At 71.6% G+C, this 55,955-nt stretch carries 52 protein-coding genes (1 of these 52 cut by a window edge); 27 read left to right on the top strand and 25 right to left on the bottom strand.

Translation table 11 applies throughout. The features are described from left to right. Together ACFYV1_RS07050 and ACFYV1_RS07045 are read right to left on the bottom strand one after the other, a co-directional pair. Positions 1-1,066 carry the 5' portion of an extracellular solute-binding protein gene (locus tag ACFYV1_RS07050; protein WP_389394322.1) on the bottom strand. Its footprint begins 182 nt before the window's first position, so only the first 1,066 of its 1,248 coding nucleotides appear in the window; the start codon lies at positions 1,064-1,066; the stop codon falls past the left edge of the window. A gap of 352 nt (positions 1,067-1,418) precedes the next feature. After that, positions 1,419-2,981, bottom strand: coding sequence for a polysaccharide lyase family 1 protein (locus ACFYV1_RS07045; protein ID WP_389394321.1), 1,563 nt, complete (start codon positions 2,979-2,981; stop codon positions 1,419-1,421). 667 nt (positions 2,982-3,648) lie between these two features. Here ACFYV1_RS07045 and ACFYV1_RS07040 point away from each other — a divergent pair. Beyond that, entirely contained in the window at positions 3,649-3,864 is a 216-nt protein-coding gene (locus ACFYV1_RS07040) for a dodecin (protein ID WP_389394320.1), read from the top strand. 82 nt (positions 3,865-3,946) lie between these two features. Here the strand turns inward: ACFYV1_RS07040 and ACFYV1_RS07035 are convergent, their stop codons facing one another. Then, the gene (locus tag ACFYV1_RS07035; protein WP_389394319.1) at positions 3,947-4,441 is read right to left on the bottom strand and encodes a hypothetical protein; all 495 of its coding nucleotides are present in this window, start codon (positions 4,439-4,441) and stop codon (positions 3,947-3,949) included. Between the two features lie 137 nt (positions 4,442-4,578). Here ACFYV1_RS07035 and ACFYV1_RS07030 point away from each other — a divergent pair, with 137 nt between their 5' ends. Next, the gene (locus tag ACFYV1_RS07030; protein ID WP_389394318.1) at positions 4,579-5,595 is read left to right on the top strand and encodes an LLM class flavin-dependent oxidoreductase; all 1,017 of its coding nucleotides are present in this window, start codon (positions 4,579-4,581) and stop codon (positions 5,593-5,595) included. A 97-nt stretch (positions 5,596-5,692) separates the two neighbouring features. On the opposite strand, the gene ACFYV1_RS07025 is transcribed toward ACFYV1_RS07030, so the two are convergent. After that, on the bottom strand, positions 5,693-6,640 hold the full coding sequence (locus ACFYV1_RS07025; protein ID WP_389394317.1) for a LysR family transcriptional regulator: 948 nt from the start codon (positions 6,638-6,640) through the stop codon (positions 5,693-5,695). A gap of 22 nt (positions 6,641-6,662) precedes the next feature. Here ACFYV1_RS07025 and ACFYV1_RS07020 point away from each other — a divergent pair, with 22 nt between their 5' ends. Then, positions 6,663-7,589, top strand: a complete 927-nt coding sequence (locus ACFYV1_RS07020; protein WP_389394316.1) for a serine hydrolase — start codon at positions 6,663-6,665, stop codon at positions 7,587-7,589. Positions 7,590-7,645: 56 nt separating this feature from the next. After that, positions 7,646-8,677, top strand: coding sequence for an MBL fold metallo-hydrolase (locus ACFYV1_RS07015; protein ID WP_389394315.1), 1,032 nt, complete (start codon positions 7,646-7,648; stop codon positions 8,675-8,677). Here ACFYV1_RS07015 and ACFYV1_RS07010 read toward each other — a convergent pair. The 3 genes from ACFYV1_RS07010 to ACFYV1_RS07000 are packed head-to-tail and all read right to left on the bottom strand — an operon-like array spanning position 8,667 to position 12,137. Continuing rightward, complete coding sequence (locus tag ACFYV1_RS07010) at positions 8,667-9,413, bottom strand: succinate dehydrogenase/fumarate reductase iron-sulfur subunit (protein ID WP_389394314.1); 747 nt, start codon at positions 9,411-9,413, stop codon at positions 8,667-8,669. The two genes, ACFYV1_RS07015 and ACFYV1_RS07010, sit on opposite strands and share 11 nt — an antisense overlap. Then, positions 9,410-11,428: a fumarate reductase/succinate dehydrogenase flavoprotein subunit gene (locus ACFYV1_RS07005; protein ID WP_389394313.1), complete on the bottom strand. Its 2,019-nt coding sequence runs from the start codon at positions 11,426-11,428 to the stop codon at positions 9,410-9,412. The genes ACFYV1_RS07010 and ACFYV1_RS07005 overlap by 4 nt, the downstream gene beginning before the upstream one ends. A 1-nt stretch (position 11,429) precedes the next feature. Next, the gene (locus ACFYV1_RS07000) at positions 11,430-12,137 is read right to left on the bottom strand and encodes a succinate dehydrogenase (protein ID WP_389394312.1); all 708 of its coding nucleotides are present in this window, start codon (positions 12,135-12,137) and stop codon (positions 11,430-11,432) included. Positions 12,138-12,230: 93 nt separating this feature from the next. Between ACFYV1_RS07000 and ACFYV1_RS06995 the strand changes: the two genes are divergently transcribed. Continuing rightward, a complete protein-coding gene (locus ACFYV1_RS06995) occupies positions 12,231-13,169 on the top strand; it encodes a LysR family transcriptional regulator (protein ID WP_389394311.1) in 939 nt (312 codons plus the stop codon). Between the two features lie 61 nt (positions 13,170-13,230). Here ACFYV1_RS06995 and ACFYV1_RS06990 read toward each other — a convergent pair whose 3' ends face one another. The 4 genes from ACFYV1_RS06990 to pip form a co-directional block, all read right to left on the bottom strand. After that, positions 13,231-15,387, bottom strand: coding sequence for a putative bifunctional diguanylate cyclase/phosphodiesterase (locus ACFYV1_RS06990; protein WP_389394592.1), 2,157 nt, complete (start codon positions 15,385-15,387; stop codon positions 13,231-13,233). Positions 15,388-15,389: 2 nt separating this feature from the next. Continuing rightward, the gene (locus tag ACFYV1_RS06985) at positions 15,390-16,199 is read right to left on the bottom strand and encodes an SAM-dependent methyltransferase (RefSeq protein WP_389394310.1); all 810 of its coding nucleotides are present in this window, start codon (positions 16,197-16,199) and stop codon (positions 15,390-15,392) included. 248 nt (positions 16,200-16,447) lie between these two features. Next, positions 16,448-17,416 carry an SCO0930 family lipoprotein gene (locus ACFYV1_RS06980; RefSeq protein ID WP_389394309.1) on the bottom strand — a complete coding sequence of 323 codons (969 nt, stop codon included), beginning with the start codon at positions 17,414-17,416 and terminating at the stop codon, positions 16,448-16,450. Positions 17,417-17,634: 218 nt separating this feature from the next. Continuing rightward, complete coding sequence (pip, locus tag ACFYV1_RS06975) at positions 17,635-18,597, bottom strand: prolyl aminopeptidase (RefSeq protein ID WP_389394308.1); 963 nt, start codon at positions 18,595-18,597, stop codon at positions 17,635-17,637. 57 nt (positions 18,598-18,654) lie between these two features. On the opposite strand from pip, the gene ACFYV1_RS06970 reads away from it, so the two are divergent. After that, positions 18,655-19,176 carry a MarR family winged helix-turn-helix transcriptional regulator gene (locus ACFYV1_RS06970; protein ID WP_389394307.1) on the top strand — a complete coding sequence of 174 codons (522 nt, stop codon included), beginning with the start codon at positions 18,655-18,657 and terminating at the stop codon, positions 19,174-19,176. A 169-nt stretch (positions 19,177-19,345) separates the two neighbouring features. Beyond that, entirely contained in the window at positions 19,346-19,867 is a 522-nt protein-coding gene (locus ACFYV1_RS06965; RefSeq protein ID WP_389394306.1) for a hypothetical protein, read from the top strand. A 106-nt stretch (positions 19,868-19,973) separates the two neighbouring features. Here the strand turns inward: ACFYV1_RS06965 and ACFYV1_RS06960 are convergent, their stop codons facing one another. Continuing rightward, entirely contained in the window at positions 19,974-20,588 is a 615-nt protein-coding gene (locus tag ACFYV1_RS06960; RefSeq protein WP_389394305.1) for a hypothetical protein, read from the bottom strand. 311 nt (positions 20,589-20,899) lie between these two features. Here ACFYV1_RS06960 and ACFYV1_RS06955 point away from each other — a divergent pair, with 311 nt between their 5' ends. Further along, complete coding sequence (locus ACFYV1_RS06955) at positions 20,900-21,547, top strand: class F sortase (RefSeq protein WP_389394304.1); 648 nt, start codon at positions 20,900-20,902, stop codon at positions 21,545-21,547. Between the two features lie 22 nt (positions 21,548-21,569). Here the strand turns inward: ACFYV1_RS06955 and ACFYV1_RS06950 are convergent, their stop codons facing one another. After that, positions 21,570-22,406 carry a polysaccharide deacetylase family protein gene (locus tag ACFYV1_RS06950; protein ID WP_389394303.1) on the bottom strand — a complete coding sequence of 279 codons (837 nt, stop codon included), beginning with the start codon at positions 22,404-22,406 and terminating at the stop codon, positions 21,570-21,572. A 155-nt stretch (positions 22,407-22,561) separates the two neighbouring features. Between ACFYV1_RS06950 and ACFYV1_RS06945 the strand changes: the two genes are divergently transcribed. Next, positions 22,562-23,023, top strand: coding sequence for a universal stress protein (locus ACFYV1_RS06945; protein ID WP_389394302.1), 462 nt, complete (start codon positions 22,562-22,564; stop codon positions 23,021-23,023). A gap of 7 nt (positions 23,024-23,030) precedes the next feature. On the opposite strand, the gene ACFYV1_RS06940 is transcribed toward ACFYV1_RS06945, so the two are convergent. Beyond that, positions 23,031-24,236, bottom strand: a complete 1,206-nt coding sequence (locus tag ACFYV1_RS06940) for a CapA family protein (protein WP_389394301.1) — start codon at positions 24,234-24,236, stop codon at positions 23,031-23,033. Positions 24,237-24,512: 276 nt separating this feature from the next. Between ACFYV1_RS06940 and ACFYV1_RS06935 the strand changes: the two genes are divergently transcribed. Then, complete coding sequence (locus ACFYV1_RS06935) at positions 24,513-25,127, top strand: sigma-70 family RNA polymerase sigma factor (RefSeq protein ID WP_389394300.1); 615 nt, start codon at positions 24,513-24,515, stop codon at positions 25,125-25,127. 86 nt (positions 25,128-25,213) lie between these two features. Then, positions 25,214-25,729 (top strand): hypothetical protein, encoded by a 516-nt coding sequence (locus ACFYV1_RS06930; protein ID WP_389394299.1) that lies wholly within the window; start codon positions 25,214-25,216, stop codon positions 25,727-25,729. A gap of 82 nt (positions 25,730-25,811) precedes the next feature. On the opposite strand, the gene ACFYV1_RS06925 is transcribed toward ACFYV1_RS06930, so the two are convergent. From ACFYV1_RS06925 to ACFYV1_RS06905, 5 genes are all read right to left on the bottom strand, one after another. Then, entirely contained in the window at positions 25,812-27,035 is a 1,224-nt protein-coding gene (locus ACFYV1_RS06925; RefSeq protein WP_389394298.1) for a histidine kinase, read from the bottom strand. Beyond that, positions 27,032-28,768: a cation acetate symporter gene (locus ACFYV1_RS06920; protein WP_389394297.1), complete on the bottom strand. Its 1,737-nt coding sequence runs from the start codon at positions 28,766-28,768 to the stop codon at positions 27,032-27,034. The genes ACFYV1_RS06925 and ACFYV1_RS06920 overlap by 4 nt, the downstream gene beginning before the upstream one ends. 22 nt (positions 28,769-28,790) lie before the next feature. Beyond that, positions 28,791-29,171, bottom strand: coding sequence for a hypothetical protein (locus ACFYV1_RS06915; RefSeq protein ID WP_389394296.1), 381 nt, complete (start codon positions 29,169-29,171; stop codon positions 28,791-28,793). 123 nt (positions 29,172-29,294) lie between these two features. Continuing rightward, entirely contained in the window at positions 29,295-29,564 is a 270-nt protein-coding gene (locus ACFYV1_RS06910; protein ID WP_389394295.1) for a hypothetical protein, read from the bottom strand. Positions 29,565-29,696: 132 nt separating this feature from the next. Then, complete coding sequence (locus ACFYV1_RS06905) at positions 29,697-30,494, bottom strand: LytR/AlgR family response regulator transcription factor (protein WP_389394294.1); 798 nt, start codon at positions 30,492-30,494, stop codon at positions 29,697-29,699. Positions 30,495-30,708: 214 nt separating this feature from the next. Here ACFYV1_RS06905 and ACFYV1_RS06900 point away from each other — a divergent pair, with 214 nt between their 5' ends. Beyond that, positions 30,709-31,374 carry a zf-HC2 domain-containing protein gene (locus ACFYV1_RS06900; RefSeq protein ID WP_389394293.1) on the top strand — a complete coding sequence of 222 codons (666 nt, stop codon included), beginning with the start codon at positions 30,709-30,711 and terminating at the stop codon, positions 31,372-31,374. Between the two features lie 22 nt (positions 31,375-31,396). Here ACFYV1_RS06900 and ACFYV1_RS06895 read toward each other — a convergent pair whose 3' ends face one another. Next, entirely contained in the window at positions 31,397-32,257 is an 861-nt protein-coding gene (locus ACFYV1_RS06895; protein ID WP_389394292.1) for an Fpg/Nei family DNA glycosylase, read from the bottom strand. 162 nt (positions 32,258-32,419) lie between these two features. On the opposite strand from ACFYV1_RS06895, the gene ACFYV1_RS06890 reads away from it, so the two are divergent. Both ACFYV1_RS06890 and ACFYV1_RS06885 read left to right on the top strand, forming a co-directional pair. Continuing rightward, positions 32,420-33,055, top strand: a complete 636-nt coding sequence (locus ACFYV1_RS06890; protein ID WP_389394291.1) for a DNA polymerase ligase N-terminal domain-containing protein — start codon at positions 32,420-32,422, stop codon at positions 33,053-33,055. 52 nt (positions 33,056-33,107) lie between these two features. After that, positions 33,108-34,373 (top strand): cation:proton antiporter, encoded by a 1,266-nt coding sequence (locus tag ACFYV1_RS06885; RefSeq protein ID WP_389394290.1) that lies wholly within the window; start codon positions 33,108-33,110, stop codon positions 34,371-34,373. Between the two features lie 27 nt (positions 34,374-34,400). On the opposite strand, the gene ACFYV1_RS06880 is transcribed toward ACFYV1_RS06885, so the two are convergent. Further along, on the bottom strand, positions 34,401-36,473 hold the full coding sequence (locus ACFYV1_RS06880) for a SpoIIE family protein phosphatase (protein ID WP_389394289.1): 2,073 nt from the start codon (positions 36,471-36,473) through the stop codon (positions 34,401-34,403). Between the two features lie 53 nt (positions 36,474-36,526). After that, on the bottom strand, positions 36,527-37,732 hold the full coding sequence (locus ACFYV1_RS06875) for a DUF6777 domain-containing protein (RefSeq protein ID WP_389394288.1): 1,206 nt from the start codon (positions 37,730-37,732) through the stop codon (positions 36,527-36,529). 143 nt (positions 37,733-37,875) lie between these two features. Between ACFYV1_RS06875 and ACFYV1_RS06870 the strand changes: the two genes are divergently transcribed. Genes ACFYV1_RS06870 through ACFYV1_RS06860 form a run of 3 tightly spaced genes read left to right on the top strand, consistent with a single transcriptional unit; the run spans position 37,876 to position 40,666 of the window. Then, positions 37,876-38,703 carry a YndJ family protein gene (locus ACFYV1_RS06870; protein ID WP_389394287.1) on the top strand — a complete coding sequence of 276 codons (828 nt, stop codon included), beginning with the start codon at positions 37,876-37,878 and terminating at the stop codon, positions 38,701-38,703. Beyond that, on the top strand, positions 38,700-39,230 hold the full coding sequence (locus ACFYV1_RS06865) for a DUF1990 family protein (RefSeq protein WP_389394286.1): 531 nt from the start codon (positions 38,700-38,702) through the stop codon (positions 39,228-39,230). Before ACFYV1_RS06870 ends, ACFYV1_RS06865 begins: the two co-directional genes overlap by 4 nt. Before the next feature lie 29 nt (positions 39,231-39,259). Further along, positions 39,260-40,666 (top strand): lipase maturation factor family protein, encoded by a 1,407-nt coding sequence (locus ACFYV1_RS06860; protein ID WP_389394285.1) that lies wholly within the window; start codon positions 39,260-39,262, stop codon positions 40,664-40,666. A gap of 95 nt (positions 40,667-40,761) precedes the next feature. Here ACFYV1_RS06860 and ACFYV1_RS06855 read toward each other — a convergent pair whose 3' ends face one another. Together ACFYV1_RS06855 and ACFYV1_RS06850 are read right to left on the bottom strand one after the other, a co-directional pair. Further along, positions 40,762-40,932 carry a hypothetical protein gene (locus ACFYV1_RS06855; protein ID WP_389394284.1) on the bottom strand — a complete coding sequence of 57 codons (171 nt, stop codon included), beginning with the start codon at positions 40,930-40,932 and terminating at the stop codon, positions 40,762-40,764. Positions 40,933-41,229: 297 nt separating this feature from the next. Then, positions 41,230-42,696 carry an SDR family NAD(P)-dependent oxidoreductase gene (locus tag ACFYV1_RS06850; protein WP_389394283.1) on the bottom strand — a complete coding sequence of 489 codons (1,467 nt, stop codon included), beginning with the start codon at positions 42,694-42,696 and terminating at the stop codon, positions 41,230-41,232. 454 nt (positions 42,697-43,150) lie between these two features. Between ACFYV1_RS06850 and ACFYV1_RS06845 the strand changes: the two genes are divergently transcribed. From ACFYV1_RS06845 to ACFYV1_RS06805, 9 genes are all read left to right on the top strand, one after another. After that, positions 43,151-45,358 carry a hypothetical protein gene (locus tag ACFYV1_RS06845; protein ID WP_389394282.1) on the top strand — a complete coding sequence of 736 codons (2,208 nt, stop codon included), beginning with the start codon at positions 43,151-43,153 and terminating at the stop codon, positions 45,356-45,358. 49 nt (positions 45,359-45,407) lie between these two features. Further along, positions 45,408-46,895: a GT4 family glycosyltransferase PelF gene (gene pelF / locus ACFYV1_RS06840; protein ID WP_389394281.1), complete on the top strand. Its 1,488-nt coding sequence runs from the start codon at positions 45,408-45,410 to the stop codon at positions 46,893-46,895. Next, a complete protein-coding gene (locus tag ACFYV1_RS06835) occupies positions 46,892-48,406 on the top strand; it encodes a hypothetical protein (protein WP_389394280.1) in 1,515 nt (504 codons plus the stop codon). The genes pelF and ACFYV1_RS06835 overlap by 4 nt, the downstream gene beginning before the upstream one ends. A gap of 165 nt (positions 48,407-48,571) precedes the next feature. Beyond that, positions 48,572-49,573: an SDR family NAD(P)-dependent oxidoreductase gene (locus tag ACFYV1_RS06830; RefSeq protein ID WP_389394279.1), complete on the top strand. Its 1,002-nt coding sequence runs from the start codon at positions 48,572-48,574 to the stop codon at positions 49,571-49,573. A 51-nt stretch (positions 49,574-49,624) separates the two neighbouring features. Then, the gene (locus tag ACFYV1_RS06825) at positions 49,625-50,338 is read left to right on the top strand and encodes an NDP-sugar synthase (protein ID WP_389394278.1); all 714 of its coding nucleotides are present in this window, start codon (positions 49,625-49,627) and stop codon (positions 50,336-50,338) included. Between the two features lie 5 nt (positions 50,339-50,343). Beyond that, positions 50,344-51,258 (top strand): NAD-dependent epimerase/dehydratase family protein, encoded by a 915-nt coding sequence (locus ACFYV1_RS06820; RefSeq protein ID WP_389394277.1) that lies wholly within the window; start codon positions 50,344-50,346, stop codon positions 51,256-51,258. After that, positions 51,255-51,914 (top strand): spherulation-specific family 4 protein, encoded by a 660-nt coding sequence (locus tag ACFYV1_RS06815; RefSeq protein ID WP_389394276.1) that lies wholly within the window; start codon positions 51,255-51,257, stop codon positions 51,912-51,914. Before ACFYV1_RS06820 ends, ACFYV1_RS06815 begins: the two co-directional genes overlap by 4 nt. Beyond that, the gene (locus tag ACFYV1_RS06810) at positions 51,911-52,711 is read left to right on the top strand and encodes an endo alpha-1,4 polygalactosaminidase (RefSeq protein ID WP_389394275.1); all 801 of its coding nucleotides are present in this window, start codon (positions 51,911-51,913) and stop codon (positions 52,709-52,711) included. Before ACFYV1_RS06815 ends, ACFYV1_RS06810 begins: the two co-directional genes overlap by 4 nt. A gap of 314 nt (positions 52,712-53,025) precedes the next feature. Next, the gene (locus ACFYV1_RS06805; protein ID WP_389394274.1) at positions 53,026-53,991 is read left to right on the top strand and encodes a DMT family transporter; all 966 of its coding nucleotides are present in this window, start codon (positions 53,026-53,028) and stop codon (positions 53,989-53,991) included. On the opposite strand, the gene ACFYV1_RS06800 is transcribed toward ACFYV1_RS06805, so the two are convergent. Next, the gene (locus ACFYV1_RS06800; RefSeq protein ID WP_389394273.1) at positions 53,872-55,197 is read right to left on the bottom strand and encodes a peptidoglycan DD-metalloendopeptidase family protein; all 1,326 of its coding nucleotides are present in this window, start codon (positions 55,195-55,197) and stop codon (positions 53,872-53,874) included. The two genes, ACFYV1_RS06805 and ACFYV1_RS06800, sit on opposite strands and share 120 nt — an antisense overlap. 396 nt (positions 55,198-55,593) lie before the next feature. Between ACFYV1_RS06800 and ACFYV1_RS06795 the strand changes: the two genes are divergently transcribed. Then, positions 55,594-55,955 (top strand): tectonin domain-containing protein (locus tag ACFYV1_RS06795; protein ID WP_389394272.1); only part of this gene is annotated, 362 nt, incomplete at its 3' end.

Here is a 55,955-nt window from a genome sequence, read left to right as displayed (position 1 = left end):
CCTCGTTGCCCTCGATGACGCCGGCGAGCGTCGTCTTGTTGGGTACGTAGTTCATGGTCAGGGCGAGCTCCGTCTGCCATTCCTCGCTCGCGAGCGCCTTGACCACCTCGACTCCGGCGGATCTCTCCCGCGCGTTCTCCGGGACGATCAGGTCGGACCCGCCGATGAACACGGCACCCGGCGCCTCCCACGTCTTCCCCGGCACCGGGAAGAAACCCAGCCTGCCCTTGAGGGCGGGGTTGGCCTTCTCGATGGCGGGCACGGCACTGGGCACCGCGATGATCTGGGCCACGTCGCCCTGGGCGAAGACGCCCGCCTGGGGCGGTGTGACCTCGTCGGCGTTCTTGGGTCCGTCGCCGTGCGACTGGAGCTCCTTGTAGAAGTCCATGCCGCGCAGCGCCTCCTTCGTGTGCAGGGCCCCCTGCCAGTCCCCGCCGTTCTCGACGGCCAGTTGTCCGCCCTCGTCCCAGACGAAGCCGGCGAGGGTGTACCAGTCCTGGCCCGACAGGTAGATGCCCTGCTTGCCGCCGCCGTCCAGCTTCTTCGAGATCTCCAGCCACTCGGCGCGGTCCTTCGGCGGCTCCGTGATGCCGGCCTGCTCGAACAGGTCCTTGTTGTAGATGACGACCCGGTTGGCCGCGTACCAGGGGATGCCGTACTGGGACCCGTTGATGCTGCCCGGTTCCGCGAGACCGGGAAGCCATTCGTCGCTGCCGAGGTCGCGCACCGACTCGAGGGTCAGGTCGCGCAGGGCGTCGCTCTCCGCGTACTGGGCGACCTGTGTGTTGCCGACCTCTATGACCTCGGGGGCGTCGTCGCTCTCCAGCGCCGCCATGACCTTCTTGCCGATGCCCGTCCATTCCTGGAACGTGACCTTCAGCTCGACGGACGGGTGCTGCTTCTCGTACTCGGTGGTGAAGCGCTTGAGGAAGTCGTCGGAGACGCTGTCCTTCATCAGCCAGATGTCGACGGTGCTCCTGCCCGGAGCGCCGGGCACGAGGCCGCAGCCGCCGAGCGTGACAGCACACACAAGCGCGGTGGACAGGGCGAACGAGCGGGTCTTCACGTAGGTCACCTTCTGCGTGGCACGGAGAATGGACCCGACGTGGGGGGAAGCGCGCGGCGCTCGCACGGGCGTTGGCTGGATTTTGGTCTGCACCAAAGATCCGGTCAAGTCCGGCAACATGCGCAGATGCTGGGAGCGGCCGGTCGTTCGTCCGTCCCGAGGCCGAGAGGGCCCTCGGGCGGTAGCAGACGGCCACTGCCGCGGGAGCGGAACCGGCGGAACCAGCGGAACTGGCGGAACTGGCGGAACCGGCGGAACCGACCGGCGCCCCTTCCGCCTCGCGCCGGCACGGCGGTCCGGCGGGGCCGGGATGGCCGGTACCCGCCGGACCGCCGACCGGGAGGACCGCCCGCTAACCGGCGTAGGTCTCGAACTCGGCGACCCGGGGTGTGCCCGTCGAGCCGGTGATCTCGAAGGTGATCTTCTCGAGCGTCGTCCTGGGGAAGGTGATGAGGCCCGCACCGCTTCCCGAGGTCAGCACGGCGCCGGTGTCGTGGTTGACGACCCGCCAGGATCCGATGGTGCCCGCGGAACCCGACGCCTCCTTGATGTCGATCCGCGACACCGTGGTGGCGGAGCCCCACTTGACCGAGACGGCACCGGTCGAACCGGCCGGTGACCAGTAGGTGTTCATGTCACCGTCCCGTACGTTGCCGTAACTCGTCCCGTCGGCCTTGCTGCTGCCGTCCGAACCGGCGCCGAGGCTGAGGTTGGTCCCGCTGGGCGGAGTGGGAGTGGGCGCGGGTGTGGTCGGGTCCGGCGCGGGAGTCGTCGGTGTCGGGGCGGGAGTCGTCGGTGCCGGCGTCTGCGGTGTGCAGTTGCCGTCCGACACCCGCAGTCCCTTGTTGGCGCCCGCCGTCCGGCTCACGACGTCCGGCACGCAACCGGCGTCGTCGAGGCTGAAGGAGTAGGGGATGGCGACCGTGGTGTTGGACTTCGGGTCGGGGCCGGCGGGGTTGTTGTCGCTGCCGGGGTCGGACCAGGTCACGTTGTCGAAGATGTTGCCGCCGACCTGCCAGTAGCCGGCCGCGTCGGTGTAGAACGTGCCGAGGACGTCCTTGGAGTCCTCGAAGTAGTTGTTGTCCACCTTGGCGCGGGCACCGGCACGGGAGTTGATGCCGGACTCGTTGAGGTTCCTGTAGTGGTTGTTGTACATGTGGCCGATGCCGCCGCGCAGCAGGGGCGCACGGGAGTCGATGTTCTCGTACAGGTTGTGGTGGTGGGTGACGTAGCCGTTCGACAGGTCGCTCTCGCTGGAACCGACGAGGCCGCCGCGGCCGGAGTTGCGCAGGACGCTGTAGGACAGGGTCACGTACCGGGTGTCGTTCTTCATGTCGAAGAGGCCGTCGTAGCCCTCCGACTCGCCGCCCGACGCCTCGAGCGTGGTGTGGTCGACCCAGACGTTGCGGACGCCGCTCTCCATGCCGATGGCGTCCCCGCCGTTGGACGTGGGCGAGCCCGACTTCTTGACGTTCTTGACCGTCACGTTCTGGATGATGATGTTGCGGGCCTCACGGATATGGATGCCCACCTGGTCGAAGACGGCTCCGTTGCCGACGCCGACGATCGTGACGTTGCTGATCTGCTTGAGCTCGATCACGCCGTCCGCGGTGTTGCAACTGGCGCCCGACACCTTGCTGGTGTTGCCGTGGTTGATCGTGCCCTCGACCTGAATGGTGATGGGGGTGCTGTCGGCGGCCCGGTTGCACAGAGCCGCGTGGATCGCGGTTCCCGTGGTGGCCCGCACCGTCTGGCCGCCCGCACCGCCGGTGGTCCCGCCGTTCTGGGTGGCGTAACCGGTGGCGCCACCGGTCGCTGCCGACGCCTCGGGCATCGCCAGAGCCACACCGGCCGCGGCCGCGACGGCGCCCGTGGCCAGCGCTGCGGACAGTCGTAGTGCGACTGGATGCTTCATTTCTCGCCTCACGTTTCGCTGTGGACTGCTGGGGGGTTCCGGTCGGTCGACGCTCGCGGAGCCGACGAGTGATCAAGTTCCCAGGTTCCGCATACTGAACGACGTTTTCGTATGAGAACTGGAAGGAAAGTACGCCTCGCCTGACGGGTGGTCAATGCATCATCCGGTTTCGCCGAGTCGGCCGAGGTATTCGCAGATGGCAGAGTCAGCGTGGCGATGAGATGTGAGCATGTCAATGGGTTGCGCAAACGCTTTCCATACATGGGGACGCGGACCTGCCGTCCATGCCTATGAACGATGACAGCTCGACGGGCGGTCGGCGGCCGGTCGCGCAGAGGTGCCGATGCGCTCCCGTCCGGGGCGCGCCCGGGCTGAGGCATCGTCGGCATCACGGATCGCGTGGGAGGGGACGACGCGCGGCAGGGGGCTGTTCCGTGCGACGAACCAGGCTCGTGGGACGGCGCCGGCCCGGCGGGGCCTGCCAAGTGGCGTTCCCGCCACGCACTTACGATTCACCGCCTCGCCGCCCGCCCGGTCGGCGGGGCCGGTCCCGCGTCCGACCGACGGCCGCAAGCCTCGAGCCCGACGGCTCCCCCGCCCGACGCCTCGCGGGAACCCGCCCGGTGGGGCACGGTGGAGTCAACGCATCGAGAGGAGTGCGACACACATGCCGAACCACACCTACCGTGTCACCGAGATCGTGGGCACCTCGCCCGACGGTGTCGACCAGGCCGTCAAGAACGGGATCTCGCGGGCGTCGCAGACGCTGCGGGGCCTCGACTGGTTCGAGGTGACGCAGGTCCGCGGGCACATCGTCGACGGGCAGATCGAGCACTACCAGGTCGGGCTGAAGGTCGGCTTCCGTCTCGAGGACGGCGACTGACCGAGCCGTCAGGCCCGTCGTGCTCCCCGCCGTCCCTGGGGCCGGACCGACGACGTCACACGGTGGCCGGGCCGCGGGAGCCTCAGGTGCGGCCCTCGCGTTCCTGGGCCTCCCGCATCGCGGGCGTGGTGCTGGCCGCGCCCCAGCGTGCCCGTACGACGCGGAACCCGGCGCGCTCCGCGTCCTGGCAGACCAACTCGTCGTCGTCGACCAGCATGCTGATCTCCCGGTTACGGGCGAGCCGCCGCAGGACCTCCAGTTTCGTCCTGCGAGCCGGCCGCCGGTCGTCGTTGCGACGCATGAAGATCCGCCCCTGCGGCAGCCCCTGCGCGGCGATCCACTCCACGGTGTCCGCCCTGCACCGCTCGGGCCGACCCGTCAGATACACGACCTCGCCCTCCTTCGCGGCCTCGAGGCACAGCGCGACGCCTTCGGCGAGCGGCGGATCGTTCGGAGCGGCGGCGAAGAACGCGTCCCAGGCCCGCGGCCTGCGCTCCAGCAGATGCTGGCGGTGGCCGGAGTCGGAGAGCGTTCCGTCGAGGTCGAACACGGCCAGCGGCCCGGGGTTGCCTGTCACGCCGACCACCCTAGAACGTGTCTTGCGGAGCACCACCGCCCGCCCGCGGGGCGGCCTCTCGGCGGGCCCTCGACGGAGGCCGGGAATCCCGTGTGACAGGCCGGGAATCCCCGCGGGACGTACGTGTTGAACGAGATGTGAGTTCAGTGATCGCATCGACCCGCCTGTCCGTGCTCGACCGTTCCCGCACCCGGCAGGGGTACGACGAATCCGCCGCGCTGCGCGACACCGTGAGCCTCGCCCGGCAGGCGGAGGCCCTCGGCTACCACCGCTTCTGGGTGTCCGAACACCACGGCGTGCCGGGTGTCGCGGGCTCGGCGCCGACGGTCCTGGCCGCGGCCGTGGCCTCGGCCACCACATCGATCCGGGTCGGCACCGGCGGGGTCATGCTGCCCAACCACCAGCCGCTGGTGGTGGCGGAGCAGTTCGGCGTGCTGGAGTCGCTCTTCCCCGGCCGTGTCGACATGGGGCTCGGCCGTTCCGTCGGCTTCACGGACGGGATACGCAGGGCGCTCGGCCGGGACAAGAAGGACGCCGAGGACTTCGAGGCCCGGCTCGACGAACTGCTCGGCTGGTTCACCGGCGACCAGGCCGCCCATCCCCGGGTGCACGCCCGCCCTTCGGAGGGTCTGCGGGTCCCCCCGTTCCTGCTCGCCACCGGCGAGGGCGCGGGGATCGCGGCGCGTGCCGGTCTGCCGCTGGTCGTCGGCGATCTGCGCGGCCGGGAACGGATGCTCGAGGCGGTCGAGGGCTACCGTCGCGACTTCCGCCCGTCCCTGTGGTCCCAGCGACCGTACGTGGTCGTCTCCGGCACGGTCGCGGTGGCCGCGACCGAGGAGGAGGCACAGCGGCTGCTGGTGTCCGAGGCATGGGCCATGGCCCACTCCCGCACCCACGGGACGTTTCCTCCGCTCATGCCGCCGGAGCGGATCGAGCGGCTGGAGATGACCGACAGGGAGCGCGGCTTCTACGAGTCGGGGCTCGAGGGCCACATCGCGGGTACGGAGGAGCAGGTCGCCGGTGCGCTGGAGGCGGCGGTCAAGGAGAGCGGCGCCGACGAGGTGCTGGTCACGACGAGCACGTACGACCGCACGGCACTGGTGGACTCGCTGGGGCGTCTCGCCCGGGTGGCAGGGCTTTCCCCGGGCCGCTGACGGCGGTGGCCGGAGCCCGGCGGAGTGACGCGGACGGAGGCCGGCCGCACCGCCGGGGGCGTGATCGAGCACCTGCGGTGCGCGGTGACCGGGCCTGTCAGCCGAAGACCACCGACCAGGGACGCGGGCCCTGTTCCTCCGCGCTGCTCCGCAGCGCAGCAGTGTGGTCACGCGCCAGCACGTCCGCGGCGACGGCGGCGAACTCCCGGGCGGCCCCGTGCGACTGCTGCCGCGGCCAGGCCGCGCGGATCCTCATGGCCAGCGGTCGTCCTGCCAGCGGCCGCCAGGCGACCCTGGGTTCCTTGCGGGCGACCGGGCCCTGGTCGAAGGCGACCCCCTCGCCGGCGGTGACCAGGCCGATGAGGAACTCGGGGTTGCGGGCGTGCCGCACCCGCCCGGGAAGGAAGCCCTCGCTCCGGCAGATCTCCAGCGTCCTGTCGTACCAGCCTGGAGCAGAGGTCCGCGGGAAGAGTACGAGGTCGTGGCCCGCGAGGTCGGCCAGGGCCACCTGCGGCAGCCGGGCGAGGGGCGAGGTCCGTGGCAGCACCACACCCAGATCCACCCGGACTTCCGGCCCGAGCTCGAGCTCGGTGGCGTCGACCGGCTGGTGGACGAGACCGACGTCCAGACCTCCGGAGGCGAGCAGCCGGAGCTGCTCGTCCGTCGTCACCTCGTGAAGGTCGGCGCGCAGGCCGGCCGAGCGGCACTCGGCGAGCAGTGCGGCCAGGACCGCGGCGGACGTGTCCGGCTGCACTCCCGCCCGCAGTGTGCCGAGGTCGCCGTCACGGGCGCGCCGCACGAGGGCCCTGGTCCGGTCCTCGCGGGCCAGCAGGTCCCTCGCCTCGTCCAGGAGGACCGTCCCGGCGGGTGTCAGCTGCACCTGCCGTCGTGAGCGGTCGAAGAGTTCGGCGCCGAGGTCGTCCTCCAGCCGGCGGACGGCACGGCTGAGCGGCGGCTGGGCCATGCCCAGCCGTGCCGCGGCCCGCCCGAAGTTCAACTCGTCGGCCACGGCGACGAAGATACGCAGGTGACGCAAGAGATCCACGAAGAGACCCTAGGGGAAGCGGATGCCGATGACGGAGGCGCTGCGGACGGTGTTCACGGAAGCGGGAGCCGAGGGTGTGCTGCACGCGGTGGACATCGACGGCCCCCTGGAGAGCGGTTGCGGCATCGACGAGCCCGTGGTCCTGGCATCGGTGTTCAAGGTGCTGCTGGTGCTGGAGTTCGCCCGCCAGTCGGCCGCCGGGCAGCTCGACCCGCGTGAGCGGGTGCGCGTGACCGCGGAACGCCGGCTGGGCGGCTGGGGCACGGGCGGATGCCTCGACGACGTGGAGCTGTCGCTGCGCGACCTCGCCCACTTCACGATGGCGGTGAGCGACAACACCGCCGCCGACCTCCTGATGGAACGGGTGGGTCCGGACACGGTGGCGCTCCTGGCAGAGGAGCTGGGTCTGGCGAGCACCCGGATCGTGGGCGGCCCGCGGCAGTTGCTGGAGTCGATGCTCGCCGAGGTGGGGGCGCGCGACGAGCGGGAGTTCGCGACGGTGTTCCCGGCGCTGTCCCCGGCGCAGGTGAGGTCTCTGGGCGTCTACGACCCGGCACGTACGAACTCGAGCACACCGCGCGACATGACCCGCCTGCTCCGGTCGGTGTGGCGGGACGAGGCGGGTCCTTCGGAGGCGTGCGCGATGGTCCGGGACCTGATGGGGCGCCAGGTCTTCAGGCACCGGCTGGCCGCCGGGTTCGGCGAAGGGGTTCGCGTCGCCGCGAAGACGGGCACTCTGCCGGGGCTGCACAACGAGGTCGGAGCGGTCGAGTTCCCCGACGGCGGGCGGTACGCGGTCGCCGTCTTCGCCCGTACTCCCGACCTCGTCGCGAGCCATACGCAAACGGACGTGGCGATCGGTGCGGCGGCTCGGGCCGCGGTGGATCTTCTGCGCGGTCCGCTGCCCGGGCATGCCGTCCGAACAGGCGTGATGCCTTCGCCGGTATGAGTCGGCCCCCGCGCCGGTCTTGGACACGCGCGGGCCGCGCCTGATCTTCTCCGCCCATGAGCGAACACACGAACGGCCGGGGGAACGACGGCCGACGAGCTTTCGTACGGCGGACCCTGCTGCGGGGCGCGGCGGTGGGTGCGACGGTGCCGCTGCTGCCCGCTGCCGCGCAGGCGGCACACGCTGGGCAGGCGGGGCAGGCGGGGCAGGCGGGGCCACACGACGCGCTGCGTCCCGACACGGCCACCCTGCGGTGGCTCGGCACGTCCGGCTGGCGCATCGACTTCGGCGGGCGGACGGTCCTGTTCGACCCGTACATCACCCGCTTCCCGACAGGCCTGTTCGGGCCGAAGGGCAGCTTCGACCCGAACACCCGGCTCACCTGCGACCAGGATCTGGTGTCCCGTCACGCGGGCAGCCCCGAGGTGGTGCTGGTAAGCCACACCCACTGGGACCACATCAACGACGTGCCGCACATCGCTCGTTCCACGGGCGCCCGCGTCGTCGGCACGGAGACGACGTACCACGTGCTGCGTGCGCTGGGCGTGGACGCCGGACAGATCAGCGTGGTCAAGGGCGGTGAGGTCCTCGACTTCGACGGGTGCACGGTCGAGGTCGTCGCCGGCCGGCACAGCCGCAACGCGAAGTGGTCGTACTTCGCGCCGGGGACGCTGAACGCCCCGCCGCGCCGCGCTCCGCGGACGGTCTCCGACCTGCCGGAAGGCGACACGCTGGCCTTCCAGGTGCGGGTCCCGGACGGGCCTTCGATGTTCCTGATGGGCGCCAGCGACTTCGAGGAGCGCGCCGCGGACGGCCTGCGGCCCGACATCCTCATGGCCGCGACGCCCTCGAGCCGGGCGACGCACCGCTATCTGCCGCGGCTGCTGGAGGCGCTCGGTCGCCCCTCCACCGTCGTCCCCGTGCACTGGGACAACTTCGAGGAGCCGCTGAGCCGACCGCCGCGGCGTGATCCCGTGATGGACCTCGACGCGTTCGTCGCCGAGATCCGCCGCCTCTCCCCCGCGTCCCGGGTGGTGGTGCCGGACTACGAGACGGTCTACGGCGCCGATCTGCGGCCTACCGCCTGACCTTCCGGGTCGCCCGCAGCCACTCACGGTTCATGGCGGCGATGGAAGGCAACGGGATCCCCTTGGGACACGCGGTCGCGCACTCCCCGGTGAGGGTGCAGCCGCCGAAGCCCTCGTCGTCCATGGCCGCGACCATGTCGAGCACCCGCGTCTCACGCTCGGGCGACCCCTGGGGCAGCACGTTGAGGTGGTTCACCTTCGCCGAGGTGAAGAGCATCGCGGAGCCGTTGGGGCACGCGGCCACGCACGCTCCGCAGCCGATGCACTCGGCGTGCTCGAAGGCGGAGTCGGCGTCGGGCTTGGGCACGGGGGTGGCGTGCGCGTCGGGGGCGGAGCCGGTGGGGGCGCTGATGTAGCCGCCGGCCTGGATGATCCGGTCGAACGCGGAGCGGTCCACGACGAGGTCCCTGACGACCGGGAACGCGGCCGCCCGCCAGGGCTCGACGTCGATGGTGTCGCCGTCGCGGAAGGAGCGCATGTGGAGCTGGCAGGCGGTGGTGCGTTCCGGGCCGTGGGCGTCGCCGTTGATGACGAGCGAGCAGGCTCCGCAGATGCCCTCGCGGCAGTCGTGGTCGAAGGCCACCGGGTCCTCACCGCGCAGCAGGAGGTCCTCGTTGAGGGTGTCGAGCATCTCGAGGAACGACATGTCCGGGGAAACGCCGTCCACCTCGTAGGTGGCCATGGCGCCTTCGGCGCCGGCGTTCTTCTGGCGCCAGACGCGCAGGTTGAGCCTCATGCGTAGCTCCGCTGGGTGGGGTGGACGTACTCGAAGACGAGTTCTTCCTTGTGGAGTTCGGGGGCCTCGCCGGTGCCCCGGAACTCCCACGCCGCGGCGTAGGCGAACTGCTCGTCCCTGCGGGCCGCCTCGCCGTCCGGGGTCTGGAACTCCTCCCGGAAGTGCCCGCCGCAGGACTCGCCGCGGTGCAGGGCGTCGAGGCACATCAGCTCGGCAAGCTCCAGGTAGTCGACGACGCGGTTGGCCTTCTCCAGCGACTGGTTGAACTCCTCGCCGCTGCCCGGCACCTTGACACGGCGCCAGAACTCCTCACGGATCTGCGGGATCCGGTCGAGGGCCTTGCGCAGACCCGCGTCGGTGCGGGCCATGCCGCAGTGCTCCCACATCACTTCGCCGAGCTCCCGGTGGAAGGAGTCGGGCGTGCGGTCGCCGTCGACGGCCAGCAGCAGAGCGAGCCGCTCCTCGGTCTCGGCGACGACGTCGGTGACCGCCGGGTCCGTGGGGTCCACGGCCTCGAACGATCCGCGGGCGAGATAGTCGTTGATGGTGGACGGCAGTACGAAGTAGCCGTCGGCGAGCCCCTGCATGAGGGCGGAGGCACCGAGACGGTTCGCGCCGTGGTCGGAGAAGTTCGCCTCGCCGATGGCGAAGAGGCCGGGGACCGTGGTCTGCAGGTCGTAGTCGACCCAGAGCCCGCCCATCGTGTAGTGCACGGCGGGGTAGATCCGCATCGGTACTTCGTACGGGTTCTCCGCGGTGATCCGCTCGTACATGTCGAAGAGGTTGCCGTACTTCTCCGCGACCCCGTCCCGGCCCATCCTGGCGACGGCGTCGGCGAAGTCGAGGTAGACGCCCTCCCGTCGTCCACCACCGCCCGCGACGGAGGAGCCCGCGGCTCCGTCCCTGTGGCCCTGCCCGCCGGGTCCGACGCCGCGGCCCTCGTCGCACACGCTCTTGGCGGCGCGTGAGGCGATGTCACGGGGGACGAGATTGCCGAACGAGGGGTAGATCCGCTCGAGGTAGTAGTCGCGCTCGTCCTCCGGGATCCGGTTCGGCGGGCGGTCGTCGCCCTTGGCCTTCGGCACCCAGATGCGGCCGTCGTTGCGCAGGGACTCGCTCATCAGCGTCAGCTTGGACTGGTGGTCGCCGGTGCGCGGGATGCAGGTGGGATGGATCTGGGTGAAACAGGGGTTGGCGAAGTACGCGCCGCGCCGGTGGGCCCGCCAGATCGCGGTGGCGTTGGAGTTCATCGCGTTCGTCGACAGGTAGAAGACATTGCCGTAGCCGCCCGACGCGAGGACGACCGCGTCGGCGGTGTACGTGGACACCTCGCCGGTGATCAGGTCGCGGGCGACGATGCCGCGGGCCCGTCCGTCGACCACGATCAGGTCGAGCATCTCGGTGCGGGCGTGCAGGGTGACGTTCTTGGCCGCGATCTGCCGGGACAGTGCCTGGTAGGCGCCGAGGAGGAGTTGCTGGCCCGTCTGGCCGCGGGCGTAGAACGTGCGGGAGACCTGCACGCCACCGAAGGAGCGGGTGTCGAGCAGTCCGCCGTACTCGCGGGCGAACGGGACGCCCTGGGCGACGCACTGGTCGATGATCTCGACCGAGATCTGGGCGAGTCGGTGCACGTTGGACTCACGGGCGCGGAAGTCGCCGCCCTTGACGGTGTCGTAGAAGAGGCGGTGCACGGAGTCGCCGTCGTTGCGGTAGTTCTTGGCGGCGTTGATGCCGCCCTGGGCCGCGATGGAGTGGGCGCGGCGCGGGGAGTCCTGGTAGCAGAACTGCTCGACGTGGTAACCCTGTTCCGCGAGTGTGGCGCCGGCCGCCCCGCCCGCGAGGCCCGTTCCCACGACGATCACGGTGTGCTTGCGCCGGTTGGCCGGGTTGACCAGTTTCGCCTGGAAGCGACGGGTGTCCCAGCGTTCGGCGACCGGGCCGGCGGGGGCCTTGGTGTCGGCGATCGGGGCGCCGACCGCGTAGTCGGCGTAGTCGGGGTGGTCGGGGTATGACATGTCAGCTCACCACTTCGGTCATGACGGCGACGGGTACGGAGACGAAGCCGGCGGTCAGCACGAGCGCCAGGCCGTCCGCGGCCGCCCTGAGGGCGCGGTCGCGGGCTGCGCTGCCGGCGCCGAGGGTCTGGGCGGCGCTCCAGAATCCGTGCCGGATGTGGAGCCCCACGGCCAGCATGGCGACGATGTAGATCACGTTGCCGTACCAGGTCGAGAAGGTGTCCACGACGTTCTGGTACGGGCGGCCCTCCTCGAAGCCGCCCGGGTGGACGGTGCCGGTCGTCAGGTCGAGGACGTGCCACACGATGAAGAGCGCGAGGATGACACCGCCCCAGCGCATGGTGCGGGTCGCGTAGCTCGCGCGGGGCCGCTTGTGCACATAGGCCTGCGGGCGGGCCCTGATGTCGCGCCGGCTGAGCTGGTACGCGCTGACCGCGTGCCCGACCACGGCGGCGAGCAGCACGACGCGGACGATCCACAGCGCCCAGGAGTGGTGGAGGACCGGGGCGCCCATGGTGCGCAGCCAGTGGCCGTAGGCGTTGAACTCGTCCGGCCCGAAGAAGATCTTGAGGTTGCCCACGACATGGGCCACGAGGTAGCCGAGCATGATCAGACCGCTGACGGCCATGACCGTCTTCTTGCCGACGGTCGATCGCCAGAAGGTGCGCGTCCTGGACGGCTGTCGTTCCGTCCGCGTTGCCAGAGCCATGCCGTCGACGCTAGGGGCGACGACACTCAGAGGTCCAAGACATGATCCGGCTCATCTCGATAGGGCCGGCCTATCGAACCGTAGAGTGGCGTCATGCAGCTGCAGCAGCTCCGCTACTTCACCGCGGTCGCCGAGACCTTGCACTTCACCCGTGCCGCCGAGCTCGTCCATGTCTCCCAGCCCTCGCTCTCGCAGCAGATCCGGGCGCTGGAGCAGGAACTCGGGGCCGACCTCTTCCGCCGGGCCAGGGGCAACATCGCCCTCACCGACGCCGGGGAGGCACTCCTCCCCCTGGCCCGCCGGATCCTCGCCGACACCGAGACGGCCCGCCACGAGGTCCAGGAGGTGGCCCAGTTGCGCCGCGGGCGGGTCCGCCTCGGCGCCACGCCGAGTCTGTGCACCGGACTGCTGCCACAGGTGCTGCGCACCTTCCACGATCTGCATCCGGGCATCGAGATCCTCATCGAGGAGTCCGGCTCGCACGACCTGGTGCGGGAGCTGGCGCGCGGCGGTCTCGACCTGGCGCTCGTGGTACTCCCGCTGCCGTCCTCCTCGCCCGCGCTCAGCACGGTCGAACTGCTGCGGGAGGACCTGGTGGTGATCTCCTCCCACGCCGCGCCCGCCCCGCCGGCGCCGCTGCGGATCGCCGATCTGGCGGCTGAGCCGCTGGTGATGTTCCGGCACGGCTACGACCTGCGCGAGCTGACGGTCGCCGCCTGCCGGGCCGAGGGTTTCGAACCGTCGTTCACGGTGGAGGGCGGCGAGATGGACGCGGTACTCGGATTCGTACGGGCAGGTCTCGGGATCGCCGTCGTCCCCGCCATGGTGGCGGAGGGAGCGGGCAGGGACCTGAGAGTGTCACCGCTCGCGGGCCCGGGCCTGCACCGCACCATCGGCCTGGCACACCGCAGCGATGTCGCACCGCCGCGGGCCGCCCGCGAGCTCCAGCGGGTGCTGCTGGACTCGCACGGCCCCGGCCGGTCGCACCACGATCCGTCCGGGCCGCGGTCGTGGAGGCGACCGGCACGGTGACCGGCACGGTGACCGGGCCGACGGCCACCGTGCCCCGGACGGCGGGACGACCGCCACCCGTTCAGACCGCGTCGGCCAGCACCAGTGTCTGGATCCGGTCCGGGGCGCCGGGCCTGGCGTAGTACCAGCCCTGAGCCGTGTCGCAACCGAGCTCGCGCAACTGCTCCGCCTGCGCTCCGGTCTCCACGCCCTCCACCGTGACGGCCAGCTCCAGACTGTGCGCCAGCGACACGATCCCCTCGACGATCTTTAGGTCGACCGGGTCGGCGGGGTGCCGCTGCATGCCCTGCGTGAAGGAACGATCCAGCTTGAGCACGCTCACCGGCAGCCTGCGCAGATTGGCCAGGTTGGAGTACCCGGTGCCGAAGTCGTCGAGCGCGATGTCGACGCCCATCTCGGCGAGCTGCCGCAGCGGCTTGAGCCGGTCCTCGTCGGCGCCGATCAGTGCCGATTCGGTGACCTCCAGGCAGAGCGCGCCCGGATCCAGGCCCGACCGCTCGAGCACGTCGACGGTGTCGGCCACGAGCCCCGGATGCTGGAGCTGTGCGGGCGAGAGGTTGACGTTGATCCGCAGCGGGCCGCCGTCGGTGTGCCGCTTGCTCCAGAAGCGGGCCTGGCGTACCGCCTCCTCGAGAACCCAGCGGCCCAGGGGCACTATCAGCCCGGTGTGCTCCGCGAGCGGTATGAACCGGTCGGGGCCGAGCACCCCGTGCTGCGGGTGGCACCATCGCACCAGCGCCTCCGCGCCGTGCACGGTGCCGTCGCCGAGGTGGACCAGCGGCTGGTACTCGATGAAGAACTCGCCGCGTTCCAGGGCGGCCGGCAGCGCGTTGGTCAGTCCGTGCCGGGTGATGGCACGGGCGTCCGCCTCCGGGTCGGCGAGCTCGAAGCGGTTACCGCCGGCGGACTTGGCCCGGTACATGGTGATGTCGGCGCTGCGCAGCACCTCCGCGCTGGTCCGCTCCCCCGCGGGCCCTTCGACGATGCCGATGCTGCCCCGGACCGTGAACTCCCGTCCGTCGACGCGGATCGGGGCTGCCAGGGCGTTCAGGATGCGCGCGGCGAGCTCGTCGACCTCGTGCTGGGTGTCGGGTCCCGTGGTCAGGGCGACGAACTCGTCGCCGCCGAGCCGTGCGACCATCTCGCCCGGCGCGGTGGCGCAGCTCTGCAGCCGGTCGGCGACCTCCACCAGCAGCCGGTCACCCGTGGCGTGGCCCAGGCTGTCGTTGATGGTCTTGAATCCGTCGAGGTCCAGGTAGCACAGCCCGAAGCGGGCGCCGCCCGACGCGCCGACGGCCTTCTCCAGACGTTCGAAGAACAGGGTGCGGTTGGGCAGGCCGGTCAGTGCGTCGTGCGTGGCCTCGTACCGCAGCCGCAGGTTGAGCAGCCGGCGCTCCGTGGTGTCCTCGAGCAGCGCCAGCTGGTACTGCGGCTCGCCTTCCGCGTCGCGCAGCAGGGAGACGGTCAGATTGGTCCACAGGACGGTGCCGTCGTTCCGGTAGAACGGCTTCTCGGTCCGGTAGTGCTCGCGTTCCCCCTTCACGAGCTCCCGGTACATCTCCCAGACGTGCGGCCGGTCCTCCGGGTGCGCCCAGTCGGTGACCTTGCGGCCGTGGACGTGGTTCTCGAGGCCGCCGAACATCTGGGTCAGCGTGTCGTTGACCTCGAGCACGTTGCCCTCGAGGTCGGCGATCACGATGCCGATCACCGCCCCTTCGAACACCGCGCGGAAGCGGGCCTCCGTGGCGTGCATGGCGTGCAGCGCCTCACTGCGGGCCAGCAGTGACGAGCGCGCGATGGACTCCTGTTCGGCCAGCGTGCGTTCACGCAGCGCCTGGGCGAAACCGGCGGCGAACGCGTGCTGCAGACGGGCGCAGCGTGCCCTGCTCTCCTCGGCGCTCTGCTCCGGGTCCCCGCAGTACAGCACGAGGTAGGCGTCGACGACGCCGAGCGAGCGGCTGAGGGCGTCCGGGTCGGTGCAGTGCACCCCGACCAGTGCGGCCCCCACTCGATGCGCGGCCTGGGCCGTGAACGGCCGCGCGTGGAGGGCACTGCTCAATTCCCTTGCGAGCGGCAGCAGATGCTGTTCGAACTCGGGCCTGGTCAGCGACGTGGCCGTGGCGGGGAAGATGGCCCGGCTCCAGATCGTCGCGAACCGCCTGAGCCGGTCCTCCAGCACATCCGGGCCCTCCTCGGGACCGGCCGCCTCCGACGTCATCCTCACGCTTTGCGCCCCACTCCGGCGAAACCGGAGAAGGCGAAGGGATCCTCCTGGTCGACCGGCCCGTCCGGCCGCCAGTTCGGCATGGAGACCAGCCCGGGTTCGACCATCGTGAACCCGTCGAAGAATCTCGCGATCTCCTGGCGGGTGCGCATCACCAGCGGGTTCCGGATGTCCCGGTACACCCCGACCGCTCCGGCCGCCTGTTCGGCAGGGAGCGGCACGCCTTCGTAGGAGGCGTGGGTGACCAGGAGCAGGCTGCCCGGGGCCAGTGCGTCGCGCAGTTCCGCCACGGCCGCCCAGGGGTCGTCCTCGTCCTCGAGGAAGTGCAGTACGGCCACGAGGAGCAGCGCGACCGGCCGCTCGAGATCGAGCAGGCCGGCCTCGGGGGTGTCGAGGATCTGCCGTGGTTTGCGGAGATCGGCGGTGACGACGCCCGCCTGTTCGTCGCCGTCGAGGAGGACCCGGCTGTGCGCGACCGCCACCGGGTCGTGGTCCACATAGAGGACGCGGGCCTCGGGGCTGGCCCTGCGGGCGACCTCGTGGACGTTGCCGAAGGTGGGAATGCCGGAGCCGATGTCGAGGAACTGCGTGACGCCCTCGTCCACCGCGTAATTGACCGCTCGGCGCATGAACGCGCGGTTCGCCTGCATGATCTTGGGAAGTCCCGGAATGAACTCCATGGCCTTGCGGGCGGCAGCCCTGTCGACCTCGAAATTGTGCGAGCCGCCCAAGTAGAAGTCGTAAATGCGGGACACGCTCGGCACCGATATGTCGATGCCCTGCGGGGCCCAGGCGGGACGCTCCATCGATGTCTCCAACAAGTCGCCACGGGGGAGTGCGGCCATGTCCACGGCCAGCGTTCGAGCCGAGGCTACTGATCGCCCGCCAAGAGGGCGACCCCAAACGGAAATTAGCGGTCCGTTCTTGGTCACACCTGCTCGTCACTGGCCCTCGGCACACACCCCTGTCACACCCGCCCCGCACATGCGCCGGGCCCGCCGTCACGCGGAGGGGCGTGAGGCGGGCCGACGCGGCCGGAGGCGCGGCGTGGGGGCTACTTGGGCGCCCCGACCGGCTTTCCCTCGGGCGAGACGGCGTACCAGGTGCCCCCGACGCCCTGCCCGTTGGTGTCACCGGGCTTCTTGTCTCCCTTGAAGGTGTAGATGGGCCAGCAGTCGATGGTCTGCTGCACGATCCCGTCCGGGCGGTCGAAGGTGACGAAGCCCTTCTTGAGGATGCCGACGGTGTCGTTCTTCTCGACCGGCTCCACGACCGGCCACTTCTCCAGACACGCGCCGGTGCAGGCGGTCTTCATGGGCCAGGCGCTGTCCTTCATGAACCGGTAGACGGTCATGCCGTTCTTGTCGACGACGACCTCGCCGAGCTTCGGGTCCTTGCGTACGGAAAGACCCGCGAGGTCGGCGGGCTCGGCGTCGGCCTCGCCGCCCGCCTCCTCGCCGGTGCCGGGAGCGGCCTTCTTGCCGTCGGGGGCGGCCGCGTACCAAACACCTCCGACACCCTGGCCGTTGACGTCGCCGGCCTTGGTGTCCTTGGCGTAGCGGTACATCGGCCAGCCGTCGATGGTGAGCTGCTTGGTGCCGTCCGCCCTGGTGACCTCGCCGATCAGGGAGGGGTCGACACCCGGGGCGGCGGACGCGCCGCCGGCGGCCACGACGGGCCACTTCTTCGCGCAGTCGCCTTCGCAATTCGACTTCGGCGGGTTGGCGGTGTCCTTGTCGAACCGGTAGAGGGTGAGCCCCTTGCTGTCGGCGACGACCTTGCCCAGTTCCTCGCTCTCCCAGACCGCGAGCTGCCCGGCCGGCTCGGCGACGGCGGCCTCGCCGTCGGCGGCGGAGCCGTAGCCCGCGTCCGCGCCGTAACCGTTGCCGGGCTGCGCGGGGTTGGCCGCGCCGACCGCCTGACCGTTGGGGGTCTCGGTGCCGTTCTCCTGACCGCACGCCGTCGTCAGCGCGAGTACGGCCGCCGCAGTCACCGCGAGCGAGGCGTTCCGCCAGGTGTTCATGTGCACTCCCGTAGTTCATCCAACCGGTTCCGGCACCCTGGAGCGCCGTTTCATGGCCCTAGGTACGGGCGGGAGGGCGGCGCGTGTTCAACGTCGTCGGAAAAATCTTCCGCGCACGAACGCGAATGGTTGAAATCCCGTTGCCAACAGGTGAATTCCCCCCAAGTGGAGCACCTGCGGAATTGGCTGAATCTCAACTACCCCATCAGTCGCAGCAGTCACTCCGTGTACCGGAATCGTTCCAGAGCGCCGATAACCCGGGTGCGCATCGCGTCGCTTCCCTTGTGCCCCGCGTCGTCCACCACGACCAGTTCCGCGTCGCTCCAGCGGCGGCCGAGTTCCCACGCCGTGTCGAGCGGCGAACTGAGATCGAGGCGGCCGTGGAAGAGCACACCGGCAATTCCTTTCAGACGGTCCGCGTCCCGCAGCAGGGCGCCCTCCTCCAGCCATGCCCCGTGGGCGAAGTAGTGGGCCGCGGTCCGCACCAGGGCGATCCGCGCGTTTGACGGCCGGCCGCTGTACGGATCCGGGCCGCCGTTCGGCTCCAGGGACAGCACGGCGTCCTCCCAACGGCACCAGTCGTCGGCCGCCTTGTCCCGCACTGCCCTGTCGGCACTCTCCATCAGCCGCGCGTACGCGGCCACCAGGTCACCGTCCCGCTCGGCCTCGGGCACACCGGCCCGGAAGCGGTCCCACTGCTCGGGGAAGAAGCGGCCGACACCCTGGTAGAGCCAGTCGATCTCGCGTCGCCGGGTCGTCGTGACTCCGTTGACGACGATCTCGGACACGCGTTCCGGATGGCGCTCCGCGTAGGCCAGCAGCAGCGTGGAGCCCCAGGACCCGCCGTACAGCAGCCACCGTTCGATCCCGAGGTGCTCGCGCAGCCGCTCCATGTCGGCGAGCAGATGGCCCGTGGTGTTGTGCCGCATGGTGGTGGCCGGGTCGGCCGCGTGCGGGGTGCTCCGTCCGCAGCCGCGCTGGTCGAACAGCACCACCCGGTAGGCCCGCGGGTCGAAGTACCGGCGCATACGCGGATTGCAGCCGGTCCCCGGCCCGCCGTGCACGACGAGTGCGGGCTTGCCCTGCGGATTTCCGCACACCTCCCAGTGGACGAGATTCCCGTCGCCCACGTCGAGCTTCCCCTGCGCGTACGGCTCGATCGGCGGATACAGACCTGTCATGGCCGGCGCCCCCTTCCCTGCTCGAAGAAATTACAACAGCGCTGTTACATTATCCGGATGAACCCACCGGACCAAACCCCCGCCACCGACGCCCCCGCCCCCGGGCCCGAACTGCTCGGCACCCGGCTGCGTCTGCTGCTGGACCTCCTCGACGCCGGCGTCGCGGCCGTCCACGACGAGCTGGGCCTCGACGGCATGCGCCCCCGCTACGTCCCGGCACTGCGCGCTCTGGCCGCTCACGGGCCGAGTTCCGTCCAGGCACTCGCCGCGGCCACCGGCGTGACGCACTCGGCCGCGAGCCAGACCGTCGCGAAGCTGGCCGGAGAGGGACTCGTCTCCGTGGCACCCGGCAGCGACGGGCGCCGGCGCATCGCCTCCCTCACGCCGAAGGCCGAGGCCCTGATGCCCACACTGGACGCCGAGTGGCGGGCAACCGCCGCGGCGGCGGCCGCCTTCGAGGCCGAGCTCGCGTTCCCGCTGAGCGAGCTCGTCGGAGAGGCCCTGGAGGCCCTCGGGCGGCGGCCCATGCGTGATCGCATCGCGGACGCGGCACCCGATCTCCTCCAGAACCGCAACTGAAACACCGACCCACCGGTCGTTTCACCTGGCCGCATCGCCAGAATGACCCGTTTGCCCTACACCGATCGCGGGGCACGGACACCGCTTTTAGCGTTTCGGTGATCGAGGTGCACTTTCCGACCCCCGCGGAAAACGTTCCGCGACTGCTCCTCGGGACCGGAGGACCACCATGCGCGCGATACGTGCCGCATCGGCCGCTCTGCTCGGAGCGGCCGCGCTCGCCCTGACGGCCCCCACAGCAGCGGCCGTCAACAACACTCCGTACGACTTCAACGTCACGCCCTCGACCGTCGCGGCGGGCGGCCGCGTCACCCTGACCGCGGGCGGCTGCCCCAGCTCCACCACCGTCACCTCCGGCGTCTTCGACACCGTGTCCATCCCCCGCAACGGCGCGGCGACAGCCGTCGTCGACTGGGACGCCAAGCCGGGCGCCGTGTACACGGTTCAGTTCAACTGCGTCGGGCGGATCGGAACCCTCGACCTCACCGTTTCCGGCGGCAGTTCCAGCCCCACCGCCAGCTCCACCAGGAGTTCCGCCACAGCACCGCCCCAGGGCGTGCGCGGCGGCGTGGGCGGCAGCTTCGAAGGCATGAACACCGCGGAGATCGCCGCGGGTGGCGCTCTCGTCGTGGCCGCCGCCACCGCGACCGTGCTCGTCGTGCGCAGGCGGACCACTGACCGCCGGCACTGACACCTCCGCATACGAACGCCGAACGCCGTAACCGCGCGTCGCCCCGAGTCCTGGCCAGGACTCGGGGCGACGCGCGGTTACGGCCGTACCGGGAGGTTCAACCGGTTCAGGCCGGACCGCCGACCGAGCGACGGCGGCGGGCGATGAACAGACTGCCGCCGACGGCCGCCGTGGCGACCAGACCCGCGCCGATCGCCATCTCGGCGTCGGTCGGGCCGATCGATCCGCCGAGACCGCCCTGCGCGGCCCGGCCGGGCAGGACCCGGAACGACGCGGTGGCGGTCTGCGGGTTGTCGTTGCACTTGACGGTCAGGCTGTAGTTGCCGGGGGTCGCGTTGTTGCGGACCCTGGCCGTGGCGACCGACTCGCCGCCCCGGCCGGCGTTGTCTCCCCTGTCACCCCGGTCGCCCCGGTCACCCTGATTACCTTGGTCACCCCGGTCGCCCCGGTCACCGCCGGCGGCGGCACGGTCGTCCCGGTCACCCCTGGAATCCTTGTCACGACTGGAGAGCGTGGCGTCCGGGAACGCGTTGGAACTGACCACACCACCACGGTGGCAGCCGTCCACGGTGATGGTCAGGATGCCGCCCTGATGGACCGAGGACGGGCTGACCTGTACGTTCCGCGGCCCGTTGCCGCCACCGGCGGCGGCCATGGGAGCGCAGAGTCCGACGGCCGCGAAAGCGGTCACCGTCGCGGCGAGAGCGCGTGAGGCACGCATCGTTGAACCTCCAGAAGGAAAACGCCCCAAAGCCGTGCTCCGGGAAAATCGACGAGTACGTCTTCCATGACGAACAATCACCGGATGGTCCTTTCAACGCATTTCGGGCTTGGTCCACCCCGGTGAGACGACACGCCGACGACGGACGTCCCAATCTGACGGAGCCGCAGGTCACGGTCCGTCAGAAACTTTTCCGGTGCGAATACTCGGATGGTCCATCACGAGTGGCACCGTCCACCCGTTCGCCCCTTCCCCCTCGCCGGGGCCCGGTGCCCCGCTTAGCGTGCCCACAAGCGCGCGAAGGGAGAACCATGGGCCAGGACAAGTACGGCTGGGAGTCGAGGAGGCGCTCGCCCTGGGGCGTACTGGCTCTCGTGATGCTCACCGGCATCGCTCTGGTGAAGAACGGTGTGGACGTGGGTCTGGGACCGCCTCAGCCCGCGGCCGCCGCGTCGCACGAGAGGGCAGGAGAGACGTTCCTCCCCGTACCGCTCGAGCCTCTGCCCTACGCCGCGGCGGAGCGGGTGCGCATCCCCGCGATCAAGGTGGACGCGCCGATCGTGAACGTCGGCCTGGACCAGGACGGCTGGGTCGCGGCCCCGGCACCGCAGGATCCCAACCTCGCGGGCTGGTACCAGAACGGCATCTCCCCCGGAGAGCGGGGCACCGCGGTCATCGTGGGGCACGTGGACAACCAGGCCGGCCCCGCCGTCTTCTACGGTCTCGGCTCCGTGAAGACCGGCCAGCGCGTCGAGGTGCCCCGCTTCGACGGCCGCGTGGCCGTCTTCGAGGTGTACGGAGTCGAGGTCTTCGACAAGAACGCCTTCCCCGGCGTGCGGGTGTACGCCGACACCGGGCAGCCGGAACTGCGGGTGATCACCTGCGGCGGCGGCTACTCGAAGGCGGGCGGGTACGACGGCAACGTCGTCGTCTTCGCCCGGATGGTCAAGGTCGTCTGAGGACGGGGCGGGCGAAGAGGCGTCAGCGGCGCGGCACCGTGATCCGGTAGCCGTCGTCGAGCAGTTCGGGCAGGTACCTGCGCAGCGCCGCGACGCTCTGCGACCGGTTCCCGCCCGCGTCGTGCGAGAGGACGATCACACCGGGCGCCGCGCCCTTCATGACCCGTCGGACGATGGTCGCGGCGCCCGGCTCCGTCCAGTCGAGGGTGTCCACCGTCCATCCGAGCGGCTCCATGCCGAGCTCCGCGCCGATCTCGAAGGAGTGGCTGTTCCAGGCGCCGTAGGGCGCGCGGTACCACAGGGGCGCCCTGCCCAGCACCCTCTCGATCACCTCGCTGGTGCGGCCGAGCTGATCGCGGATCTTCGACGGCGGCAGCTTCGGGACCAGCGGGTGCGACCAGGTGTGGTTGCCCACCTCGTGTCCGTCGGCGGCCATCTCGCGCAGCAGGTCCCGGTTCACGGTCGCCATCTCGCCGCAGACGAAGAACATCGCCGGGACCCCGTACTCGCGCAGTACGGCGAGGATGTCCGGCGTGTAGCGGGGGTCGGGACCGTCGTCGAAGGTGAGCACCATGGCGCGGCCGGTGCCGGGGATCTCCAGAAAGGGCCGCTTGCGTACGGGCGGCCTGGCCCGCCGCAGAACCGGCGGCGCGAACGCCGTCATGGGCCGCAGCCGGTAGGACGACACGGCCTGGGGCCGGGCGGCGGCCTGCGGGCCCCGGGCCGGTCCTGCGGCGGGGGTACGTCCCGGGGTGTGGGCCCGTTCGCCGACGAGCAGGCCGCCGACGGCGGCGGCGCCGAGGCAGGCGGCGATGCGGAACACCGAGCGGCGACCGGGCAGCGACTGATCCTTCTTCATGGGCAACTGCTCGCACGGCTCGGGCCGTTACCGCCTGATCAACACCGGTTGCGCCGGGGAAACTACCCGATGGGAGCAGCGCCCGGGCCGGTGTCGCGGTCCTTCGCGGGGCGGGACCGGAGGACCGGCGACGGGGAGCCGATAACCTCGTTCCTGTGACAGAGCACGCGTCCCCCGGGTTCGAGCGCGGCACGGACGGCCCGAAGGTGATCGTCGCCGGCCTGGACGGCTCCGACTCGTCGCTGCGAGCGGCGGCGTACGCGAGCGGTCTCGCCAGGCGGCAGAACGCGCTGCTCGCGATCGTCTACGTGCAGCCGGTGATCCCCGCCGGGGCCGCCCTCGGCATACCGGTCGCCGACACCACCGGGGAGATCGCCGAAGGGCTGGCCGCGGAGGTACGGGCCGCCGCGGAGCGGGTGCGGGGCATCTGGGACGTCCGCTGGGAGTTCCACACCTTCCGTGGCGACCCCTACTCGGGGCTGGTCGCCGCCGCGGACGAGCTCAGGGCGGATGCCGTGGTGGTGGGCGCTTCGGAGTCGGCCGGACACCGGATCATGGGGTCGGTCGGGGTCCGGCTGGTGAAGGCCGGGCGCTGGCCGGTGACCGTGGTTCCGTAGTGGATCCTCAGCGGCCCATGGTGAGACCGTCGTGTGCGGCGCCCCGGCTGAGGACGGCGTCGGTGACGGCCTTCTGGGCGGCGGCGTAGTCGGCGCGCGGGCCCTCGCGGCGCATCGCCTCCGGCAGATTGACGACGCGGCCGGCCCGGGTGTCCATCCACTGGGGGACGTACTCCGCCTTCGTGACCTGCCAGCGCCCGCCGGGGACGGTCGGCGGTGCGAAGGTGAAGCGGGCGAGGGAACCCTGGTTGCCGCGCGGGTCCTGCTCGCCCCAGTGGTTGATCATGTCACCGGCGATCTGGTCGCCCATGCCGTAGACGATCCATGTGCCGTTGACCTTCTCGTACGCCTGCGGGACGTGGGCGTGGGTACCGAGGATCAGGTCGATGTCGGGGCGGTCGCCGGTCCTTGACGCGGTGAGCGAGCGGCCGAGTTCCAGCTGCCGGCGGTCGGGTTCGGTCTGCCATTCGGTGCCCCAGTGCAGGCTGACGACCACGATGTCGGCACCGGCGCTCCTGGCCGCGCGGGCGTCGTCGACGATCCGCTGCTCGTCGATGAGGTCGACCGCCCAGGGCCGGTCGCCGGACGACGGCTCGCGGTTGGTGCCGTAGGTGTAGGCCAGCTGGGCGACCTTGGCGCCACCGGCGGCCAGCCACGCCGGTTCGTCCGCCTCCTCAGGGGTGCGCGCGGAGCCGGCGTGCTTGACTCCCGCTCGGTCGAGGGCGTCGAGGGTGCGCCGCACTCCCGCGTCGCCGTCGTCAAGCGTGTGGTTGGAGGCGGTGGAGCACGAGTCGTACCCGGTGTGGGCGAGGGCGCCGGCGATTTCGGGCGGCGACTTGAAGCTGGGGTAACCGGTGTAGTTCCCGTTCTCGCCGTAGACGGTCTCCATGTGGCAGATGGCGATGCCCGCGCGGGAGACGACCGGGCGGACGCCCGCGAGCATGGGGCGGAAGTCGTAGCCGTCGCCGCCCGCGTCCACGCGTGCCTGGCGGATGATCGAGTCGTGCGGCAGGACGTCGCCGCCGGCCACGAGGGTGAAGGCGCGGGGTGCGGGCTCGCCGCCGGGAGTGGCGGGGGCCACGGCGCCGGGTGGCGCGTTCCGCGGTGTGGGCGGCGGCCCCGGTTCCTGCTGTCCGGCGCACCCCGTGGCTCCGGCGAGCAGCAGGGCGCAGACGGCTCCCGCGGTCCGTGGTGCGGGTCGCGTGTGCGTCATCGTCGACCAACTTCCCATTTGTGCGATTAACGGAATACCGGACTGAATGAATCCACAGGGGGAGAACTGCCGGGTCAAGCGACGGGGCCGTGGCAGTCGCTGCAACGGACCTGCGGATTCCGGGTCTCCGGCGGCCCGGCCGACCGCTCGTCGCACCACTCGCCGCTCGGTGCGACCGTTCGCCGACAGGCCGGGGCACGCCGTCTGTCGCCGTCGGCCGGGATGCGTTCGTATACGCCTCGTGGCAGCGGACCTCTGCGGAGAAGGGTGCAGGCAATGGCGACAGCGACCGCGACGACCGACGAGCAGGCCATGGCGGAGCTGCAGCGCGAGCACGGCCCGGCGCTGCTGAGCTTTCTGCTCGGGCTGACCTACGGGGACCAGCAGCGCGCGGAGGACCTGGTGCAGGAGACGCTGGTGCGCGCCTGGCAGCACCCCGAGGCGTTCGACGGTCCGTACGAGTCGATGCGTCCCTGGCTCTTCACCGTGGGACGCCGGCTCGCCATCGACGCCCGGCGTTCGCGAATGGCCCGGCCCACGGAGATCGGCGACGGGGTGCTGGCCACCACGCCCGATCCGGCCGACGTCACCGAGAGCGCGGTCGCCGCGCTCGACGTACGCGCGGCGGTCGGGTCACTGAGCCCCGAGCACCGCGCCGTCCTCGTCCAGATCTACTTCCACGGGCTGAGCGTGAACGAGGCCGCCCAGGCCCTCGGCATCCCGCCGGGCACCGTCAAGTCCCGTTCGTACTACGCGCTGCGCGCCCTCGCCCGCTGTCTGCCCGGTTACAGCAGGCGCGTCACCTCCGCCCCGGCCACCACGGTGATGACCGCCTCCCCCATGGGACACGGACACCGGGCGGCCGTATGCGAAACGTCACGCGCGAGTTGAGCGAAGACGCCCTTCCCTCCGTGTTTGTCGGTGGAGGCTCGTGGTTGTGGCGGGAACGCCGTCGTACATGGAGAGGGTGAGGAACCGTGCGGCCCGGAAGTACCAACAACGCCAGCGGAGGCGGGCTCGCCGTCCCCATGGCATGGCTCTGCGCCGAGTACACCGCCGACGAGATACTGCGTACCGGAGCCCTGGTGGATGCCGACTCGCTCGAGTTCCGGGCCGGCCGGCAGACGCTGGCGCTCACCATCCACCTGTCCGACGACGCCGGTCCCCTCTCGTGGGAGTCGACGGCGGCCCGTGCCGACGAGTGGCTGGTCCTCACCTCGTACGGCCACCCCTGGCCGCGATGGGTGGAGAATCAGCTCGCCGCCCGGGCGGAACGGGTGAGGCGCGGCGCGGCCGATCCCGATCTGCCGCTCGCCGCGGACACCTGGCGCAGGCTGCGCGACACGCAGGTGCTCGCCGCCGACCTCACTGGCCTCGAGCCGTGGCATCCCTCACGGCCGGCGGGCACCGTGCCCGACGAGGCGGCGCGGGTGTGGATGCCGGCCTGGGAACTGGGCCTGCCTCTCGGACACCTGGCGATCCACCTCTGGTGACCGTCCTCGGCGATGAACCGTCCGGGGCGGTGAACGGCCCCCGGAGGTGGAAGGGGGATCCGGCCCGGAGGTGGAACGGGGATCAGGTCAAGGAGCGCGGGGCGGCCGACGAGTGCACGCCCGCCCGGTACTTGGGGATACGGACGGTGATCTTCATGCCGGCGCCCACGGCCGTCTCGATCACCAGGCCGTAGTCGTCCCCGTACACCTGGCGCAGCCGCTCGTCGACGTTGCTCAGGCCGATGCCCGACGACGTGGAGCGCTCCCCCGCGAGAATCCCTCGCAGCACCTCCGGGTCCATGCCGACTCCGTCGTCCTCGATGGTCACCATCGCCTCCGCGCCCGCGTCCTGCGCGGCGATCGTGACGCGGCACTCGTTCCTGGAGTCCTCGAGCCCGTGCTTGACGGCGTTCTCGACGAGGGGCTGGAGGCACAGGAACGGCAGGGTGACCGGCAGGACCTCGGGAGCGACCTGGAGCGTGACCTTGAGCCGGTCGCCGAACCGGGCGCCGGCGAGGGCCAGGTACTGCTCGATGGACCGCAGTTCGTCGGCGAGCTGGGTGAACTCCCCGTGCCGCCGGAACGAGTAGCGCGTGAAATCGGCGAACTCGAGCAGCAGTTCGCGGGCATGCTCAGGATCGGTGCGGACGAAGGACGCGATCGCGGCCAGCGAGTTGAAGATGAAGTGCGGGGAGATCTGGGCGCGCAGGGCGCGGATCTCCGCCTCGATCAGACGGGTGCGGGACCGGTCGAGCTCGGCCAGTTCGAGCTGTACGGAGACCCAGCGGGCGACTTCCGTGGCCGCCCGCACCAGGACCGCCGACTCCCGTGAACCGTAGGCGACCAGCGCACCCAGCACGCCTTCCTCCCCGGTCAGCGGAGCGATCACGACCCAGCGCAGCGGGCACTCGGGATCGTCGCACTCGGTGTGGACGCAGCGGCTCCGCCCGGATCCCAGCATCTCCGCCACGAGCGCCATCACCTGCTCCCGGTGGCGGTCGGCGCCCGGGCCGTCCCAGGCGAGCACGGCCTCGCGGTCGGTGAGGCACAGGGCCTCCGTCCCGAGCAGCGGGCGCAGCCGCCGGGCGGCCTTGCGGGCGGTGTCCTCCGTGAGCCCCGCCCGCAGCGGGGGCGCGGCGAGGGACGCGGTGTGCAGGGTGTGGAACGTGGCGCGTTCGACGGGCGTGCCGAGATCGAGGTCCGGCCGGTCGCCGCCGCGTCCGGCAGTCAGCCGGCCGAGTGCCACGCCGACCGCCAGCAGCACGAGCCCCGCCGCGGCCAGCGCGGCCATCCCTGTGCCGGTCATCGTGGTGCTCCTTCGTGCTGCGGCCGGCCCACCACCAGGTCCTCCGGCAGATGCAGCCGGGCCAGGGTGGCGGCGGCACCGGCGGGTATGTGGCGGCGGGTGGCGAGCGACACCCCGATCATGGTCAGGAAGCCGAGCGGCACCGACCAGACGGCGGGCCAGGCCATCAGTGTGTGGCCCCAGCCGTCCGGGGCCAGGCCGGTGCGGGTGGCCATCACCGCGGTCAGCGCGGCGCCGCCCCCCGCGACGAGGCCGGCTGCCGCGCCGGGCGGTGTCAGGCCCCTCCACCAGATGCCCAGGATCAGCAGCGGGCAGAAGGAGGAGGCGGACACGGCGAAGGCCAGGCCCACCGCGTCGGCCACCGGCACGTTCGTCGCCACCATGCTCAGGGCGAGCGGCGCGGTCATCGCGAGCAGGGTGGCGAGTCGGAAGTGGCGTACACCGCGCGAGGGCAGCACGTCCTGAGTGAGCACTCCGGCCACGGACATGGTGAGCCCGGAGGCGGTGGACAGGAAGGCGGCGAACGCGCCTCCGGCGAGCAGCGCGCCGAGCAGTTCACCGGCGAGCCCGCCGATGATCCGCTCCGGCAGGACCAGTACGGCGGCGTCGGTGGCGCCGGTGAGCGCCAGTTCGGGTGCGTAGATCCGGCCGAGGGCACCGTAGACGGGCGGGAGGAGGTAGAAGGCGCCGATCAGGCCGAGCACGACCAGGGTGGTACGGCGGGCCGCCCGGCCGTTGGGACTGGTGTAGAAGCGGACGGCGACGTGCGGCAGGCCCATGGTGCCGAGGAACGTGGCGAGGATCAGCCCGTACGTCGCGTACAGCTGGTAGCCGTCGCGACCGCCGGACAGCGGCTGGGACCAGCTCAAGGGGTCGGTGCCCGCCGTGGTCCGCTGCGGAACGGCGGCGCCCTCGGGGAAGCGCAGGGTCGTGCCCGCCTCGATGCGGTGCGTTCCCTCGTCGAGGGCCACGGGCCGCTGGTTGTGCCGCACCCCGTCGACCGTGCCGGAGACCGTGAGCGTCAGCGGCGCGTCGAAGTCGACTCGGACGGTGTCGTCGACGCGAACCGCGGTGTGCTTCTGGAAGACGGCGGGCGCGTCGAACCGGGCGCGCGGTGCGTCGTCGCCGAACCACGCCGCGACGAGGAACAGCGCCGGCACCAGCAGCGCGGTGAGTTTCAGCCAGTACTGGAACGCCTGTACGAAGGTGATGCTGCGCATGCCGCCCGCGGCGACGGCACCGGTGACGACGACGGCGACGACCACGCTGCCGAGCCAGTCGGGCGCGCCGGTGAGGATCTGCAGGGTCAGGCCCGCGCCCTGCAGCTGCGGCAGCAGGTACAGCCAGCCGATGCCGACGACGAAGAGGCTCGCGAGTCTGCGCACCTGGGCCGATTCGAGGCGCGCCTCCGCGAAGTCGGAGAGGGTGTACGCCCCTGAGCGGCGCAGCGGTGCGGCGACGAGCACCAGGAGGACGAGATAGCCGGCGGTGTAGCCGACCGGGTACCAGAGCATGTCGGGGCCCTGGAGGAGCACGAGTCCGGCGATGCCCAGGAAGGACGCGGCCGACAGGTACTCGCCGCTGATGGCGGCGGCGTTGAGAGCGGGCTTGACGGTGCGGGAGGCTACGTAGAAGTCGGAGGTGGTGCGGGATATGCGCAGGCCGAGGGCGCCGACGAGCACGGTGGCGAGCACCACGACGGTGACGGCGGTCACCGCGTAGGTCTGGTTCACGTGGCTTCTCCCGGCGGCACCGTCAGCGGCCTTCGACGAGTCTGGAGAAGTCGCGCTCGTTGCGCTCGGCCCGGCGGACGTACCAGCGGGCGATCAGCCACATCACCGGGTAGACCCCCACGCCGAGCGCGACCCAGACGAACGGCTCCGGGGAGCCGGGGGAACCGCCGAGGGCGGCCGGCAGTGCGAACAGCAGCGGCAGCGAGCCGACGAGCAGGGCGAGCGTGCCGAGGGCGTAGAGAGCGGCACGCAGCTGGCTGCGCATCAGCGAGCGGACGTAGGCGGTGCCGAGGGTGGTCTGCTCGCTGATCTCGGAGCGTGCGGGTGCGTGGCCGGGCGGCCGGCGGGTGCCGCGCGGCACCCCGGTGACCACCTCACGGCGGGGGGTTTGCTCTGCAGACATCTTCGTCCGTCCGCTCCGGTGTCTGTCGGCGAACTCGGGGAGATGGTGGAGTCTACGCAGCGACGATCACCGACGGTAGAGAGGTGCGGGGCCCGCTGCGGCCGTGCGGCAGGCCACCGGTCGTCAGCGCCCGGTGTCGCGGGTGCAGTCGCTCAGCGCGATCTCCAGCTCGACGTAGGACTCCTCGGCTCTGCGGAAGGCGACCTCGAGGGCGGCTTCGCCGCGCGGCCCTGCGATGCCCCGCGCCGACTCGCGGATCTCGTACAGCACGTCGGCCCAGCGGCCCGCGGCACTTCTGACGGTGGCGAGGAGCGCCTCGAGGTCACGGGCGTCGGCCGGACGGGTCGCCGGAACGCTGCGGAGCTCGTCCAGCAGTGCTTCCATGTCGCGCATCAGGCCCCTTCTTCCCGGACAGACCCTAAGCGTGGGCCGCCACCCCCGGTGCCCGCTCCCGTGACCTGTCGCCGTGCGGTCCGCTCCCTACGACGAACGGTCGCCGATGATCGCCGAACGGTCGGCCCGTGACTACCGTCTGGCGTGCCGCAGCAGCAGGTCACGCAGCTGACGGGCGTGACGGCGGCTGACCGCGAGTTCGGCGTCGCCCACGCGTACGGTCGTCGCGCCGGCGTCGAGCCGCAGTTCGTCGATGCGTCCGAGGGCCACCAGGTGGCTGCGGTGGATCCGCACGAACCCCCGCGCGGCCCATCGTTCCTCCAGCGTGGAGAGCGGGATACGGACCAGGTGGCTGCCCGAGGGGGTGTGGAGCCTGGCGTAGTCGCCCTGCGCCTCGACGTACGTGATGTCGTCCACCGGTACGAAGCGGGTGACTCCGCCGAGCTCCACCGGTATCTGCTCGGCGGCCCCGGCCGGCGCGGGGTTCGGCACGCTGGGGGTGTGCGCCGGCAGGCCGGTCCGCTGCGGGTCGACCGGCGGGACGACCAGGTCGCGAACCCTGCGCACCGCCTCGGCCAGCCGCTCCCTGCGCACCGGCTTGAGCACGTAGTCCACGGCTTTGAGATCGAAGGCCTGGACGGCGAAACCCTCGTGCGCCGTGACGAAGACGATCAGCGGCGGCCTGGCGAATCCGGCGAGCAGGCGGGCGACGTCCAGTCCGGTGAGCCCCGCCATGTGGATGTCCAGGAAGACGACGTCGATGCTCTCGTCGCCGTCCGGCCCCGCGTCCAGGGCCCGGCCGATGCGGCGGAGCGCCTCCGTGGCGTCCGTGGCGCCCTCGGCGCTCCGGATCCGCGAGTCGGCACGCAGGAGGTAGAGCAGTTCCTCGAGCGCCGGTTTCTCGTCGTCGACGGCCAGTACGCGCAGCATGCAGCGGAGTCTAGGGGCTGTCCCGTAGTCCCCGGCGAGCGCACGACGACAGCTACGGCAGTCCGCCGCGCTGTCGAATCGCCCGGATACATCGAGGACCCCGGGGGTGGGCTTTGCGATCGCGTCCGGGGCGCCGAGGGGTTGAGCAGAGCGCCTTCCTGCTGCGTATTCCAGGGTGACCGCCCGTAACACCTCAAGGAAACGAGGACCGCCCATGAGCCGGCAGCAGCCGCACCTGGATGTGGCCGCCTATGCGCTGGGCATCCTGGAACCGGCCGACACCCACCGGTTCGAGGAGCACCTCGCCGGTTGTGTCCCGTGCGCCGTGGGGCTGTCCGACTTCAGCACGGTCACGACCGCTCTGTCCGAACTCGCCGGTCCGGGCAGGATCGACGCCCGCCCCGGTCCGAAGCTGCTCGACCGCCTGACCGACGCGGTGCTGGTGCAGCGGCGGCGGGAGCGGCGGCGGCGGTTCCGGCTGGTGGCGGTGGCCGCCGCGTTGATCGTCGCGCTGCCCACCGCGGCGGTGACGCTCCGGGGCGAGGAGCAGCCCCCGCCGCCGCGCGTCGTCGCGTCGGACCCGGTCACGGGGGTCACCGCGTCGGTCGCCCTGGACGACCGCGGCTGGGGCACCGCGGTCGCGATGCGGCTGAGCGGGCTCGCGGGTCCCCGCACCTGCCGGCTGATTGCGATCGGCAAGGACGGGGCCGAGCACCCGGTGCTCAGCTGGTGGGTCCCCGACAGCGGTTACGGGCTCGGGCCGGGATCCGGCGGGGAGGGCCCGCTGGACCTCGAGGCGAGCACCGGGCTGCACACTGCCGAGATCGGCCGCTGGGAGGTCCGTTCGGACAGCGGCGAGCGGCTGCTGTCGATCGGCTGAGTCCCGGCGCCCCGCGAGGGTGTCATTTGAGCAGGCGGGAGAGCCTGCGGTCGGCGAGCGGCTTGCCACCGGTCTGACACGTGGGGCAGTACTGCAGCGACGAGTCGCTGAAGGCCACTTCACGGATGGTGTCGCCGCACACCGGGCAGAGCTCGCCGGTACGGCCGTGGACGCGCAGTCCGCTCTTCTTCTCCGACTTGAGCCGTCCCGCCGCAAGGCCCCGCGAGCGTTCGACCGCGTCGCCGAGCGTCGAGCGCAGCGCCTCGTACAGCGCTTCGGTCTCCGCCTCGTCGAGGTTCTGAACGGGCTTGAAGGGCGACATCCGAGCCGCGTGCAGGATCTCGTCGCTGTAGGCGTTGCCGATGCCCGCGATCAGGCTCTGGTCGCGCAGCGCGCCCTTGATCTGCCGCCGCTCGCCCGTGAGCACCCGCGCGAAGGCCGCCCGGTCGAAGTCGGCACGGAGCGGGTCGGGCCCGAGCCCCGCGACGCCGGGCACTTCGGCCGGATCGCGTACGAGATGCACGGCGAGGCGCTTGGCCGTGCCCGCTTCCGTGAGGTCGAAGCCGCCTCCCCCGGCCAGCACCGTCCGCAGGGCCAGCGGGCCCTTGCCGGGCCGGGGCGGCGCGGCGGGCACCTCGTCCTTCCACTGGAGCCAGCCCGCACGGGCGAGGTGGATCACGAGGTGGAGTCCGCCCGCGGTGACGTCGAGCCACTTGCCGTGCCGGTCCACGGCGGTGACCTCCGTACCCTCCACGGCGGAGAGCGGCGGGTCGTACGTCTTGAGCACGCTGATGGCCACCGGCAGCACGCGAGCGATCCCCCGGCCCAGCAGATGGGCGTCGAGGAACTCCCGCAGCGCTTCGACCTCGGGCAGTTCGGGCATGACTCCACCCTGCCGCACCGGGCGGCCCGTCGCACCGCCGGACCCGGTGCCCGAGGGCCGGGCTTGGAGGAGCGCCGGACCCGGTGCCCAAGGGCGGGGCTTGGAGGAGCGCCGGCCGGGTACCCGCGATCCGGACACCGGACCGCACCGAGGGAGGTCTGCATGCCTGCTCCCGACACGCTGGCGGAGTACCGCCGCAAACGGGATTTCCACCGGACCACCGAGCCTTCGGGAAGCGGCACGTCCGACGCGCGCGGCACTCTCTCGTTCGTGGTGCAGATCCACGACGCCCGCGCCATGCACTTCGACTTCCGTCTGGAGGTGGACGGCGTCCTCAAGAGCTGGGCGGTGCCCAAGGGGCCGTCGGCCGACCCGGGAGTCAAGCGCCTGGCCATGCCCACGGAGGACCATCCGCTGGACTACGCGGACTACGAGGGCGTCATCGCGGCGGGCGAGTACGGGGCGGGAACGGTGATCATCTGGGACGAGGGCACCTACCGGAGCCTCGCCACCGACCGGCGGGGCAACGAGATCCCGTTCGCGCAGGCGCTGGAGAAGGGGCACGCCTCGTTCTGGCTCGACGGTGGAAAGCTGCACGGCGGATACGCGCTCACCCGGACCCGAGGCGGCGAGGGCGGCGAGCGCGAGACCTGGCTGCTGGTGAAGAAGCAGGACCGGCACGCCTCCTCGCACGACGCGCCCGAACCGCGCCGGGCCCGGTCCGCCCGCACCGGGCGCACCCTCAAGCGGGTCGCGGACGACGCGGCACCGGACGACGTGTCCTCGGACGACTCCTGATTCGGCCGCTCACACCGCGCCTGCGCGAGCTCCGTGGACGACGATGGTGCGGATGATGTTCTCCGACGCCGTCTACGCGGCCCTGGGATTCGGCGCACTGGCGGCAGCCGTTGTGCCGCGCATGGTCTTCAAGCGCCCGTTGTCCATGCCCATGGTGTTCCTCGCCGCGGGCGCTCTGGTCGCGGCGCTCCCCCTTCCGGTGCCGGTCGTGGATCCCGTACGGGACCGGCTGTGGGTCGAGCACGTCACCGAGGTCTGCGTGATCGTGTCGCTGATGGGCGCGGGCCTGGCCATCAACCGCCCCTTCGGGGTGCGGTCATGGGCGGGCCCGTGGCGTCTGATCGGCCTCACCCTGCCCCTTTCTGTGGCCGGGGTCGCGGTGGTGGCGGCCCTGCTGCTGGACTGGCCGCCGGCGCTCGCCCTGCTGCTGGCGGCGGTGCTCGCTCCCACCGACCCGGTTCTCGCCGCGGAGGTACGCGTCGGGGAGCCCACCGACGCCGAGGAGGACGAGGACGAGGTCCGCTTCACCCTGACCAGCGAGGCCGGCCTCAACGACGGACTGGCGTTCCCCTTCGTGCTCGCCGCGCTCGCCCTCGCGTCCAGCGCGGCTTCCGGCTGGTCCGCCGAGTGGATCGGCGGCTGGCTGCTCACCGATCTGCTCGGCAAAACGGCCGTCGGCCTGCTGACGGGGCTGGCCGTCGGCATGCTGCTCGGCCGGATGTTCTTCCGCGCACCCGTCCCGTCCCTGCGGCTGTCCGAGCACATGGAGGGTTTCGTCGCCCTGGGCGCCACCTTCGTGGCCTACGGCACCGCCGAGCTGCTGCACGGCTACGGCTTCCTCGCCGTCTTCGTGACGGCCTGCGCCATCCGGTCGGCGGAGCGGAGCCACGGCTACCACAAGGTGCTGCACGAGTTCACCGAGCAGATCGAGCGGTTGCTGACCGCCTTTCTGCTCTTCCTCCTCGGCGGCTGTCTGACCACCGGCGGGCTGAGCGCGCTCACCTGGCGGGGCGCGCTGGTCGCGGTCGTGCTCGTCCTCGTCGTCCGGCCGCTCACGGGGTGGATCGCCCAGCTCGGCTTCCGGGCGGCCGGCACCCGCGAGCGGCTCGTCACCTCCCTGTTCGGGATCCGCGGCATCGGCTCGCTGTTCTATCTCGCCTACGCCCTCGGCCACGGTCATTTCACCGAGCACGCACGGCAGCTGTGGGCCGTCGTGGCCTTCACCGTCATGCTGTCGGTCTTGCTGCACGGGGCCTTTGCCACCCCTGTCATCAGCCGCCTGGACCGGCTGCGCAGCAGGTCCGGCGAGCAGCCGTGAGCGGGGCCGCGGACGGAGGGTGTGCCGTCACGGCAGAGACAGGTCCGGCATACGGAACTCGCACCACACGCACTTGCCGCCGCCGCGCGACTCCACGCCCCAGCTGTCCGAGAGCCGGTCGACGAGCATCAGACCGCGTCCCGAGACGCCCGTCGTCCCTGCCTCGCGCCGGCGCGGCAGTGCGCTGGAACGGTCCTCGACCTCGACCCTGAGCCGTCGTTCCGGGCCGGCCGGCACCCGTACCGTGACGATCGCCCCTCCGTCGGTGTGCATCAGCGCGTTCGTGATCATCTCGTCGGCGGCCAGCTCGATCTCGTCCGCGCGGGACCGGGCTCCCCACGCCCCCACGGCCGCCCGGACCATGTGGCGGGCCGAGCGCAGTGCCTCTGCGTCTCCCGCGGCGACGTGCTGCTGGAGACGGCCGCCGGCCTGGGCGGTGCCGGCGCCTTCGCGCCGCAGCAGCAGGAGCGCCATGTCGTCGTCGCCGCCGCGTTCGTCCGCCACCTCGCAGAGCCGGTCGGCCAGCAGCTGTAGATCGTGCGGGCCGTCGTGCACCAGGTCGGCCAGCAGCCGCATGCCGTCGTCGAGATCGGCACCGGGCTGTTCGACCAGCCCGTCGGTGTACATCACCAGCGTCTGTCCGGGGTCCAGTTCGACGGTGTTCACCGGATACTCGAGCCCGCCGAACTCGGCGGAGAGCCCCAGCGGCAGTCCGCCCTGGAGCGCCGGCCTCCGGCTGCTGCCGCCCCGGTCCCTGATCAGCGGGTCGACGTGACCGGCCCTGACCACCTGCACCACCCCGGTCGACAGGTCCACCTCCGCGTAGGTGCAGGTGGCGAAGCGGTCGGTGTCCAGCTCGTGGAGGAACACGGACGCCCTCGCCATCACGGTGGCCGGCGTGTGACCCTCCGCTGCGTACGCACGCAGCACGATCCGCAGCTGCCCCATGACGGCGGCCGCGTGCGTGTCGTGGCCCTGTACGTCGCCGATGACCGCGCCGACCCGCCCGCCGGGCAGCTCGATGATGTCGTACCAGTCGCCGCCGATGTCGCGGCCGAACCGCGCGGACCGGTACCGGACCGCGACCTTGGCACCCGGGATCTCGGGGATCCGGCGCGGCAGCATGGCCTGCTGCAGACCCTCCGCGAGGTCGTGTTCCTGTTCGTAGAGCACCGCGCGCTGGAGGCTCTGGGCGATGCTGCTGCCGAGGGCCACCAGCACGTTGCGCTCGTCCGCGGTGAAGGCGGTCTTGTCGCGGTAGAGCAGGCCGAGCGCTCCGATGGGGCGGGCCTGTGCGATGAGTGGCAGATAGGCGGCGGCGGAGATGCCGAGTCCGCTGATGTGCGGCCACAGAATCGGGTACGACCGGGCGAAGTCGGCCTTGGACTCGATGAAGCGGGGGGTGAGCGTACGAACCACCTCGCTCATCGGGTACTGCTCGTCGACCCGTGTGTAGCGGGTGCCGGGCACGAACGAGCCCTTCGGCCCTTCCGCCACGAGGTGGATCCGGCCGGACTCGAGGAGCCCCATGACCAGGCTGGTGGCGCCGAGGTGTTCCAGGCCGTGGGAGTTCTTGAGCAGCTCGATGACGTCCTGCACGGTGCGGGCGTGGGCGAGGGCGGCGGTGGTGCTCTCGACCACGCTGGTCTGTCTGCGGCGCTCGGTGTCGACCTCGACATGGGCGGTGGAGTCGGCGAGCTCCTGGGTCGCGTCCCGGACGATTCCGATGATGCGCACGGGTCTGCCGGTCTCGTCCCGTCGTACGCAGGCCTGGGTGTGGGTCCAGCGCAGTTTCCCGTCACGGCGCCGGATGCGGAAGTAGGCGCCGTAGGTGTCGCTCCCGTTCTTCAGCGCCTGGGCGACCATGGTGTCGAGCCGGATGGCCTCGTCGGGGGGCACTCTGGTGCCCAGGCTCTCCGGTCGTCCGTCGTACTCCTCCGGGCGCAGGTCGAACACATCGAGGCCGGACCCGTCCATGTGCATGAGCCCGCTGCCGAGGTCCCAGTCGAAGGTGCCCATGCGGTTGAGGACGAGGCTCACATCCGCGTGCGCCGGCCAGTCGTCGGGGAGCGACAGGGCGCCCGCTGCCCGATCAACCATGGAGCCACTCTGTCACGATTTGTCGTTTTTCACGAGCCGTCCGACGGGCGCTGTCAGCGTTGCGGAGCGTCCGCCGCGGCGGGATCGTCCGGCATCGGAGCAGCCGGGGCGGCCTGCCCGTGGCCGGCCTGGGCAGGCCCTGCCGCGCCGCCGCCCCCCGCGGGGAGGCCTGGGTCGGCAGGCTGCGCCTCCCACCGGTCCGGCATCCCCTGGGAAGGGTCGTCGGGCAGGTCGGGCTGCGGGGCAGGGGCCACGTCCGGACCGGCGGGCAGATCGGGTGTGGCCGGGAGATCGGGCCCGGCAGGCAGATCGGGTCCGGCCGGCAGGTCGGGTCCGGCAGGCTCGGGCGGCGCGGCCGGCTGGAGCGGCGCCCGGGAAGGGGTGACGGGCGAGGGCTGCGCGTCGGGGGTCGCCCCCTCCGGCACGGCGGAGTCCACCGAGCCGCTCGCGGCGGAGTTGCCGGAGCCGGAGAAGACCTCGTCCGGGTCCACCGGCGGCAGCGACGCCGGCCTGGCGTCGTCCTCCCCCTCGGTGCCACTGGGCCGCTCGATCCACCCGTTGTCCACGAGGCTCACCAGCAGCAGGTTGTTCACGGGCTGCGCTGCGGGCTTGACGACGAGCGTCCGGTCGGCCCGGTAGCCGGGCCACGGCTTGCCCTTGGTGACCGTGGCGACCCTGGCCGCCACCGGCGCCTTCAGCGGCGCGCCGGAGACGCACCGCACCCGGGGCGCGCCGTACTGGTCGACCAGCACGGCCGTCCCCGCCTGGAGCACCGACTGCCGGGCGACGGCCGACCCGTCGTGGAAGCCGTGGTCCGTGACACGGGTGTCGGCGCGCAGCACCACCGGGGTCAGGCTGCGCAGGAAGGCGGCGACGCCGGACCGGTCGACATCAGCCCCCTCGGCGAACGCGCGCCCCTTCCCCTTGTCCGCCGCGAGCAGACCCGCCTGCCGCGCGACATCACAGGCCGCCACCTCCTGGGCGCCCGCGTAGAGGCCCGGCGTCGCGCCGGACAGGGTGCGCAGTGTCACCCCGCCGCCGGAAGGACTCTTCGGCGCGCTCGCGACGGCCGGCAGCACGGCCGGCGCCTCGGTCGTGGCGGTGGACGCCGTGAAGGGCCCCGGCCCCGCCGCCGCGCGCGGCTGGAGGAGGATCTCCCCCGACTCCGCCGCCTTGCTCTCGCCGCCGCAACCGGCGGCCAGCGGCCCCACACACAGCACGGCGACCGCCGCGTACAGACCACGCTTCGGTGAACGCACCAAGATCTCCCGCCTCCCGCAACTCGAGATGTTCATCAATTTCTGACGGATCATCACGAACGCCGCGACTTGAACGCGTTCAGTTCAGCGCATAGTCTCGACGCGTCGGAACTTGAACACGTTCAATCGATGGGGGGCGGGGCATGTTCGTACTGGTCAACCTGATCGTCATGCTGGGGATGCTGGTCGTCGTACCCGCGGGACTGCGCCTTGTGGAGCCCGTACGGCTCGCGCCCGTTCGGCGTATGTGGCCGCTGTTCGCCGTGCCGGGGGCGGTCGCCCTGTGGCTGCCCCGAGGGGCCGCCGCCACGGCACTCGCCGTCGTCTACGCGGCCGGCACGCTCCTGCTCGCCGCGCATGCGCCGCGGCGACTGGCCCGCACCCGCTCGGTCGCCCCCGGTGAGATCGCGGTACTGACCGCACTGGTCACACCGTCCGTCGCGGGTCTGGCGCTGGTCGCGGAGCGGGCCGGGCACGAGCTGTTCGGCTTCACGCTGCCGATCCTGGCTCTGACCGTTCCGCACTTCCACTTCGCCGGATTCGCCGCCGCGCTCGTCGCGGGCCTGGTCTGCGCCTCGGCCGCCGGTCCCCTCGCCCGGTTCGCCGCCGTGAGCGTGCCGCTCGGCACGCTGACCGTCCTCGGCGGCTACTTCCTCGACGACTGGGCGGAACTTGCCGGCTCGCTGGTGCTGACCGCGGGCATGTGGGCCGTCGCCCTGCTGACCTGGCGGGACGTACGGGGCGCGGAGCGCGACCCGTGCACACGCGCCCTGCTCGCCGTCTCCGCGGCCGTGCTCGTGGCGACGATGCTGCTCGCGCTGAGCTGGGCGGTCGGCGAGGCGGCGGAGATCTGGCACCCGAGCCTGACCTGGATGGCCGCCACCCACGGTCTCGGCAACGCCCTCGGCTTCGCGTGCTGCTCGGTGGCGGCCTGGCGGAGGATCAAGGACATGAAGGAGAGTGCCGTATGAGCGCCGCATCGAAGAACAATGCCCGCAGCCTCAGCTACCAGGAGGTCGGCGCCACCCGGCACGGCCCGCTGCCCGCCGGCTACCACCACCTCCACCACACCACCCGGATCGGCAGCGGCCGGGCCGCCTTCGAGGCGGCGGGCGCCGCGGTGACGGGGTGGCGGATGCACCGGATGTCGGGGGCCGGCCTGCGGGCCTCGGCCGAGCGGGCGGAGCCCGGCGTACGCGTCGAGGTCTCCGCAGGCATCGGACCGGTCCGCCTCCGCGTGCCCTGCGAGGTGATCTGGACCGCGTACGAGCAGGACCGGACCGGCTTCGCCTACGGGACGCTCACCGGACACCCCGAGCTCGGGGAGGAGTCGTTCCTCGTGGACCTGCACGACGACGGCTCCGTGTGGTTCACCGTGCTGGCCTTCAGCCGCCCCGCCGCCTGGTACACCAGGCTCGGCGGCCCGCTCGTGCCCGTGGTGCAGCGCTGGTACGCCCGGCGGCTGGGCAACACGCTGAGACGGATCGCCGCAGGCTGATACACGGTCGCGGGCCGATACTGGAAGCGATGGAGTGGTTCGGCGACGACGCTTACCGGCTGAGCCGGCTGGTCTTCCAGCGGGCTCTCGCCGGCGTGTATCTCGTCGCCTTCCTCTCCGCCGCACTGCAGTTCCGGGCCCTGATCGGCGAGCGCGGCATGCTGCCCGTACCGGACTTCCTGCGCCGGGTGCCCGCCAGAAGCTCGCCGAGTCTGTTCCGACTGCACTACTCCGACCGCTTCTTCGCCCTGGTCGCCTGGACCGGCTGCCTGCTCGCCGCGGCGCTGGCCGCCGGAGCGGCCGACCGGCTGCCGCTCGGTGCGGCGATGGCCTGGTGGGCGGTGTTGTGGCTGCTGTACCTCTCGATCGTCAACGTCGGCCAGACCTGGTACGGCTTCGGGTGGGAGTCGCTGCTGCTGGAGACCGGCTTTCTCGCGATCCTGCTGGGCAACGAACGCACCCAGCCCCCCGTGCTGGTGCTGTGGCTGCTGCGCTGGCTGTTGTTCCGGGTGGAGTTCGGAGCGGGGCTGATCAAGCTCCGCGGTGACAGGTGCTGGCGCGATCTGACGTGTCTCTACTTCCACCACGAGACACAGCCGATGCCCGGGCCGCTGAGCCGGCTCTTCCACCTGCTGCCCCGCCGCGTGCACCGGGTGGAGGTGGCGGCCAACCACGTGGTCCAACTCGGCGTTCCCGTACTGCTGTTCACGCCCCAGCCGGTGGCGAGCGTGGCCGCGGCGCTGATCGTGGTGACGCAGTTGTGGCTGGTCCTGTCCGGCAACTTCGCCTGGCTGAACTGGCTGACGATCGTGCTCGCGCTGTCCGCGGTGGACGCCTCCGCGGTCACCGGCCGGCATGCCCTGCCCGAGGCGTCGCTCTGGTACGAGATCGTGGTGATCGCCGCCACGGCGCTGCTGCTCGGCCTGAGCTACCGTCCGGCACGCAACCTGCTCTCGAAGCAGCAGGCGATGAACCGCTCCTACGACGCACTGCACCTGGTCAACTCCTACGGAGCGTTCGGCACGGTGGGCCGGGTCAGGCAGGAACTCGTCGTCGAGGGAACGGAGGAGACGACCCTTCACGAGGGCACCGTCTGGCGGGAGTACGAGTTCAAGGGGAAGCCGGGCGACGTCCGGCGGTTGCCGCGTCAGTACGCCCCGTACCATCTGCGGCTCGACTGGATGATGTGGTTTGCGGCGCTCTCCCCCGCCTATGCGCGCTCCTGGTTCCTGCCGTTCGTCGAGCGGCTGCTCGAAGGAGACCGTGACACGCTCCGGCTGCTGCGCCGCAACCCCTTCCCCGACGCGCCGCCCGCCCATGTGCGGGCGCGGCTCTACCGCTACCGCTTCACGACCCGGCGCGAGCGGCGGGAGACCGGGGCCCGTTGGCACCGCACCTTCGTACGCGAGTTCCTGGCGCCGACACGGCTGTCGTGAGCGGTGCGACCCGGCACCCGGTGGTGGCCCGGCGCCGGCAGGTCATCCGTGTGCCCCCTGCCGGGGCGGACAGGGGGCACAGAGGGAAGCGCCGGTCAGTCGATGCCTGGCAGGATGTGCGGTTCGGCGAGGTCCTCCTCGTAACCGGCGAGCCGGATCGGGGCCGAGCGGGCCCAGACCTCGAGGTTGCCGATCTCGTCGGCCTTGCCGGCCCGCTCGCCGCCGCGCTCCGGCGGTCGCTGGTCTTGCTTCACATCTGGTGTCACCGCGCACTCCTCTGTGTCGCGTAACTGGGACAGGGCAGTTCGGTCGCGGTGGCGCCGTCACTCGGGCGGGACCGCAGCCTGGTTGCAGACCTGTCCCAGGACTGCCGAAGGGGTTTCGTGGATCCCTTGGTGGCTGTCCATTCACCCCAGGGTAACCAAATGAGCACCACCGCGCTCGATGGGGCCTTCAATTCCACTCGATTCAGGCCAGAACCGTGTCCGAACCGAAACAGACGGCCGGTGCACCCCTGTCGGGTGCACCGGCCGTGAGTGTGCTGCTCATGTACCTCTCGGGGCCTACCAGTTCGCCGGGGCGTAGTCCTTGAGGAAGCAGCCGTAGAGGTCTTCGCCGTCCTCGCCGCGGACGATCGGGTCGTAGACGCGGGCGGCGCCGTCGATCAGGTCGAGCGGGGCGTGGAAGCCCGCGTCGGCGAGACGCATCTTGTCGGGGTGCGGCCGCTCGTCGGTGATCCAGCCGGTGTCGACGGCCGTCATCAGGATGCCGTCCGCCTCGAACATCTCCTGCGCGCTGGTACGCGTCAGCATGTTCAGGGCGGCCTTGGCCATGTTCGTGTGCGGGTGGCCCGCGCCCTTGTAGCCGCGGCTGAACACGCCCTCCATCGCGGAGACGTTCACGACGTACTTCCGCTTGCCCGCCGCGGCGGCCATCGCCGGACGGAGGCGGCTGATCAGGATGAACGGCGCGGTGGAGTTGCACAGCTGGACTTCGAGGAGTTCGACCGGGTCGACCTCCGAGACGGTCTGGATCCAGCTGTTCGTGTCGTGGAGATCGGGCACCAGGCCGCCGGCGTCGATGGCCGTGCCCGCCGCGATGCGCTCCAGCGAGGCGGAGCCGCTGACCAGGGCGAGGTCGGTGACGTCCTGGGCCGTCAGGCCCTCCTTGCCCGCCGACGGAAGCGCGGCCACCGAGTCGACGGCGCCGCTGCCGAACGTTCCGATGACCTCGGCGGGCGGCAGTTCGCCCGCCGGCAGGGGCGCCGACTCCGCCGTGAGCAACTCCCGGTACGCCTGCGGGGAGCGGCGTACCGTCTGGGCGGCGTTGTTGATCAGGATGTCCAGCGGGCCCTGGGCGGCCACGGAGTCGGCGAGGGCGACGACCTGCGCCGGGTCACGGAGGTCGATGCCGACGATCTTCAGGCGGTGGATCCACTCGTCGCTGTCCGGCATCGCCTTGAAACGGCGGATGGCGTCGTTCGGGAACCGCGTGGTGATGGTGGTGTGAGCACCGTCACGCAGCAGACGCAGCGCGATGTACATGCCGATCTTGGCCCGGCCGCCCGTGAGCAGTGCGCGCTTGCCGGTCAGGTCGGTGCGGGCGTCGCGGCGGGCTCGGTTCTCGGCGGCGCAGCGCCGGCACAGCTGGTGGTAGAACGCGTCGACCTCGACGTAGCGGTCCTTGCAGGTGTAGCAGGAACGGGGGCGCTGCAGCACGCCCGCGATCTCGCCCAGGCTGGAGGACGACGGCAGCAGGCCCTGTGTCTCGTCGTCGATCCGGGCCGCGGAACCGGTCGCGGTCGCCTCGGTGACGGCCTTGTCGTGTGCCGTCTTGGCCGCACGGCGCTCCTGCCGGCGGCGCTGCTTCACCGTCCGGTAGATCCCGGCGGTGGCGCGGCGGACCATGATCGCGTCGGGGTGGTCGACCTCGAGCTTGTCGAGCTCTTCGAGCACGCTCAGGCAGACGGCCAGCCGCTCCGGGTCGATACCGGGGCCGTGGGCCACCGGGCTGTCCTCTGTCACCGTCATCGCTGGTTGCCGTTCCTCGGTCACTCGAATGCCACGTTTCAAAAGCACGACTTTACTGATTGATGGGTGGTCGACCAAATGAGGTCCGTCACGGCGGCAGGCCCTCCGCGGGCGGAGACCAGCGCGTGGCTGGATTCATGAGTACGGTCGCCATGATCGACGGTGCCCTGATTGGTCTGGACCTCTGAAGGTCGAGGGCGATCGGACGACCCCGCCACCTGGCAGGGTGCGACGCCAGGGGGCTCTGCGGCTGCGCGCGCCATGGAGCGCGGCCACGCCTGCGCCGTATCCGTTTTGCGCCAGGTTTCACAATGCCCACACACCTGCCCCGGAGCGCACTCCACTATGTGATCCGACAGAGCCGATGTGGCGGTCGCCGTCGCGATCGGCCACTTCTGGGGGAGCAGGGCATGCCGGATGGGGGTCCGGCATGCCCTGTCGGGGAGGGACCACCTTGAGGCGCACCGTCCGAACTACGGCTCTCGCCTGCGCGAGCGCACTGCTGGCAACACTGGCACCGGCACTGGTGGCACCCGGGGCCGGCGCCGCGGAGGCCGCGGCACCGCGGATCGACCTGCGGGTTCTCGTCGTCGACGACGGCGGCCCCGCCGTCGGGGCGATCGCCGCCGAGCTGGGCGACCAGGGAACACCGTTCACCCGTGTCGATCTCCGCGCGGCGGACCGTCCGCGGATCGAGCCGGGGTTCCTCGCCGACACCGTGGAGGGACGGCCCCGCGCCAGGTACCAGGCGGTGGTCCTGCCCAGTGACAGCCCGCCGGGCCTGGCGGCGGCCGAGCTCGGCGCGCTCGGCGCGTACGAGAAGAGCTTCGCGATCCCGCAGGTCGACGCGTACACCTACGCCCGGCCCGAGGTGGGCCTCGCCCACCCGGTGAACGGCGGATACAGCGGATCGCTGGACGGCGCCGAGGCCGCGGTGACGCCGGCAGGGCTTGCCGGGCCGTTCGGCTACCTCGACGGGCCGGTGCCCTTCGAGGACAACTCGACCGCGGTGAGCGAGTCCTACGCCCATGCCGCGCTGCCGATGGCCGACGCGGACTTCACCAGCTACGTGGACGTCCCGCTGCCCGGCTCCGGCGGGCGCGGCTCGATCGTCGGCGAGTACCGGCACGACGGCCGCCGGGAGCTTGTCGTGACCTTCGTCTACAACCGGTACCAGCAGCAGTTCCGGCTGCTGGCGCGGGGCATCGTCGACTGGATGACCCAGGGCGTACGGCTCGGCGCCGCCCGCCATTATTTCGCGACCCATGTGGACGACGTGCTCGCCGCGGACGACCGCTGGGACAGCGATCTCAACTGCACGCCGGGGGACGTCGACTGCCCACCGGGACAGGGTGAGCCGGACCCGATCCGGATGACCGCGGAGGACGCCCGGTACGCGGCCCGGTGGTCGGCCTCCAGGAACTTCACGCTCGACATGGTCTTCAACGGCGGTGGCAGCGAGCTCTACAAGGAGGAGAACGGCGGCTCGGACCCGCTCGCCGCGCAGCTGACCGCCGACAGGAACCTCTACCGCTGGGTCAACCACACGTACAACCATCCCTTCCTGGGCTGCGTGCAGGACGTCTCGACCGTCCCCTGGACCTGCGCCAGGAACGCCGACGGCAGCGTGAAGTACGTGAGCCGGGGCGAGATCTCCGGGCAGATCGCGGACAACCGCGCCTGGGGCCGGCGGGCCGGCCTGCCGATGCGCGACGACGAACTGGTCACCGGGGAGCACTCCGGGCTCAAGGTCCTCCCTCAGCAGACGGACGACAACCCGAACCTCGCACCCGCGCTGGCCGACAACGCGATCACCTCGCTCGCCTCCGACAACTCCCGTGACCGTGAGCAGCGCCGGGTCGGGCCCGCCCTGACCGTGCCCCGCCACCCGATGAACGTCTTCTACAACGCGGGCCGCACCGCGGAGCAGGTCGACGAGTACAACTGGATCTACACCCGTGCCTCGGACGGCGGCAGCGGCATCTGCGAGTCCTCGGCCGTCACCACATGCCTGGAGGAGCCGCTGGACCCGGCCACCGGATACGCCGGGTACGTGGTCCCGCTGGAGGCGCGGATCGCGCTCGGTCATGTGCTGTCCGGCGACCCGCGCCCCCACTTCATCCATCAGTCCAACCTGGCCGAGGACCGCATCGCCTACCCGGTGCTCGACCGTGTCCTCGACACCTATGCGGCCCTGTACGCGGACAGCACCCCGCTGGTGAATCTGCGTCAGCGCGACATCGGCGCCGAACTCCAGAGCCGCGCGGCATGGCGGGCGGCGGTCGCGGCCGGGCAGGTGACCGCGTATCGGATCGGTGCCACGGTGACCGTACGGACGCCCACGGGGGTGCGGGCCACGGCCACGATGCCGACCGGTACACGGCAGAACCTGCTGCTCGGCACGGCGGCCTTCGGCAGTCCGTACGCCGGTTCGGTCTCCGGCTGGGTGGCGCCGGCGCTTCTCCAGGACCGGATCACCCTCACCCTCCCCGCCGCGCCGGCCGTCAGCGCCCGTGCGGGCGACGGCGCGCAGGCTTGGAGGCCGGCCCGCGAACCGGCCCGCGAACCGGCTTCGGAACTGGCTCCGCGACCGGCTCCGGCTCGGGAACTGCCGCTGCCCCGGGGTGTACGGGAGCGGGTGGCGTACGGGGTCGCGGGCTGAGCCTCGCCGTCACGCATACGAACACTCGCAGCTACGGGGGCAGTTCCGCATGGCACAAGGACTTTGGCCGCGCTCCGGCACGCCGCAGGTCACCCTTCTCACCGAGGGCACGTATCCACACAGTCACGGCGGGGTGAGCGTCTGGTGCGACCAGCTCGTGCGCGGTATGCCGGATGTCGACTTCCGTGTCACCGCGGTCACCGGCACAGGACGCGAGCCCGTGGTCTGGGAGCTGCCGTCCCATGTGTCGGACCTGGTGACCGTGCCCCTGTGGGGTCCCCCGCCGGCGGGGAAGGCACCGCGCGGGGCACGGAGGCGGAAGCTGATGGACCGTTACGAGAGGTTTCTGACGGCGCTCCTCGACCCCTTTGCCGAGGAGGAGTTCGGCCCCGCGCTGTACGAGCTGGCCCACGCGGCCCGTGACGGCGTGCTCGCGCCCGCGCTGCGGTCCGACGACGCGGTGCGTGTGCTGGTGGGAGTCTGGACGCGGCGCGACCTCGCGGTGTTCGCCGCGCGGCCCACCGTGCACGACGCGCTCACCGCCACGGACCTGCTGGAGCACGCGCTGCGGCCGCTGGCCGCCGTTCCTCCCCGGACCGGCGTGACACACGCGGCGAGCGGCGGGATCGCCACCCTTCCCGGACTGGTGGCCGCGCGGGAGCACGGCGTACCGCTGCTCCTCACCGAGCACGGCGTATATCTGAGAGAACGTTACCTCGGTTATCGCACCGGCCCCTACCGCCTGCCGGTCAAGGCTCTGCTGCTCGGCTTCCACCGTTTGCTGGCGGAGGAGACGTACCGGGTGGCCGCACTGATCACACCGGGCAACCGGTACAACCGGCTGTGGGAGGAACGCGGCGGCGCCGACCCGCGGCTGATACGCACCGTCTACAACGGGGTGGACCCTGCCGCCTTCCCGCCGGCCGGTCCGGAGCCCGCGACGCCGACCCTTAGTTGGGCGGGCCGCGTGGACCCCATCAAGGATCTCGGCACGCTGATCCGGGCGTTCGCACTCGTACGGCGGGAGATGCCGCAGGCCCGGCTGAGGCTGTTCGGCGGCACCCCTCGCGGCGGGGAGGCGTACCGGGAGAGCTGCGAGGCACTCGCCGCCGAGCTGGGACACGGTGAGGCGGTCCGGTTCGAGGGCCGGGTGGACGACATCAGGGACGCCTACGCGGCGGGCAACGTGGTGATGCTCTCCAGTATCAGCGAGGGCTTTCCGTTCACACTGATAGAGGCCATGTCCTGCGGCCGGGCCACGGTCTCCACGGATGTCGGCGGAGTGCGCGAGGCCGTCGGGCGCTGCGGTCTGGTCGTGCCACCGCGGGAGCCCGAGGCGATGGCCCGTGCCGCGCTGGATCTGCTGCGCGATCCGGGGCGCAGGGCGGCGATGGGTGAGCGGGCACGCCTGCGGGTGATCGAGCAGTTCACGCTGCGGCAGACCGTCGACACCTTCCGCTCGATCTATCTCGAACTCGCCTTCGGTGCCCGGGCGGAGGCCGACCGGCGGCCGGTCGTGTCCGCGGGTGCCTCATGAGCGGCCCGTTGCGCCTGGTCCCGGGCGACGGGGACGCTCTGCCCTTCCTCGCCGCGCCGCTCTCAGGTCCGGTCTCCCGTCCGGTCTCCCGTCCGGTCTCCCGTCCGGTCTCCCGTCCGGTCTCCCGTCCGGTCTCCGGTGCGGTCTCCGGTGCGGTCTCCGGTGCGGTCTCCGGTGGGCTGCCCGGTCCGCTCCCCCGTCCGCACAGGCGGCCGAGTTGGGCCGAGGATCCCGTCGACGAACTGGCCGAGCGGCTCCTGGAGCCGGTCGCCGCCGCCGTCCACCCCTACGAGGTCGCCGCACTGCTCGAGGCGGACGGGCTGACCCCTGATCAGGTCGGCGAACGCTACGGCCGTCCCGACCTGTTCACCCTGGCGGAGGACCTGTTCGCACGGGTCCCCCGCCACTGTCCGCAGCCACCGCCGTCACCCGACCCGTGGCGTGCCGACCCCCTCCGCTGCGCCCTGCGCGGTCTCCTCTTCGCCATGCCTGGTCTGGCGTACGTGCTGGGCGGCGATCTGCTGAGGGGACAGGCGGACGTGGCGGGGCTGGTCGTCGCCGGGCTCGCCGGCTGGGCGTGGAACCAGGCGCTGAGCCATCGCGCGCATGTGCGGCTCGGTGCCGAGGGTGCGGCGGCGGCCGGACGGGCTCTGGCACTCGGCGCGCCTGCCGGAGCGCTCTGTGCCGCGGCCGCCGGGCTGGCCGTCGCGGGCCCCGGTGCGGGCGCCCTCTTCGCCGCCGGACAGTCCTGCTACCTGGCCGCCGCGAGTGTCCTGCTCGTCCTCGGCCGTGAACGCCTCCTGCTGGCCTCGCTGGTGCCGATCGCCGCCGGTGCCGCGGCGGTCCCGGTCGGCAGACCGCCCGTCGCGCTGGTCGTGTCGCTGCTGCTCGCCACGGTCGTGCTGTCTGCCGCGGCCGCCGCGCACGCCGTCCTGGCCGCGTCCCGGTCGAAGCCGTCCGCCGCGGGAGCCGGAGCCGGAGCCAGGCCGAGCGTGCCGAGCCCGGTGCCGTACGGGCTGTTCGGGCTGGGCGCGGGCGTACTGGCGGCGCTGACCGGGGCGGCCGACGCCGCGTCAGTCGTCGTCCTGACCCTCAGCATGGGCCTCGCCGAGTGGCTGCTGTACCGCTTCCGTTCCCTGTCGGTGGCCGCGCTGCGCGGCAGCGCCGGCACACGTCTCTTCGCACTGCGCGCCACCAGGGCGCTTGTGCTCTGCCTCGTCGGGTACTCGGCGCTCCTGGCGGCCGGTGCTCTGCTGCTCGGGAGAGGGCCTGCCGCCCTGCTGTCCCTGTCGGCACTGGGTGCGGTGCTGTGGACGGCGCTGCTGCTCCAGGCGTTCTCGATGCCGTGGGCCCCGGCCCTGGTGACACTTCTCGCCGCCGCCGCGGAGGCGGGGGCGACGGTCGCCGGGCTGCCGCCCGATCCCGTCCGGATCGTCTGCCGCGGCACGGCGGCGGCCCTCCTGTTCCTCACCGCGGTGCGGCAGCTCACCCGCCCCACCGCGCACCGCTGATCGCCAGGACCCTCGCTCGTGACCTCCGACGACCGACCGCACGACCGCACAACCGCACGATCGACCGACCGCACGACCACACGACCGACCGATCGACCGTCACACCGCCATTCCGACCTTCCGACCTTCCGAACTTCCGACCTTCCACCACCGGGAGCTTTCTTCGTGACACCGAACACGCCCGTCGCCGTCACCGGGGCAGAGGGCTTCATCGGCTCGCATCTGACCGAGACTCTCGTCGCCGCGGGATTCCGGGTCCGGGCCATGGCCCAGTACAACTCCTTCTCCTCCTACGGCTGGCTGGAGACCCTCCCGTCCGACGTGCTGGACCAGGTCGAGATCGTCCTCGGGGACGTCCGTGACCCCGGTTCCGTCCGGCGGCTCGTCGAGGGGACGCAGGCGGTCTACCACCTGGCCGCGCTCATCGCGATCCCGTACTCGTACCAGGCACCGCACAGTTACGTGGACACCAACGTCACCGGCACGCTCAACGTGCTGGAGGCGGTGCGGCAGCTGGGCATCCCCCGGCTCGTGCACACGTCCACCAGCGAGACGTACGGCACCGCGCAGACGGTCCCGATCACCGAGGACCATCCCATCAACACCCAGTCCCCGTACGCTGCTTCGAAGGCGGGCGGGGACCGGCTCGCCGACAGCTACCACGCGAGCTTCGGCACCCCGGTGGTGACCCTGCGGCCGTTCAACACCTTCGGACCGCGGCAGTCGATGCGCGCGGTCATCCCCACCGTCGTCGGGCAGGTCGCGGCCGGGGAACGGACCATCACCCTCGGGGACCTCCGCCCCACCCGTGACTTCCTCTACGTGAAGGACACCGCGCGCGCGTTCCTGGCCGTCGGCACGGCCCCGGCGGAGGCCGTCGCCGGCCGCACGTTCAACGCCGGTACGGGTGAGGAGATATCCGTCGCCGACCTCACCGTTCTCATAGGCAAGTTGATGGGCACGGAGCTCGATGTCCGGGAGGACGAGCAGCGCATCAGGCCGGCCGCCTCCGAGGTGATGCGACTGGTGGCCGACGCCTCCCGGTTGCGCGCGGCGACCGGCTGGGCGCCCGAACACGACCTGGAACGCGGCCTCTGCCACACCATCGACTTCTTCCGCGACCCGGCCAACCTCGCCCGCTACAAGACCGGCATCTACAACATCTGACGCATTCCGACGCGATGTCCGACACGGACATCCGACGCACAGGGGAGCCCCATGCACGCAGTGATACTCGCCGGAGGCAAGGGCGTCCGGCTCCGCCCGTACACGACCGCACTGCCCAAACCACTGGTGCCCATCGGGGACCAGCACGCGATCCTGGAGATCGTGCTCCGTCAGCTGGCCTCCGCCGGGTTCACCAGCTGCACGATCGCCATCGGCCACCTCGGTCACATCATCCGCGCCTATGTCGGCAACGGTTCCCGGTGGGGCCTGCGCGTCGGATACGCCACCGAGGACAGCCCGCTGGGCACCATGGGCCCGCTGCTCACCATGCTGGACCGGCTGCCCGAGACATTCCTGGTGATGAACGGGGACATCCTCACCGACCTCGACCACGGGGACGTCCTCACCCGGCACAAGGCGTCCGGCGCGCCGCTGACCGTCGCGACGTACGCCCGCAAGGTCTCCATAGACTTCGGTGTCCTCACCACCGAGTCGGGCAGGGTCACCGCCTTCGCGGAGAAGCCCAGCATGGACTACCGCGTCTCCATGGGCGTGTACGGTCTGAGCCGTGACACCCTCGCCGGCTACACCCCCGGCCTGCCGCTGGGCTTCGACGAACTGGTGCTGGACCTGCTGAAGGGCGACACCCCGCCGCACGCCTACGAGTTCGACGGCTACTGGCTCGACATCGGCCGGCCGGACGACTACGACCGCGCGAACGCCGAGTTCACCACCCATCGCGGCCTGCTGCTCAAGGGAGCGTGAACAGCGTGCGCATCCTCCTGCTGGGGTCCACCGGATTCCTCGGCAGTCACACCGCCGGGCGGCTGCGCGCCCTGCCGGGCGTGCGGCTGCTGCTCGGCGGCCGGGCGCCCGCCTCGGACCCGAGGACCGACCTCACCGCGGACGCGGAGGACCTCTCGTCGGCGCTGCGCCGCGCCGAACCCGACGTGGTGGTCAACTGTGCGGGCCTCGTCTCCGGAAGTGCCGTGCGGCTCACGGACGTCAACGCGCGGGGTCCTGCGGCACTGTGCGAGGCGATGAGGGACACGGTTCCCTCCGCCCGCCTCGTCCATCTGGGGTCGGCGGCCGAGTACGGCCCGTCCGCGCCCGGCGAGCCCGTCACGGAGTCGGCCGCGACCCGGCCGCTGAGCCCCTACGGCGCGACGAAGCTGGCGGGGACGGTCGCCGTGACCTCCTCCGGTCTGGACGCCGTCGTCCTGCGGGTCTTCAATCCCGTCGGGCCCGGCGCACCTGCGTCGGGCCTGCCCGGCCGGCTCACCGCCGAGCTGCGGAGGGCGGGCGCCGACAGCGCGACGGTCCGGGTGGGGGACCTCTCGGCGCACCGCGACTTCGTCGACGTACGGGACGTGGCGGACGCGGTCGCCGCGGCGGCGACCGCGCGGCGCCGACTGCCGCCGCTCCTCAACATCGGCAGTGGGCGGGCGACCCGGGTGCGGGAGCTGGCGGATCTGCTGGTGCGAACGGCAGGGTTCGGCGGGAGCCTCGACGAGGCCGGCGACGGATCCGCACGTTCCCCGGCGGTTCCATGGCAGTCGGCCGACATCTCGGCCGCCCGCGCCGCCCTGGGCTGGCAGCCGCGCCGTGGACTGCCCGAGTCCGTCGGGGACCTCTGGCAGGCGTCCCTGCCCGGCGGCGCGCCCACGGTGGACGGCCGCGCGTGAAACTGCTCGTCCCCCTCTATGTGCATCCCGATGCCGACCCGGCCGCATGGCAGACGCTCGTCGACCGCGCTCCCCTGCTCTACGGCGTCGTGCTCAACGTCGCCGACGGGCCGGGGGCCGCGCCCGACGCGGCCTTCGTCCGGGCGGCAGGCGCCCTGCGGACGGCGGGCGTGCGGGTGCTCGGCTACGTGGACACCGATTACGGCCGCCGCTCCGCCCGGGCCGTCGCGGGCGACTACGGGCGTCACCGGGACTGGTACGGCACGGACGGGTTCTTCCTCGACCAGGTCGCCCCGGACCGGGCCGGGGTGCGCCACTACCGGCGGCTGGCGCGCGCGGCCCGGGCCCACGGAGCGCGGACGGTCGCGCTCAATCCGGGAGTGCACCCGGTACCGGGCTACGCGGCCTTCTCCGACCTGCTGGTCACCTTCGAGGGCCGCTGGGAGGAGTACCGCAGTGCTCCGGCCGCACCGTCGTGGACAGAGGGCCGTTCGCCAAAGACCTTCTGCCACCTGGTGCACGGTGTGCCGAGGGGGCTGGCGGGTCCGGCGGCACGCATCGCCGAGCTGCGCGGGGCCGCGGTGCACTGTGCGGTACCGGGACGGGGGCCCAACCCGTGGTCCTCGCTGCCGCCGGTCCTGGGGAGGACGTCATGACCGCGCGGTCCCGTACGGTCCTCGGCGCCGTGGTGCTGGCGCTCCTCGCCGCCTGCACCGCACCGGGCGGCGGCAGCGGCCCGGTGGACGGGACCGGGTCCCGATGGCTGCCGCGTCCGGGAACGGCCTGGCAGTGGCAGCTCGACGGCCCGATCGACCACGGCGTCGACGTACCGGTCTACGACATCGACGGTTTCGAGAACGACGCCGCGACCGTACGCCGGCTCCACCGGGAGGGCCGCAAGGTCATCTGCTACATCAACGCCGGAGCTTGGGAGGACTTCCGCCCCGACGCCGGCGACTTCCCGCGCTCCGTCCTCGGCTCGCCCAACGGCTGGGCGGGCGAACGCTGGCTGGACATCCGCCGGCTCGACGTCCTGCGACCGCTCATGGCGGAGCGTGTCGAGCGGTGCCGCACGCGCGGCTTCGACGCGGTGGAACCGGACCTGCTCGACGGCTGGACCAACGACACCGGCTTCCCCCTGACGGCCGCCGACCAGCTCGCCTACAACCGGATGATCGCCCGCCTCGCGCATGAGCGGGGGCTGTCGGTCGGCCTCAAGAACGATCTCGATCAAGTGCCCGAACTCGTGGGCGACTTCGACTTCGCCGTGAACGAGGAGTGCGCGCAGTACGGGGGGTGCGCCGCGCTGGCACCGTTCGTCGAGGCGGGCAAGGCGGTCTTCCATGTCGAGTACGCGCTGCCCGTGGAGCGGTTCTGCGGGCAGGCGCGACGGCTGGGCTTCAGCTCGATGCGCAAGAAGCTCGACCTGGGGGCGTGGCGGCAGCCCTGCTGACCGGATCCTGCCGGTCCCCGCCGGTCCCTGGCGGACGGGCGAGTCGAGGTCGGGCAGGCCGAGCGGGTCGGGCTGGTCGGGCTGGTCGGGCTGGTCGGCGGTCGGTACCGGCGTGGTCGGGCGGTCCCGACCGCCCGGACGGATACTGAAGGGGTGACCGCGGCACGCCGGCCGGTCCGAAAGATACCCCCCGGGGAGTACGCCCCCCGCCCGGAAGGGGGACCCCGGGCCCCACCCGTACTACGTCGGCAGTACGGCCAAGTGCCTGCTCGAGAACGACGACGTGAAGGCAGAAGGGGGACAGGGTGGTCATCATGAGTTCCCTCGCGCTGTCCGTGATCCTTTCGCTGGTCTCCGCGGTCGCGTACGCGGCCGGGGCGATCCTTCAGGAGCACGTCGCGACCACCACCCCCTCCAGGCCGTACGCGCCGCTCCACCAGCCCGGATGGTGGGCCGCCGTCGCGCTCAACAGCACGGGGGCGGTGCTGCACGTCGTGGCCCTCGCGTACGGCCCGCTGAGCCTGGTCCAGCCGCTGGGAGCTCTGACGATCGTCTTCGCCCTGCCCATGGCGGCCCTCTTCGTACGGCGCAGGGCCGGCGCCACCGCGTGGCGTGGCGCGATCATGGCGACCGCCGGCCTCGCCGGCCTGCTCGCCGTGATCGGCGAGGCGGAGTCCCGCCCGCTCGCCGCCGCGGACAGAGGCCTCCTCGCGGCGGCCACCGCCGGGGCGGTGGCACTGCTCTTCCTGGTGGCCCAGGGCGTGCACCGGCCGATCACACGGAGCGTGCTGCTGGCCGGCGCGGCGGGCGTCGCCTTCGGTATCGCCTCCGTGTTCACCAAGTCGGTGGCCATGGGGTGGCTGTGGGACGCCCCGTTCGCCCAGTGGCCGAGCCTGGCGGCCATCGCCGCGCTGGCCACGGGCGGCCTGCTGCTGTCGCAGGCGTCCTACCGGGGTGCGGGCTTCGCGGCCCCGCTTGCGACCCTCACCGTCGTCAATCCGGTGGTGGCGGCGGTCGTGGGGATCACACTGTTCGGCGAGGACTTCCGCTACGGCGTGGCGGGCACGGTGCTGGCGCTCGGCTGCGGCGTGGTGGCGGCCGGCGGGCTGATCCTGCTCACGATCGAACGGCTCGGCAACGGCCTGCCGCGGCGGGTGGGGTCAGATCGACACGCCTCCGGCACGCAGATAGGCGAGGGGGTCGATGTCGGAGCCGTACCCGGGTCCCGTACGGATCTCGAAGTGGAGATGCGGGCCCGTGCTGTTGCCGGTGGATCCTGAGCGGGCTATCCGCTGGCCGGCCGCCACCTGCTGCCCGGCGCGCACGTTCAGCGCGGACAGATGCGCGTACTGGCTGTACCTGCCGTCGCGGTGCCGGATGACGACCTCGTAGCCGTACGCCCCGGCCCAGCCGGCCGAGACGACCTTCCCGGAGGCGACGGCCTTCACGGACGTACCGGTGGGGACGGCGAAGTCCACTCCCGTGTGGTAGCCGCTCGACCAGGAGGAACCGGTCTTGCGGTAGGCGGTCGAGGGGCCGGCGGCGACGGGCGCGCTGAACGCGGCGGCGGGCCGCGGCGCCTGCGGCTTCGTCTGCTGCTTCGCCGGCTGGGGCCTCGGCTTGGATTCGGGCCTGGGGGTCCGCGGCGCGGGACGCGGCTTCGTCTGCTGCTCGGGCTTGGCCTGCGGTTTCGTCTGCGGCCCGGTCTGCGGTTTCGCCTGCGGCTTGGCCTGCGGCTCGGTCTGCGGTTTCGCCTTGGGTTTCGTCTGCTGTTCGGGGCCGGCCCGTCGCTCGGGTTTCACCGCCGGGCCGGACGCGGTCCGCCGCTCGGACGGGGCGGCGGCACTGCCCCGCAGGACGAGTCGCTGCCCGGGGAAGATCAGATCCGGGTCGTCGCCCACGACCGTGCGGTTCTGCGCGTACAGCCGCTGCCAGCCGCCCGTGACCCGCTCGGACCGGGCGATCTTGGACAGCGAGTCACCGCGGGCGACCGTGTAGCCCTCCCGCTGGGTCGGCACGGTGGTGGGCGACGCGGCGGGCCGCTCGGTGATGCGCTTGGGCGGCGCGGCCTCCTGCGGCTGTACCGAGGGGGCGTCCGGCGCGTCACCGGACCGGGTCAGCCCCGCCTTCTGCGAGCAGGTCGGCCAGGCCTGCGGTCCCTGGCCCTCGAGGACCTTCTCCGCGACGGCGATCTGCTGGTCCTTGGTGGCCAGATCCGCGCGCGGGGCGTACTGCCGCCCGCCGTACGCCTCCCAGGTGGCCTGGCTGAACTGCAGACCGCCGTAGTGGCCGTTGCCGCTGTTGACGCCCCAGTTGTCGGTGGACTCGCACGCAGCGACCTTCTCCCACACGTCGACGGACGCGGCGTGCGCGGATCCCGCGCCGACCAACGGCAGGGCGATGCCGGCGCCCCCCACGGTGACGGTGAGCGAAGCACGGTTGATACGGCTCGGCTGATACCTGCGGTGCCGACCGGTTCCGGCCATGGCGGTCCCCCCTGGACGCGTCTCAGGTCATGTCGCAATCGGCCAACTTACGGTCCGTGCACGGACAGTGACAAGGCCTCGGCTCAAGGCTGGCCGATACCGCTCGCCCGGTGGGCGCGATACGCACGCTCACACGGAGTGCATCACCATTGCAGTTGCTCCCCACCCACGGATGTCAACGCACCACCCGTGGTTGCCCTGAACGGATGACCGCACTTCACGTCACCTCCACGGACCCCCCAAGCCGTATCCACCCCACCCGGCGGGACACCGGAAATATAAACGGACCTTTCCGGACAATCTCATTGAGCATGTCAAAAATGCGCTTGACTGACGAATCGTTCCACTTGGAGAGCATGCGAGTGCATCGTCCCTGAGCAGAAAGGAGTCGACCGCATGGCCGATTGGGAGCAGATCAGCGGCGCGCTGGTGCGGATCGCAGCGGGGTCCAGGACCAACGTGTGGGGGGTCAACTCGGCCGGCAACATCTACCGCTACACCAACAACGACGCCGGCCCCTGGGTACAGATCCCCGGAGCCCTCACCGACATCGGGGCGGGTGCCGACGGCACCGTCTGGGGCGTCAACTCCGCGGGCAACATCTACCGCTACACCGGTGACCAGGACGCCGGCCACTGGAAGCAGATCAGCGGCGCGCTGGTACGGATCGCGGTGGGATCGCGGACCAACGTGTGGGGGGTCAACTCGGCCGGCAACATCTACCGCTACACCAACAACGACGCCAACCCCTGGGGTAC

This window comes from Streptomyces sp. NPDC003023 (assembly GCF_042888225.1).
GTDB lineage: Bacteria > Actinomycetota > Actinomycetes > Streptomycetales > Streptomycetaceae > Streptomyces.
The sequence above is the reverse complement of the archived record's forward strand: the minus strand, read 5'-3'. Positions and strand labels throughout refer to the sequence as shown.

Bases quoted from the DNA above. Each gene is read 5' to 3' on its own strand.
- ACFYV1_RS07045 (WP_389394321.1), bottom strand. From the start codon at position 2,981: ATGAAGCATCCAGTCGCACTACGACTGTCCGCAGCGCTGGCCACGGGC.
- ACFYV1_RS07040 (WP_389394320.1), top strand. From the start codon at position 3,649: ATGCCGAACCACACCTACCGTGTCACCGAGATCGTGGGCACCTCGCCC.
- ACFYV1_RS07020 (WP_389394316.1), top strand. From the start codon at position 6,663: ATGCCGATGACGGAGGCGCTGCGGACGGTGTTCACGGAAGCGGGAGCC.
- ACFYV1_RS07015 (WP_389394315.1), top strand. From the start codon at position 7,646: ATGAGCGAACACACGAACGGCCGGGGGAACGACGGCCGACGAGCTTTC.
- ACFYV1_RS07010 (WP_389394314.1), bottom strand. From the start codon at position 9,413: ATGAGGCTCAACCTGCGCGTCTGGCGCCAGAAGAACGCCGGCGCCGAA.
- ACFYV1_RS07005 (WP_389394313.1), bottom strand. From the start codon at position 11,428: ATGTCATACCCCGACCACCCCGACTACGCCGACTACGCGGTCGGCGCC.
- ACFYV1_RS07000 (WP_389394312.1), bottom strand. From the start codon at position 12,137: ATGGCTCTGGCAACGCGGACGGAACGACAGCCGTCCAGGACGCGCACC.
- ACFYV1_RS06995 (WP_389394311.1), top strand. From the start codon at position 12,231: ATGCAGCTGCAGCAGCTCCGCTACTTCACCGCGGTCGCCGAGACCTTG.
- ACFYV1_RS06990 (WP_389394592.1), bottom strand. From the start codon at position 15,387: ATGACGTCGGAGGCGGCCGGTCCCGAGGAGGGCCCGGATGTGCTGGAG.
- ACFYV1_RS06985 (WP_389394310.1), bottom strand. From the start codon at position 16,199: ATGGAGCGTCCCGCCTGGGCCCCGCAGGGCATCGACATATCGGTGCCG.
- ACFYV1_RS06980 (WP_389394309.1), bottom strand. From the start codon at position 17,416: ATGAACACCTGGCGGAACGCCTCGCTCGCGGTGACTGCGGCGGCCGTA.
- pip (WP_389394308.1), bottom strand. From the start codon at position 18,597: ATGACAGGTCTGTATCCGCCGATCGAGCCGTACGCGCAGGGGAAGCTC.
- ACFYV1_RS06970 (WP_389394307.1), top strand. From the start codon at position 18,655: ATGAACCCACCGGACCAAACCCCCGCCACCGACGCCCCCGCCCCCGGG.
- ACFYV1_RS06965 (WP_389394306.1), top strand. From the start codon at position 19,346: ATGCGCGCGATACGTGCCGCATCGGCCGCTCTGCTCGGAGCGGCCGCG.
- ACFYV1_RS06960 (WP_389394305.1), bottom strand. From the start codon at position 20,588: ATGCGTGCCTCACGCGCTCTCGCCGCGACGGTGACCGCTTTCGCGGCC.
- ACFYV1_RS06955 (WP_389394304.1), top strand. From the start codon at position 20,900: ATGGGCCAGGACAAGTACGGCTGGGAGTCGAGGAGGCGCTCGCCCTGG.
- ACFYV1_RS06950 (WP_389394303.1), bottom strand. From the start codon at position 22,406: ATGAAGAAGGATCAGTCGCTGCCCGGTCGCCGCTCGGTGTTCCGCATC.
- ACFYV1_RS06940 (WP_389394301.1), bottom strand. From the start codon at position 24,236: ATGACGCACACGCGACCCGCACCACGGACCGCGGGAGCCGTCTGCGCC.
- ACFYV1_RS06935 (WP_389394300.1), top strand. From the start codon at position 24,513: ATGGCGACAGCGACCGCGACGACCGACGAGCAGGCCATGGCGGAGCTG.
- ACFYV1_RS06925 (WP_389394298.1), bottom strand. From the start codon at position 27,035: ATGACCGGCACAGGGATGGCCGCGCTGGCCGCGGCGGGGCTCGTGCTG.
- ACFYV1_RS06915 (WP_389394296.1), bottom strand. From the start codon at position 29,171: ATGTCTGCAGAGCAAACCCCCCGCCGTGAGGTGGTCACCGGGGTGCCG.
- ACFYV1_RS06910 (WP_389394295.1), bottom strand. From the start codon at position 29,564: ATGCGCGACATGGAAGCACTGCTGGACGAGCTCCGCAGCGTTCCGGCG.
- ACFYV1_RS06905 (WP_389394294.1), bottom strand. From the start codon at position 30,494: ATGCTGCGCGTACTGGCCGTCGACGACGAGAAACCGGCGCTCGAGGAA.
- ACFYV1_RS06900 (WP_389394293.1), top strand. From the start codon at position 30,709: ATGAGCCGGCAGCAGCCGCACCTGGATGTGGCCGCCTATGCGCTGGGC.
- ACFYV1_RS06895 (WP_389394292.1), bottom strand. From the start codon at position 32,257: ATGCCCGAACTGCCCGAGGTCGAAGCGCTGCGGGAGTTCCTCGACGCC.
- ACFYV1_RS06890 (WP_389394291.1), top strand. From the start codon at position 32,420: ATGCCTGCTCCCGACACGCTGGCGGAGTACCGCCGCAAACGGGATTTC.
- ACFYV1_RS06885 (WP_389394290.1), top strand. From the start codon at position 33,108: ATGATGTTCTCCGACGCCGTCTACGCGGCCCTGGGATTCGGCGCACTG.
- ACFYV1_RS06880 (WP_389394289.1), bottom strand. From the start codon at position 36,473: ATGGTTGATCGGGCAGCGGGCGCCCTGTCGCTCCCCGACGACTGGCCG.
- ACFYV1_RS06870 (WP_389394287.1), top strand. From the start codon at position 37,876: ATGTTCGTACTGGTCAACCTGATCGTCATGCTGGGGATGCTGGTCGTC.
- ACFYV1_RS06865 (WP_389394286.1), top strand. From the start codon at position 38,700: ATGAGCGCCGCATCGAAGAACAATGCCCGCAGCCTCAGCTACCAGGAG.
- ACFYV1_RS06860 (WP_389394285.1), top strand. From the start codon at position 39,260: ATGGAGTGGTTCGGCGACGACGCTTACCGGCTGAGCCGGCTGGTCTTC.
- ACFYV1_RS06850 (WP_389394283.1), bottom strand. From the start codon at position 42,696: ATGACGGTGACAGAGGACAGCCCGGTGGCCCACGGCCCCGGTATCGAC.
- pelF (WP_389394281.1), top strand. From the start codon at position 45,408: ATGGCACAAGGACTTTGGCCGCGCTCCGGCACGCCGCAGGTCACCCTT.
- ACFYV1_RS06835 (WP_389394280.1), top strand. From the start codon at position 46,892: ATGAGCGGCCCGTTGCGCCTGGTCCCGGGCGACGGGGACGCTCTGCCC.
- ACFYV1_RS06825 (WP_389394278.1), top strand. From the start codon at position 49,625: ATGCACGCAGTGATACTCGCCGGAGGCAAGGGCGTCCGGCTCCGCCCG.
- ACFYV1_RS06810 (WP_389394275.1), top strand. From the start codon at position 51,911: ATGACCGCGCGGTCCCGTACGGTCCTCGGCGCCGTGGTGCTGGCGCTC.
- ACFYV1_RS06805 (WP_389394274.1), top strand. From the start codon at position 53,026: ATGAGTTCCCTCGCGCTGTCCGTGATCCTTTCGCTGGTCTCCGCGGTC.
- ACFYV1_RS06800 (WP_389394273.1), bottom strand. From the start codon at position 55,197: ATGGCCGGAACCGGTCGGCACCGCAGGTATCAGCCGAGCCGTATCAAC.